This window comes from Pedobacter agri (assembly GCF_032678665.1).
GTDB lineage: Bacteria > Bacteroidota > Bacteroidia > Sphingobacteriales > Sphingobacteriaceae > Pedobacter > Pedobacter agri_A.
In genome coordinates, this window is the sequence record NZ_JAVTSH010000009.1 from 230,687 (window position 1) to 271,476 (window position 40,790).

Consider the following 40,790-nt stretch of genomic DNA (forward strand, 5'->3'; position numbering starts at 1 on the left):
TCGTTAATGTTGCATTTTGTTCTTCGCTCAATTTTAAAGGTGCCATGTCGTATCGTTTTATATAAAGAAAACATGCAATGAGATAATTTGTTTTCGCATACACATTAAAAAAATAAATTTCTTCTATCCTCATTTATTCGATACTCGAAATCCAGTTTTCAGTAGCTGAAACTTTGATCGGATTTGCAGCAGAAACAATTTTTAAAACGCCACCTTTGTTAATGTTATCTTGTGTGATATAATTTTTAAGATAGGCTTTTCCGTTCAGGAAAACCTGTTTGATATACTTGTGCTTCAAACTAAAATTTTCAGTTTCTACCCTAAACGTTTTGCCATTGGGTAGGTGATACGTAACAGATGGAAACAAAGGAACATTTAAGTAATATACCGGCCAACCTACGCAGGCTGGAGAGAAACCACTTGAGGTAAATATATACCATGCGCTCATGGCGCCTGCATCATCATCCATGGTGCGCAAATAAGCATCGGGCTGATTACGGTAGATTTTACCGATGTAACTTCCAATGCCGCGGCTGTTATCATTAAAATAATTTTGGATAACGGTGTCAGCTGCCAACTGGTGCATCCAGTATTGAGATTTATAACCCTGTTTGGTTACATTATACATTAAGGGCACCTGCAAATCAGGTTCGTTGGCATGGTTGTATAAATCACGGGCGAAAAATTCATCTAGTTTAGCCAGATAAGATTCCTCTCCCCCATCAAGCGCTACCAGACCTTTAAAATCATAGGGAACAAACCAGCGATATTGCCAAATGGTACCTTGATATAAACCACGGGCCTGCATTTGATCCACATCACGTTTGCTTAGGTCTTTGAAATCTTTATTCCAGTATTTTTTGTACTCCAGCGCCTTGGCTTTATACGCTTCTGCCATTTGCGGGTTCTTCAAAATTTTAAAAATCTCAGCCATTGCCCAATTGTCATAGCTCGATTCGAGCGCTTTATCTGGCGATTTGTAATCTAAACCCTGAACTTCTTTCTCCAGTGAATCGGCAATTTTAGCAAAATCTACCGGGTATCCTTTTCGGTAGGCATCGAGTAAAACCACAATGGCATGCTCCGAGCGTACAGTATTTGAAGGTTCCTTTTGTCCTGCATAATCTTTTTTTCCTGAGTTGTATAAATCAGCAATAGACGTAACCATTCCTGCATAACGATCGGGAGTGATGATTGAAAGCAAAGGCAATTGTGTACGGTAATTATCCCAAATGGCCCAGCCATTGTACCGAACCTGCTCATCTTTCTGAATTTCGCCTTTGGTGTTGCGGTACTGCCCATCCTGATCGGAAATGACATAAGGCGATTGCATGGTTCGGTAAAGCAGGGAATAAAATAATTTTGCATCTTTTAAATCACCATTTACCGCAATTTTCGACAGATTTTTATTCCAATCCACACTGCTCTGCGACATCATTTCAGTCATCGAGTGGGTGTTAATGGCAAATTTGGCTGCCTCAGCACTTACTGATGAAAGCGCAACGTTCACTTCTACAGATCCCGCCTCCATCCCTAGTCTGGCGATGAATTTATGATTTGTCACCTCTTCCCATTTGATATTGTTTTTTATTTCCAGATAATAGTAAATCCGGTATTTACCTACAGCACAAGTTGTTTTTGATTCTACCCAGCCAGATACTGAATTTTGATTGATCGAATGTTCTTCTGCCACAAAGGCACCGTTAAAGGCATAACTCAAATCCAAATAAATACCCTTTTTTCCGGCAGGAAAATGATAAACATGTTTGCCGGCATTGCCTACAACGGAAAAGCTTGCTTTTATTTTATTCTCGAAGCCAACTTCATAATAACCTGGCACAGCTTTCTCTGTTGATTTTATGAGTTCAGATGCTTTAGGATCATCGCCTAAAAAAGGTTTCACAAATAGGTTCCCGCCTGAACCCTGACAGCCCACACCTTCGAAACGATTGTGCGTAAAACCCTCAAATTTCTTTGCCAGGTATTCGTAACCCGTATGTGTTTTTGGATAGGTTTGGGGCCCAATACTTAACATACTGAACGGATAGGAAGCTGCCGGCGACATTTGTCCGTGATCGCCTGATGAACCTAAAAAAACATTTACAAGATCAACCGGTCTTTTTTCTTTGATAGAAAAAGTGCTGGTCTTTGATTGCGCTAAAACGTTTAATTGAAAAAATGAGAGGAGTGCTATTATTTTAAGTGAAACTTTCATACCTGAGAATAAACTGGCCTAAAATAACATTTTAAAGTGAAGTAAATATTAAGTGTGATGTTATTTACCTGGACGATTTTAAAGGAAACAAAAAAGCCATTTCCTATTCGGAAATGGCTTTACATATGTTCTAAATGATGTTATTTAATTGCTACCGGAACAGAAATTTTATCCCAGTCTAAAGAGAAACCTGTTTTGGTAATTTTATAAACCAAACGCTCTTGAGTAGCTTTTAAAGCTTTTGTTTTTACATCAACACGTAAAGCGTCTTTTGCTTCTTCGTATTTGTACGCACCCCACTGTTTAGGCTCTTTGTTAAAGATGGCCGTCCAGGTTCCGCTTTCTTTAGGGATTAAGAAAAAACTGTATTTACCCGCAGGAAGTGCTTTTCCTTGTACCATGATGTCTTTATCGGTTTCGAAAGTAGAGGCCTCATTTGCACCCGCACGCCAAACTTTATCATAAGCTTCTAATCCACCCCAAATTTTACGGCCTTTTACCGCAGGACTGCTATAGTTAATGGTAATGGTTGCAGCTTTAATTTTGCCGGTTACCGTTGCCGCCGGACTTGGTTTCGGTTGGGCATCTTGTGCCATCGCACTTGCAGAGATCGTGATTGCGGTAAAAAGCAAAGCGATAGATTTAAACATCGTTTTCATAGTAATATTATTTATCTGTTTTTGTTGTTTTTGATTTTACGAATTTAATGCTTTGGGTCGATAAAATAATAATCCCAAAGTCGAAAAAATAATTACTGCTGCAGCACCAATCACATTTAACCATAAGAACGATACGACATCGAATTCATAAACGGCGATTACTACAATTTCTGATAAGATGGCTGAAATAAAAACGATTGGCCCGTTGATCCTTTTGAAATAGAAGGCCACAAGAAAAATTCCCAGAATGGGACCATAAAATAATGAACCCAACACATTAACGGCCTCAATGAGCGAACCCATTTGCGTGGCAAACATGGCTACCGCGATGGAAAATATCCCCCAGCCCAAAGTATGCAGCCTGCTGTATTTTAATTCTGTTCTGTCATCTAGCTCCTTTTTACTGAAAATTAAATGAACGTCTTTTAATGAACAGGCGGCAAGTGAATTCAGCGCTGCAGAAATAGATCCCCAGCTGGCTAAGAAAATTACAGCGAATAATAAGCCAATCATCCCTACTGGTAAGGTGTTTTTTACAAAATATAAAAAGATGTAGTTGGTATCTGTTTTCTCTGCATTAAAGTTCGATTTATTAATGGCTTCCTCTACCCTGCTATGCAGATCTTTAACGTCTTTTTGGGTTTCCTTAAAACTAGCAATAGAACTTTCCAAACCTGCGGCATGAGTTTCTTTTTGGGCAAGAATTGCTTTCGATTGGGCATTAAATTTTTCTTCGAGCAGCTTATGCTCCCCCTCAAAAACTGCCGCTTGCTGGGGCTGTGTTTCTTTCAAATATTGGTAAGAACGTTCGTTAAAATAAATCGGCGCAGGTTTCAACGAGAAGAAAGCAAAAAGTAGCGCACCAATGAGCAGAATGGCAAACTGCATCGGAATTTTAACCAAACCATTTAACAACAAACCCATTTTTGCATTGGTATTGTCTTTGGCCGTAATGTACCGCCCTACCTGACTTTGATCGGTTCCAAAGTAAGAGAGTGCGAGGAAAAAACCTCCAATCAGTCCGCTCCAGATATTGTATTTATCTTTCCAGTCAAATTCAGTAGTAATCACATTTAGTTTTCCTGATTTTCCTGCAAGGTAAAGTGCATCGCTAAAACCAACTCCATTTGGCATATTTTGCACCAGCAAATATCCGGCAAATGCCATCGTTCCTAAGATAATGAGAAACTGAAGTTTTTGGGTATGTGCTATTGCCTTTGCACCGCCAACATAGGTGTAAATCAATAAAATTCCACCGGTTAAAACGTTGGTTAAGTAAATGTTCCAGTTTAATACACTTGATAAAATAATACTAGGTGCATATATGCTGATTCCGGTCGATAATCCACGGGAAAAGAGAAACAACAACGAGGTTAATACCCTGGTTTTTTTATCGAAACGTTGCTCTAAATATTCGTAAGCTGTGTATACATTCAGCCGTTGAAAAATCGGAATGAAAGTGATACAAATTACAATCATCGCCAATGGCAAGCCAAAATAATACTGAACAAAGCGCATACCATCGGTGTACGCCTGGCCGGGTGCCGAAAGAAACGTAATTGCACTTGCCTGCGTAGCCATGATGCCTAGAAGTACAATGTACCAGGGCATTTGATTATCGGCTTTGAGATAGGATTCATTGCTTTTTTGGCCACGCCCTATAAAAACACCATAGGCCACTACAGCAAGAAGGGTGAAGATGAGTACGAACCAATCGATATTACTCATGCCCAGATTTTAGTAAAGAGATAATAAAAAACAATCTGGAAGATTAATGCCAAAGCAAGTAAAATATACCAGGTGTTCCAATTTTTAAGCTGGTTTTTCATCCTATTTTCCTGCGGAGATAAAATTAAAGAATAGCCTTGCTGCACCCACATTTCCTGCAGGCAGCTGCCTGAAAAATGCTAAAGGTGTGTAGATAAAATTACCTTTTCCATATTTTGCATATAATGTTGAACCTTTTGAAGCTTCTTCGCCAGTGTCATTCATTTCAAAAAGGGTTTCGTATTTTTCATCCCACTGATCGGGAAAGTAGGCGCCACGTTCCTGAACCCATCCATTGAAATCGTCGGATGTAATTTTATTAGGATAGTTTAACAATTTATGGTTTGGAGTTAGAATTTTAACAGCTGCGTTTTCTTCGGTCACCCTTTTACCACTGATGCGGAATGGGTAAACGCCAAAATCCTGTAACGCCATATCTTGCGTGGTATTATATTGCATCACCATTGTTCCGCCGTTTTCCACATAAGTTTTTAATGCGGTTTGCCAGTTTTTGATCCGTTTTTCGGTATTGATTACACGAACACCCGTCACCACGGCATCGTAAGTGGCTAACTTAAGCGGATTTAAAATATCAGCTTCGGTTAATACATCAACCTGCAAACCTGCCTGTTTTAATACTTCGGGAATAAGATCTCCGGCACCTTGAATATAACCTACTTTTTTCGCCAGCACTTTTACATCGCCCTTTAATAACCAGGTAGTAGCCGGAATAAAATATTGCAACGATGGCAAGTGCGGATACTGGATTAATACCTGCCCTTTGGTAAACTCGTTATTCTCGGAAGAAAAAACCACTTCCAGCTTATTTTGACTGGTCTTGATCTTGCTTAATTCATTGGCTGGGATCAGGAAGTCTTTAATTGTAATTGTATTTTCCTGTAAGTTGATGCCGGTAAAGTTCGCGATGATGGCATTGCCTATTTTAAAAGTAACCTTACCATAATTGATGTATTTATTGGCTTTGAGTCGCAGGGTGATTTTTAAATCTTCTTTATCTTTTGCGAAATAAACAGGTTCCGCAAAACTCAAATCCATTGCTGGCACAATACGCAATTGCTCCACCACATCGCCCTTAACCGGATCTAATTTTTTAAAGGAAAGCGGCAATTTAATATTGAATTTTTCGGTTCCTATTTTTAGGGAAAGCGCAACATTCAGGGCCGATTCAGTTTCGGCAAAACCAATTAAGGTATCATTGGCAACGCTAAAAGTGGCTGCATTCTTTGCCGGTTTTTCAAGCCAATAGGGTTCGGTTAAGGTAGCATTTGCAGGTATCTGGATTTTACGTTCAATGGTAATCAATGAATCGCCGGCAATCCTTCTATTTAGGTTATCAGTTTGATTGATCCAGTTAATTTGTTCAAGTATTACTGGTGTAGCTGACCGGGAAACTAAGTTCAATCGAAAATTGTAGCTATTTCCTGCTATTGCTTCAGGTTGATTGGTCACTACCTCGCCCATAAAACCTGTACAGCTTAAAATGATATGGTCAATTGCAGCCAGCTTATCTTTTTTCAGGTTTTTATCCTGGATCTCGGCGATCCTTTTTCTCAACATCAGCAGTCCGTGTAAACTTTTATCAGGATGATTATAATCGAAAGACAACAAAATGATATCGATCAGCTCATCAATGTTATCTATTCCCTTTTCAGACCAGTTGAAGGCAATTTTATCAAAAAGAGATTCTTTGGCTGGCACCCCTAAAACAGGAGCGAAATATTCAGTGCGAACACCAGCGACAGATTGTGTTCCGGCACCCTGGCTTTTGTGTAAACTTCTGCTCAAACCAGCCAGTTCACCATAACCCATGCCTAATTGCGCATCGTACTGGCCCACCGTAACCTTCAATTGATTCTCCGCAGTGGTATTGGCAGATCCGTAACGGAAAGTATTCCAAACCAATCTTTTTGGCTGCCAAACATCCACATATTTCAACTGATTAGGAAACATATTTTTATCGGCTGCAGCTGCAAATGCCTTCTCAGCCACCACCGCCGATGCTGCATGCTGCCCATGCCCTGCCGCGGCAGTTGGTGGGAAACGGCAAATGATCACATCGGGCCTGAATTTTCTAATTACCCAAACCACATCAGCCGTAATGCTATCGGCATCCCATTGCTTAAAGGTATCATTCGTGTTTTTCGAGAAACCAAAATCAATAGCCCTGGTGAAAAATTGTTGTGCACCATCTAGTTTCCGGGCTTCTAAAAGTTCATGGGTACGAATTAAACCTAAGGCCGCACCTTGTTCGGTACCTAATAAATTTTGCCCACCATCGCCCCTGGTTAATGATAAATAACCTGTTTCTACATTTCGCTCATTAATCAGCCATGACAATAAGCCCGTATTTTCATCATCAGGATGTGCTGCCAGATAAAGTACTTTAGGGATATGCTTTAAAGTTTTTAGTTCACGATAAATTTCAGCAGATTTTGCAGGGCGAATTTGTTGAGCTGAACTAGAAAACACAAAAAAACCGAGGATGATTACCAGGAATACGCTTTTGAACATAGAATTTGCTTTGTGCAACAAATATGCTCAAAATGGTTTTATTTCACGCAGTTGGAATCGAAAAAGGTACAAACAAAGAATAATTAATCCTTAATATTGCATCATAAATTATACCTATGAATGGGATTGTCCTCATCATTGATGATGAAAAAAAAATATGCAGCTTACTTTCGAGGATTATTGAATTAGAAGGTTTTAAAACCCTGCAGGCAAACACCGGTAAAGAGGGATTAAAACTTTTGAAAAACAACGACATTAGCATTGTGATCAGTGATGTGAAATTGCCGGATGTGAATGGGGTTGCCATGGTAAAAGATATCAAATTGCTTAAACCATTCGTTGAAATTATCAATCTGACTGCATATGGAACCATTCCAGACGGTGTTTTAGCCATTAAAAATGGTGCTTTTGATTATTTGGTTAAAGGCGATGATAATGATAAAATTATTCCGCTGCTTTACAAGGCGATGGATAAAGTAAACCTGCAGCAGCGAATTTTCGAGCTTGAACACAGCACCTCAAAAAAGCATAGCTTTGCAAGCATTATCGGTCAATCTAAACCATTGAAGGACGCAATTGACTTAGCGAAAAGGGTAAGCAAAACCGATACAACTGTGCTTTTACTCGGCGAAACCGGAACCGGCAAAGAGGTTTTTGCACAGTCGATCCACTTTGAAAGCCCGAGATCAACAAAACCGTTCGTTGCGCTAAACTGCAGTGGTTTTTCTCCAGATTTATTGGAAAGTGAACTTTTTGGTTATAAAGCCGGAGCATTTACTGGTGCAAATAAAGATAAAAAAGGATTGCTTGAAGAGGCCAATGGCGGCACTTTGTTTCTGGATGAAATTGGGGAAATGAACCTCGATTTGCAGGCGAAACTTCTTCGGGTGCTGGAAAACCAGAGTTTTATCAAAGTGGGCGATACCAATACACAACAAGTGAATGTTCGCATCCTTGCGGCAACGAACAAAGATTTAAAAGCAGATGCCGCATCAGGAAAATTCCGTTCCGACTTATACTACCGTTTGTCAGTTTTTACTATTGTTCTTCCACCTTTGCGGGAAAGGAAAGCCGACATCCCCGCCTTGGCGCAGCATTATTTAACAACTTTTGCCATTAAAGCCAGTCGCCCGGAACTTAAATTAGAAAACAACATTCTTGATATCTTTGAAAAATACAACTGGAAAGGAAACATCCGGGAGCTTAAAAACATCATCGAGCGACTGGTTATTCTATCGGATGGCGACAGCCTGAATCCATCTGCGCTGCCACAGGATTTTTTTGAATTTGCTCCAATGGAAAACAGATTTAATCTCCAACAGGTTGAGAAACAACATATTCAAAAAGTGCTTGTTCATACCAAAGGCAATAAGGCTGAAACGTCCAGGTTGTTGGGAATCGGTTTGACGACTCTTTATCGCAAGATTGAAGAGTATGGAATTAATGAGGAATGATTACAAAGGATTTTTGTTAAATTTGTTATATGAGCATTCAATATCTTTCAAATGATAGTGGCGAAATCACAGCCGTTCAAGTTCCTATTGAAGAATGGGAAAAGATAAAAAACATTTATCCAGATGTAGATTCGATTGATTTTTCTTTACCTGAATGGCATAAAAAACTAATAGATAGTAGATTAGAAGACATCAGCAAACATCCTGATAAATTAAAACCAATAACGTTTCTTATGAACGACCTCGACGAATAATATGAGCTATACCTTAAATTATTATGATGAGGTTTCGATAGACATTAAAGAGGCTAAAGATTGGTATAAAAATCAAAAACCAGGATTAGAAAAACGATTTGCTCAACAAGTTAAAAAATCACTTTTGAGGTTACAAAATAACCCTAAAGGTTATGAAATAAGGCATAAAGATATTAGAACAGCGTTCACAGATATTTTTCCGTATGCCATTCACTTTTATCTCAATGAACAAACAAGACCATTGTTATTATTGCAATACTTCATCAAAGCCGAAATCCAAAATTAAAAGGCCGATAGAAAATAAGCGAATTGGTATTATCGAACTTATGGCTTATTTTGATAAATCTTAACAAATAATTTATCTTAATAAAAGTTAGTTTTAAGTTTGTAACATCACCAAAACGATAAAAACCCTTCCATTTTGGAAGGGTTTTTTTATGCCTAAAATTTCGATCCAGGCATAAAAATAATTCAATACACTGCAAAACAGTGACTTATAAAAACCACAATTCTCTCGGCACAAGAGTTGGCAACAGGCATTTCATAAATCAATAAGTTATGACAATGATCCTGTTTCTAATTCTAATCCTACTCTGCTGGGCAACTTACCTTTCTATCGATTGGTTTGAAAAAATCTAAAGAAAATGTTAGCACTATTCATCATCGCAATCGCCGTATTTATCTATATGATTTACGTGTTGATTAAACCAGAAAAATTTTAAAACAAAGAAAATGGAAAGTAGAAAAATGGGGAATGGAAAATTGAAAATAGGCAATATAGAATAAAACACTAATCTATTTCCAATTACCTATTTCCAAACATTTATTTCTAAATACCTATTTCCAATTCGCCATATACACCCTACTAAATCCCATTCTCCCAAAACAAAAAAAATGAACACTGAATTAACCGGCATCATTGCCACCTTCCTCCTCACCATAGTCATTGCCATCCCTTTGGGTAAGTATTTGGCGAAAGTTTTTGCGGGAGAAAACGTTTGGACAGACTTTTTAAAACCGCTCGAAAACGGAATTTATAAACTTTCAGGCATCAACATTAAAGAACAGATGAACTGGAAACAGCAACTAAAAGCTTTGCTAACCATCAATATTTTATGGCTGGTTTACGGCTTTTTTGTATTAATATTTCAGGATAAACTGCCCTTTAATCCTGATGGAAATCCTGGAATGACACCAGATTTAGCTTTCAATACGATCATTAGTTTTGTTGCCAATTGTAACCTGCAACATTACTCAGGCGAGAGCGGCGTAAGCTATCTCACACAGCAATTTGTGCTGATGTTTCTGCAATTTGTAAGTGCCGCAACAGGTATAGCCGCAGCTGTAGTATTATTTAAAGCTTTTAGGGATAGAACCACCACACAGCTGGGAAACTTTTGGGAGTTTTTCGTCAGGGCCATTACACGATTATTATTGCCATTATCAATCGTTGTGGCATTAGTTTTAACTTTTAATGGCACACCTGCCAGTTACGAAGCGAAAGACCAGTTCGTTTCTGTTCAGGGCGATACCGTAAATGTATCGCGAGGCCCGGCAGCGCAGATGATTGCCATCAAACACTTGGGAACGAATGGTGGTGGGTATTTTGGTGCAAACTCTGCCCATCCATTCGAAAACCCAAGTTATTTAACCAACATGGTTGAAATCATTGCCCAAACCATTATTCCCATGGCTATGATTATCGCTTTCGGATATTTCATCCGAAGGAGAAAACTGGCCTGGACCATCTTCGGGGTAATGACGATTGGTTTGTTTATGCTGATGATTCCAACGCTGACTTCTGAATTAGGCGGAAATCCTGCGTTGGCAAAAATGGGTATATCGCAAACTACTGGTGCAATGGAAGGTAAAGAAATGCGCCTCGGACCTGCTGCCACCGCATACTGGAGTACGCTAACTACAGTAATTTCTACAGGTTCGGTGAATGGAATGCATGACAGCACCATGCCACTAACAGGTTTATGGCAATTACTAGCGATGATGATTAACGCCATTTATGGTGGATGCGGCGTTGGTTTATTAAACTACTTCATCTATCTGATTATTGCCGTATTTATTTCAGGTTTGATGGTGGGCAGAACGCCAGAGTTTTTAGGTCACAAAGTGGAAGCCAGGGAAATTAAAATCGCAGCCATCATCACCTTGTTAAGTCCGTTTTTAATTTTAGCGGGAACAGCCATTGCAAGTTTCGTATTTATTAATCATGGCGATGCGGCCTGGGCTACACAGCCGAAAAACTGGTTAAACAATCCTGGTTTCCATGGTTTCTCAGAAATGCTCTATGAAGTGACTTCGTCAAACGCAAATAACGGTTCTGGCTTCGAGGGTTTAGGCGACAACAATGTATTCTGGAATGTGCTTACCGGTGTGATCATTTTCTTAGGTCGCTTCTTGCCGATAATTGGCCCGGTTGCCATTGCAGGTTTGTTAGGCGCTAAAAAATTCATCCCGGAATCTGCAGGAACTTTAAAAACTGATACCAAAACATTTGCACTAATGACTTTCGCTGTGATTTTAGTACTCAATGCGCTGTCGTACTTCCCAGCATTGGCTTTGGGGCCATTGGCGGAATACTTTTCTCAATTGAGGTAAAACGTGAGATGGAAGATGGATAAGGGAATAGCCTAAACATCATACAGCTCTAGAGGTAAAAAGGAATATGGAAGATGGATAAGGTAATACCATTCATCATACCGGTTCAAAGTTTAAATAATAATGGAAAGTGAATATTGGTATTTTCCAAACACATCATCCATCTTACATCAAACATCATACATATTTAAAAATGAAACCCAATAATAAATTATTTGAACCCGCTTTAGTGCAAACTGCATTGAAACAATCTTTCATCAAACTCGACCCGCGGGTAATGGTTCGTAACCCGGTAATGTTCACCGTTGAAATCGGCACTTTGGTAATGGCTTACGTTACCGTGTACTCTTTCAGCAACAGCGAACAAGGTTCTCCATTGTATAATTTCTTCATCTTTTTAGTGCTGTTGTTAACGGTTTTGTTTGCCAACTTTGCAGAAGCAATTGCTGAGGCTAGAGGCAAAGCACAGGCAGATAGCTTGCGTAAAACCCGTGAAGAAACACCTGCAAAAGTTCTTTTGGATGATGGAACAGTTGAAATTCGTTCATCTAATCAACTGAAAAAAGGTGATGTTTTTGTTTGTGAATCCGGCGATACCATTCCAACCGATGGGGAAATTATCGAAGGTATTGCAACCATTGATGAATCGGCAATTACAGGTGAATCTGCTCCCGTAATTCTTGAATCTGGTGGCGATAAATCTTCTGTAACCGGCGGAACAAAAGTTTTGTCAGATGAAATAAAAGTTAAGGTGAGTACCGCTGCCGGCGAAAGTTTTTTAGATAAAATGATTGCTTTAGTTGAAGGTGCATCTCGCCAGAAAACACCTAACGAAATTGCGCTGACTATTTTGTTGGCCAGCTTCACATTGGTTTTCATTATCGTTTGCGTAACACTGAAACCATTCGCCGATTATGCCAACACGCCAATTACCATTGCAGCATTAATTTCACTGTTCGTTTGTTTAATCCCGACAACCATTGGTGGTTTATTATCGGCAATCGGTATCGCCGGAATGGACAGGGCTTTAAGGGCAAATGTAATTACCAAATCGGGTAAGGCTGTAGAAACGGCAGGCGATATTGACGTGCTACTCTTGGATAAAACCGGAACAATAACCATTGGTAACCGTAAGGCAACCAACTTCTATCCCACTGCAGGTGTAGTCATTAAAGATTTTACCGATGCCTGCATACTGAGTTCTTTAGCTGATGAAACCCCGGAAGGAAAATCAATTATCGAATTAGCAGCCGAACAAGGCTTTAAAAATACAGGTACACCACAAGGTTCAACATTTATAAAATTCACCGCAGAGACCCGCTCCAGCGGACTAGATACCACAGACGGAAGACGCATCAGAAAAGGCGCATTTGATTCCATCAGGAATATAGTGGAAAAAGCTGGAAATATCTTTCCATCAGATATTGAAGACCATGTTAAATCCATTGCCACAAACGGCGGAACACCTTTAGTGGTTTCGGAAAATGAAAAGGCTTTAGGTGTGATAGAATTACAGGATATCATCAAACCCGGCATCAGTGAACGTTTTGAACGCTTAAGGAAAATGGGCGTGAAAACAGTAATGGTTACCGGCGATAATCCTTTAACTGCTAAATACATTGCCGAAAAAGCTGGCGTAGATGATTTTATCGCAGAAGCAAAACCTGAAGATAAAATGAATTACATTAAAGATGAACAAGCTTTAGGAAAACTGGTTGCCATGATGGGTGATGGTACCAATGATGCACCTGCACTTGCACAAGCTGATGTTGGTGTAGCGATGAACAGCGGAACCCAAGCTGCGAAAGAGGCTGGAAACATGGTTGATTTGGATAACGACCCAACGAAATTGATTGAAATTGTAGAAATTGGAAAGCAACTTTTAATTACCCGAGGAACACTAACCACTTTCTCTATCGCAAATGATGTAGCCAAGTATTTCGCCATCGTTCCGGCTTTGTTTATCGCTTCCATTCCAGCTTTGCAAAGTTTAAACATCATGGGATTGCATACGCCAGAAAGCGCCATTATGTCGGCCGTTATTTTCAATGCGATTATCATCCCGGTTTTGATTCCACTGGCACTTAAAGGTGTGGCCTACAAACCAATTGGCGCAACGGCTTTGCTACGTAGAAATTTATTCATTTATGGCATCGGAGGTGTTGTCGCTCCATTTATCGGCATCAAATTAATTGATTTAGTAATTGGGTTGCTTGTTTAAATAACATGTCATTCTGAGCGCAGCGAAGAATCTCAAAGTGATTAGCACTTGCTAAAAATAGGCAGTGCAACTTTGAATGAGATGCTTCGTTCCTCAGCATGACAACAAAAAATAATATCATGAAAAAATACATCATACAATCGCTACGCTTAACCTTAGTTTTAATCGTATTGTTATGCATCATCTATCCCATCAGCATTGCTTTAGCTGGCAAACTTTCTAACGGAAAAGGTGGCGGAGAAAAAATCACCAGAAATGGTAAAACTGTTGGCTACGCTTTACTAGGTCAATCGTTTACTAAACCCGAATATTTCTGGGGTCGTCCATCAGCAGTTGCTTACAATGCGGCTGGCTCTGCAGGTTCAAATAAAGGTCCGTCCAATCCAGATTATTTGAAAGAAGTTCAATCGAGAATTGATACGCTGTTAAAATATAATCCAGGGTTAAAAAAATCAGATATTCCTGCCGATATGGTTACCGCTTCAGGTAGTGGCTTAGACCCGAATATTTCTGAACAAGGTGCGGCAATACAAATTGCCAGAGTTGCAAAGGCCCGTAAAATTGACGAGCAGAAAGTTAAAGAATTAGTGGCGATGAACACGTTAAAACCATTGATGGGTTTGTTTGGACCGTCATCGGTAAACGTATTGAAACTGAATTTAGCACTGGATAATTTATAGCGGCTTTATTGGAACGTCGTCATGCTGAATTCATTTCAGCATCTTAATGCAAAAGAAACCCTGAAATAAATTCAGGGTGACGACGACCGTAAAAATCAAAATTTTAAATGGTGTCCGTCATTTCGACTGAAGCGCAGCGAAATGGAGAAATCTTTGAACCTTTCATCGTACAATCCAAAGATTTCTCCACTGCGGTCGAAATGACGATTGACTAAACGGGCAACTCAAATCAATAAATCACTTTATTATCATGAAAAAATTAATCACCCTTATCACAACATTAACGGCAAGCTTAACTGCATTCGCTCAGGACGAACCTAAAGTAAAATTCTCAGGCTATTTAGAAACCTACTACGGGTACGATTTCAACAAACACGCTGACCATAACCGCCCAGGCTTTATATATTCTCACAATCGTGCAAACGAGGTAAACTTGAATTTAGGTTTTATTAAAGCGGCTTATGATAGTGGTTCAATCCGGGCAAATCTGGCGGTAATGGCTGGGACTTACGCCAATGCAAACCTAGCAGCTGAACCAGGCGTTTTAAAAAATATTTTCGAAGCCAATGCAGGCGTTAAACTTTCCCAATCAGAAAACCTGTGGATTGATGCCGGAATTTTCGCTTCACATATTGGTTTTGAAAGTGCCATTTCTAAAGATTGCTGGGTATTGACCCGAAATATTGCATCAGAAAACACACCATATTATGAATCTGGAGCAAAACTTACTTATGGCACAAAAGATGGAAAATTAACCGCGACCCTACTCTACCTGAATGGATGGCAAAGAATTACCCGTGTTGATGGCAATAACAAACCCGCTGGTGGTTTACAATTAACATGGAAACCTACTGATAAAATCACGGTAAATTACAGCAATTATTTAGGAACTGAAGGTGCAGATTCTGTTCGTGTAAACCGATTGTACCACAATGTTTATGGGGTTTTTCAGTTCACAAATAAATTTGGTTTAACCCTTGGTTTCGATTACGGAACACAGCAAAAAGTTAAAGGCAGTAGCGAGAAAAATGAAATATTATCGCCTGTGGCAATTGCACAATATAAGTTTGCTCCAAAATGGGCTGTTGCAGGTAGATTCGAATACTATGAAGATAAAAATGGTATTTTTATTTCAACAGGAACACCAAATGGTTTCAAAACAAAAGGTTATTCTCTAAACCTAGATTACTCGCCAATTTCAAATGCAGTGATCCGTTTAGAAGGCAAAACTTATGACAGTAAAGACAAAATTTTTACCAGAGAAAGTAGTTTAGTAACGGCGAATACTACAGTAACGGCGAGTATTGCAGTGGCTTTTTAGAAGACTGCCACTGAAACACGGAAATCACGGAAAGATATAGTGTATGAACAAATTGTACGATAGCTTTTCACGCTTGGCTTAGCATCCAACATGGCCCTAGCAGAAAATCTTCGTTCTACATTAAACCGGCCTAACAAATTTTTGGGGATATACTGCCAAAGCAGAGCTTCTAACTTTAATACAAAAATTTTCAGCCGGCAATTTTGTTTCTTTTGTTGTCAAAAGAAAAAAGCCCGTCTGGCCAAGACAAATAAACACCCCGCCCTGCGGGCGCCCCTCTAAAAGAGGGGAATGCAAATTGCAGAATAAAAACTGCCATGTAGTGAAAAAGATTAAAACACCATGCAAAACAAAGACGATTCTGTTAAACACTTCCTCAACCTCATCAAAAAATCGAGACGAGGAAAACTCAAAATCTACATTGGGATGAGCGCTGGAGTGGGCAAAACCTACCGGATGCTGCAGGAATCTCATGCACTTTTGCGCAGCGGAATCGATATTTGCATTGGTTATGTAGAAACGCACAAAAGAGCAGAAACTGAAGCTTTGGTTGCTGGTTTACCCTTAATTCCACGGAAAAATATTTTCTACCGCGGTAAAGAAATTGATGAAATGGATTTGCAGGGCATTTTAAACCGTCACCCGGAAATTGTTGTTGTCGATGAATTGGCACATACCAATGCCGAAGGCAGTAAAAACGAGAAGCGTTGGCAAGATGTTTTTGATTTATTGGAGGCTGGAATTAGCGTGATATCGGCAGTAAACATTCAGCATTTAGAAAGCATAAACGAAGAAATCGAACACATTACCGGCATCAACGTTACCGAACGGATTCCCGATAAAATTCTCGAACTAGCTGATGAAATCGTAAACATCGATTTAACAGCCGATGAATTGGTAACCCGATTAAAAGAGGGAAAAATATACGATAAAAGCAAAATTGAAAGGGCTTTGCAAAACTTTTTTCAGGCTGATAAAATTTTGCAATTAAGGGAATTGGCTTTGAAAGAAGTGGTGCATCAGGTGGAGCGAAAAATTCAGACAGAGATTCCAAAATCCATCAAGTTACGTCCGGAAAGGTTTTTAGCCTGTATATCCTCAAATATTGAAACCGCTGGGGTGGTGATTAGAAAAACTGCCCGACTGGCATCCTACTACCGTTCGCCATGGATTGTTTTGTATGTGCAGAGCGATGCAGAAAGTTTCGACAAAATAAAACTCGATAAACAACGACATTTGATTAATCATTTTAAGCTCGCAACCGAATTAGGAGCCGAACTGATTAAAGTAAAAAGCAACCAAATTACCCAAACTATTATTAACATGGCCACAGAAAAAGAAATCACAACCGTTTGTATTGGAAAACCACATTTAACAATTTTTCAGGTCATCATGCGAACGGCAATTTTTAATCAGCTGTTGCGTAATTTAGCAGCCAAAGAAATTGATTTAGTTATATTATCGTAAATGGGTTAACCGCAAAGAACGCTAAGTTTTTCGCAAAGTTTTGAAGTTATTTAACCACAAAGAACACAAAGAAAAAAGCACAAAGGACACAAAGTTGATGGCAACTATCTTGGTGTTTCTCTGTGGTAAAACCTTAAAATATTTAACCGCAAAAAATATAAAGGAAAAAACGCAAAGGACATAAAGTAAATGGAAACTATCTCGGTGTTTCTCTGTGAAAAACTCCGTGTCCTCTGTGGTTAAACCCTAAAATTTAACCACAAAGAACACAAAGGAAAAAACGCAAAGGACACAAAGTTGATGGCAACTATCTTGGTGTTTCGCTGTGAATAACTCGGTGTCCGCTGTGATAAAACCCTAAAATTATTCACCACAGAACGCACCAGGAAAAACCACAAAATACACCGAGTTTTAGAAACTAGCTTTGTGTGCTTTGCGAAAAACTCCGCGAACTTTGCGGTTATACAAAAATCATCATCATGAAAATAAAAACCAAGCTTCGCCTCGGATTCGGATTTCTATTCATCATCGTTTTATCCTTTGGATTGATTGCCTTATTCTTTTTAAACGAACTTTCAGATAAATCAAAAGTCATCCTGAAAGACAATTACAAATCGTTGAAATATGTTGCAGCCATGCGAAATGTAATTGATGAAAGCAATTTTCCATTACCTGCAGCAAAGGCAAAAGTATTTGAGCAAAATCTAAGCAACGAAGGACAAAACATTACGGAAACCGGAGAGAAATTAGCCTTTCAGAAATTAGAACTAGCGTATAAAACACTAAAAAATTCTTCAACAGAAAGTATCAATGAAAACAGTTTGAAAAGTTTACGTTCCGCACTTCAAAACATAGAAGAGGTGAATATGAAAGCCATTTATGATAAAAATGAAATGGCAAATGCAACATCCTCCCAGGCAAATTTATACATCTCTATTGCGGCAATGATTGCTTTCCTGATCCTGTTTACATTCATCGTGAACTTCCCGGGTTTTGTCGCGAATCCGCTGGCAGAATTTAGCGATGCGATAAAACAAATCGGCAGAAAAAACTATAAGCAGCGACTACATTTCAATAACCAAGATGAGTTTACGGAACTTGCAGATTCATTTAATGGCATGGTTGTAAAACTAAATGAGTGGGAAAATAGCAATCTTTCGAAAATCAAATCTGAGAAATCGCGTATCGAAGCCATCATTGCACAAATGCAGGATGCCATTATCGGCTTAAACGAGCAAGGCGAAATCCTATTTTTAAATCATTTGGCAGCAAAGCTGATGAACCTCGACGAAGAAAAAATCATCGGACAAAACGCCGCAGAACTGATGAAAAAAAATGAATTATTGAAAAGAATCATCAAGCCTGAAAAAGAAGAAAAAACATTAAAAATTTATGCTGATGAAAGGGAATCATATTTTCAGTTAGAGAATCGCGAAATTATCATCCCAAATTACGAAACGCCTGAAGATAAAACATTATTTGAATCTTCAAAATCGGCAGGAAGTGTTTATGTACTGAAAAATATCACACAGTTTAAAGAACTTGATGAAGCAAAGACAAATTTCATCGCAACCGTTTCACACGAACTAAAAACGCCGCTATCATCCATAAAAATGAGCTTAAAATTGCTAAACGACGAACGTATCGGCAACATGAATGAAGAGCAAATTCAGTTGTTAAGCCACATCAAAGAGGATAGCGATAGATTGCTCAAAATCACCAGCGAATTGTTGGATTTGTCTCAGGTAGAAACCGGAAATTTAAAACTTACTTTCGCCATAACCAAACCGGAAGATATTGTGCATTATGCGGTTGATGCGGTTAGATTTCAGGCAGAACAGAAATCGATAAAACTGGAACTAAATTGTGATCAAAATCTGCCGAAAGTTAATGCTGATATTCAGAAAACGGCATGGGTGTTGGTTAACTTCTTATCAAATGCATTGCGATACAGTTCAGAAAAATCAAGCGTTAAAATTGATGTTTTCCAGAAAGATAAATTTATTCAGTTTTCGGTTCAGGATTTTGGAAAAGGAATTGATGAAAAATACCAGAAACGTCTGTTCGAGCGGTATTTTCAGGTGCCCACTGATGGACAAAACAAATCGGGTTCTGGCTTGGGCTTAGCCATTTCCAAAGATTTTATCGAAGCCGAGGAAGGAAAAATCTGGGTTGAGAGTGCGATTGGAGAAGGAAGCCGTTTTAGTTTTAGGTTACCGATCAATCAAGCTTAAACAATATAAGGTTCCATTTCCTTATCAATACTTTTGCGTAATTCCATGAGCTTGATGGCATAGCCATGCATCGCAATTTCTTTATCTGTTTTTGGCTTGAAAGATGGAATGGGTTTTGGCTGACCATCATCGCCAACAGCTACAAAAACAATGATGCAGTGGGTGTTTTTCACAAATTCTGCCTGACCAACAGGTTTTGAGAAAGCATCCACAGCAATGTGCATACTGGTTTTGCCTGTATAGATAATCCTGGCTTCCATTTTAACTAAATGACCGATGTGAACTGGATGAAAAAAACGGATTCCACCAACATAAACCGTAACGCAATAGGTTTGGCTCCATTGTAAGGCACAGGCAAAAGCGGCTTGATCAATCCACTTCATCATCATGCCACCATGCACTTTTCCGCCATAATTTACATCCGATGGTTCGCTTAAGAATTGTAGTTCTATGTGATTTTTTGTCCTGGCCATTTTAGTTGTGTTTGTTTTTGGTAACCGCAAAGTACGCAAAGTGAAAACGTAAAGAAAGAGAAGTTTTTTTAAAATGAAAAGTGTTCTACCATATTCGTCATTGCGAGGCACAGCTTGTCCCGAACATTGGAAAGCAATCTTAAAAAATTAGCTATTCAATACTTTCGCTTTAGGATTGCTTCGTACCTCGCAATGACGAAACGTCTATGTTAATCGCAGAGAAAATTATAAATCTGCGTAAATCATTTTAATCTGCGGGATCATCTTCTGCCAACAAAAAAAGCCGTAGCTAAATGCCACGACTTCATCTTAATTCCTTCGCGAAAAACTTAGCGTTCTTTGCGGTTAAATCAGTAAACCTATTTTGCCATAATGCTTATCGCATAACCGCCACCTGGTGCACAATTTAAAGTTAACTTGGTTTTATTGGTTACTTCCATCTTGCGGATGGTATAAGCTTTTGGATTCGTTTCATAATGCGCATCCTTCGCATCAGCATAAATGGTTGCTGTATATTTTTTACCAGCATCTAAAAAACTGAAATCAATTTTCGAAGTACGGGCAACTTCATCATTGGTTCTGCCAACAAACCAATCGTTTTTGCCTTTTGCTTTACGGGCAAATGTGATGTAATCTCCAGGCTCGGCTTCTAAAACTTTCGTGTCGTCCCAATCAACTGCCACATCTTTAATAAACTGGAAAGCATCTAAATGTTTGTTATAAGTCTCTGGTAAATCTGCCGCCATTTGCAACGGGCTATACATCGTAACATACAACGCCAACTGACGAGCGATTGTGGTATGTACAAATGAATTGTTCTCCGGATTATAAGCACTTACCTTGGTTTCGAAAATACCAGGCGTATAATCCATCGGACCGCCGATCAAACGGGTAAAAGGTAAAATGGTTGTATGGTCAGCATTGTTACCTCCAAAGGCTTCGTATTCTGTTCCACGGGCAGATTCATTTCCGATTAAGTTCGGGTAAGTACGAGCCAAACCTGTAGGGCGAACCGCTTCATGTGCATTCACCATAATTTTATATTCCGCAGCTTTTTCAATGGCATACAAATAATGGTTATTTAACCATTGTCCGTAATGGTGCTCTCCACGAGGAATCATATTGCCTACGTAACCGCTTTTTACAGCATCGTAACCATTGGCTTTCATAAATTTGTAGGCGGTATCTAAATGTCTCTCATAATTACGAACCGAAGAAGATGTTTCGTGGTGCATAATCATTTTAACGTTTTTGCTTGCCGCATAGCGATGCAATTCCTTCACATCAAAATCAGGATAAGGCGTTACAAAATCGAAAACATAATCTTTTGTCTTTCCAAACCAATCTTCCCAGCCTTCATTCCAGCCTTCAACTAAAACACCATCCAAACCATGTTTAGCAGCGAAATCGATATACTCTTTTACGTGAGCAGTATTTGCCGCATGTTTTCCGTTCGGTTTAGTTTTCGAGTAATCAGTTATACCCAACTGAACACTGGTTAAATCGTTGTAAGCCCAGGTGCTTTTACCGGTAATCATTTCCCACCAAACACCAACATATTTGGTCGGTTTAATCCAGGATACGTCTTTGAATTTTGTAGGCTCGTTAAGGTTGTACGTTAATTTCGAAGTTAAAATATCACCAGCTTTATCGCTCACAATGATGGTTCTCCATGGCGTTACGCATGGCGCCTGTAAATAACCCTTATCTCCTACTGCATCTGGCGTTAACCACGATTCTAAAACCATGTTTTGATCATCCAGATTTAACGACATTAAAGAATAGTTAATTAAAGCTGCCTCGTGAATGTTGATGTACAAACCATCTTTGCTTTTCATCATTAAAGGTGTTTGTAAACCCGTTGGCGAAAAAGTAGTTTGCGATGCATTTGGCGTAACTGCATCTTTCATTTTAGCCCGAACCTCTGATAAGTTCGAAGTCACGGTGCTGTATTCCTGTGTATCATAATCGCCAGGTAGCCAAAACGCTTTATGGTCGCCGGCTAGTGCGAATTGTGTTCTTTCTTCTTTAATTACAAAGTAATCGAGGTTTTTCTGCTCCGGGAATTCATACCTGAAACCCAAACCATCGTTAAATAAACGCAAGCGCACAATAATGAAACGATTGCTTTCCTTTTGTGTTAAAGTAACCGCTAACTCATTATAATGATTTACGATTTCCTTTACCTCGCCCCAAACCGGTTTCCAGGTTTCGTTAAAGGTGCTGGTTTTGCTATCGCTTATCGTAAAACCATTGCTTAAGTTTTTGCCATCTTTTAGCTCCAAGCCAAGCTTGCTCGTTTTGATTACTTCTTTGCCTTTATACTTTAAACTGTAAGTGGGCACACCACCCTCTGCTAATGCAAATTTGGCCACTAAATTCGCATCAGGCGATTTTAACTCCTGTCCGGAAACGTTCCCGGAAAAAAGGAAAAGGCAAATAATTACTAGCAGTTGAGAGCAGTTAATCGATTTTTTGTTTAGGTTTTTATTCACTTTATATAATTTATTTTCTAATTCTTTTATACTCCCCCGTCATTGCGACCTTGGAGAAATCTTTTTTACATTATCTTGTCATTCTGAACGCAGTGAAGAATCCGCAACCGAATAGGGCTGCATCAAATTACCCCACTAATTTTTATTCATTAAATTATTCAGCGTTAGACTTCTATGCCATGAGATTCTTCGCTGCGCTCAGAACGACAAACGCTTAACGCTAATCCAACAACAAAGTTTCATCCTCATCATCAGTCAGGCTTAGCTGAATGCTATCGCTGCCAGCAATGCCCTCAATTGAACCGCGAATATGCGTAGCGTTTAACAATACCTTTTCAAGTTGCTTCTCACGGGCTTTCCATAAGCGTTCCATGGCATCACGTTCACGTTGAATAGACAATTTCATGCTCATAAAACCCTCACGAATGGCTTTCCATTGCTCAGAAAATTCGGCTCCGGTCAAGTAATCATATAACATGTGCATTTTGTCACCTCGGTTTTCCTGCGATTTCATTGCTGTAGATAAACGTAAAATTCCATCACGCAGCACATAAGCTACTGCATTAACTTCCTCAAAAGAGCAAATCCAAACACCATCTTTCTGCCCGAAACAATCCATGCCTTTTGGGTAACATTGACTCACGATTACCGCTACATCAACACCCATACTTCGCATATCTTTTTTCAGTTTCTCAATCCAGTCGCCTCCGAAATCTTTGGTACGCTTACTTTCATAAATAATTTTACCACACTCCTGCCCGAATTGATTACGTACAACCTGTACGCAATCTGCACCACGAACACCTTTGCCCACTTCTTCAATTAAATCGAACGGAAAATTGCTACGCAGCAATTCTTCCAAAATCAACTCCTGTACCTCGCCTTGCAATTGCATACTGCCCTGCTCCGCTTTGCGTTTCATTTCTTCCGCCAGTTTCTTCTGGTCGTCGAGTTGTTTTTCAAGCTCTTTTAAACGAAGCTGATGCTCGGTATCTTTAATGCTATTTTTTTCGGCCTCCTGCTTACGAATTTGCTCTACCAATTCATTGCGTTGCTCTTGCATTTTACGCTGAAAAGCCAGCTCCATTTCTTCCTCTTTCAGCTTTAAACTTTGCTCCCGACGCAAAAATTCTAACTCCTTTTCTCGTGCAAGCTTTAGTTTTTCTTCGTTTTCCTTTGCATTGCCTTCCAGCATTTGCAATTTGGTTTCAAAATCCGATGCAATACTTTTACGCAGATTTTCTTCCAAATCGCCTTTCAGCTTGTTCTTCTCTTCAATCAGTTTAGCTTCGAAAGTTTTTTGCTGCTGCTGTTTTTCGTTCTCAAATTCAGCAAGTCTTTTCTGCAACTTAGCATCATTTTCCTTCGTAAAAGCAATCATCTTATCACGTAGCTCTCTTTTATAATCTTCGGCCATGGCTTCTTCCATCGGAAAAACATGAGCACAGTTTGGGCATTTAATTTCGGTAGCCATAAATAATTTTTAATCACAAAGTTGAAGAGGTGCAAAGATATTAAAGCTTTTTAGGAAAAGGTAAACGAGTTTTGCACCATTTGCTTAAAGCACTTTCGACCGAACTTCGTTACCTGCCGTCAGGATTTTACTTACCGGGCATTTCGCCGCAATATCCTCTAGTCTTTGTTTCTGCTCTTCAGTTAATTGGCCGGTACAGGTAATCTCTTCCAGAAAAATATTTTGCGCATTCTCTATACCCATGTTCACTTCCACTTCAATTTTATCAACTGCCCAACCTTTTCTATCGACATACATCCGCAGCGTGATGGCTACACAAGATGCAAGTGACGCCATCAGCAAGCCCTTTGGCGCAAAGCCCTTATTTGTTCCGCCTAAATCTGCAGGTTCATCAATCACGATATCATGTGTTCCGTTTGTTACCGCACACGCATAATGCGCTTTGTTTATTGTTGCTTTTACCATTATTATTCAATTTAAAAGTTTAAACTTACCTAAAATCAAATTATTTTTTTCTGGAAAATGAAGGGTTCCATGTACATGGCAGCTTGCAGCCCTGCTTACCATTCCAAGTCCGCACTCGTACCTCGCTTGCGGGCTTTCCACTATAATCAGGTTTAGAAACAAGGGTTAAGCACTATGCAAACCTTCCAAATAACAAAAGCATTTGCCGTTTAGCCCCGATTGAAGTGGAAATACTTTTTTAAAAGTACTTCTGAAAAAGATTGCCACGTCGTGCCTCCTCGCAATGACGGGAACTGGTGACGATTGACAGGAGTAAAAAAGATTGAAACGAAAAGCGGGACTGTTTTTTAATAATTGCACCGCAATTGCGCTTCAAAAAAATCATTTTCAGCTATTGAATTTAAAAATAACGAAACATTATAACCTAGCATTTGTTGCTTTTAAAAACACAATATCATGAAGTACAGAAAGTTAATCGGAAAATATTTTGCCCACAAATCAAACAGCAATGCTCAAATTGCTTTGGCGTTAGTTGCTGGATTAGCTGCAGGAGCAGTAATTAGTGTTTTATTTGCACCTGATAGCGGTGCTGGAACCAGAGGCAAAATTGCCAGTGGCGCCAAAAATTTACGCTATGGTTTTCAGGATAAATACAACCTTTTGAAAGAAAAAGTATTTGGAGTGGAAGCAATTGAGGAAGATATTGTTGAACATGAGGTGCCTCATTTTAAGCATAAGGTTACCAAAAAAGCGAAGTCAGACATCAAAGAAATTCTGGAGCATGCCCATGAAAATGGTCAGGTGCAAGAGGGACAAGGATAATTTTCAAAAATGTTGGAAGCCATATTGGCTTTCGACATTTTACATTTTAGATCCTTATACAATTGATTAGTTTTGCGGTATAGCTCCGCATCATGATGTTTATCCTTTCTAAAATCCTGATTTATCTACTCAAACCTTATATCTGGATTTTTATTTTATTGATTTGTGCTTCAATTTTTCGAAAAAGCAGGAGAAAATTTCTGCTTGTTGCATTAGCGTTTTTCTTCATTTTCTCTAACGGATTTATCATTGGTAAGTTATTAAATTGGTATGAACCTGATTACCCGGCACCTAAAATTTATGATGTAGGTATTGTTTTAGGTGGATATTCTGGCTACAATGAGCGTAATAAGAAAATAGAGTTTGGCTCGTCTGGAGATCGATTATTTCAGGCAATTGATTTATACAAACAAGGCAGAATTAAAAAAATATTGTTAAGCAGCGGCAGTGCCAATTTGTTAGATACAACACAAAAAGAAGCTGATTTAACCCTTCCGTTTTTGCGACAGATTGGTATTCCAGATTCATCAATCATTATTGAAAATTTAAGTAGAAATACCATTGAGAATGCCAAAAATAGCTTATCCATTATAGAAAAGCAAAAGCCCGGCTCAACGGTGTTGGTAATTACCAGTGCCTGGCACATTCCTCGTTCAAAAATAATTTTCGACCGTTTTTCTAAAAGCGAATTAGATTATTACCCTACAGATTTCTGGGGTAAAACAGAATATGATTTTGCAGATTTTGTTGTTCCTAGCGCCTCAGCAATGCAAGCCTCAGAACAACTTATAAAAGAATGGGTTGGTTATGTGGTAGATCGGATAAGGGGATAGTGTTGGGTTGATTGTTTGAATTAATGGGATTGTTTAATTGCTAAATTGTTGGAATTGTTTAATTGTTGGAATTGCTAAATTGTTTAATTGTTAACTGCCTAAACAGTATGGAAAATTCATAAACAAATGGCTAACTTGTTCGCCCTTTTCCTTCAACCTTCAACCTTCAACCTTCAACCTTCAACCTTCAACCTTCAACCTTCAACCTTCAACCTTCAACCTTCAACCTTCAACCTTCAACCTTCAACCTTCAACCTTTCAACCTTCAACCTTCAACCTTCAACCTTCAACCTTCAACCTTTCAACCTTCAACCTTCAACCTTCAACTTAAGACTCAATCGCTTTCACCAGCATATCTTTCAGTTCCAGTAAGTTTTTCTGCGCTACGGAAGAAATAAAGATTGATGGAATCTGAGGTAACTCCTGTTTCATTTCTGCCATTAGTTCATCATCCAACATATCAGATTTTGTAATCGCCAGTACATGCGGCTTTTGCATCAATTCAGGATTGTAAGATTCTAACTCGCTTTTCAAAATTTCATATTCTTCTTTAATGGTTCTGCTTGTATCTGCAGGAACCATAAATAACAGTACAGAGTTACGCTCAATATGACGTAAGAAACGGTAACCTAAACCCTTACCTTTTGATGCGCCTTCGATAATACCTGGAATATCAGCCATTACAAAAGATTTCCCTCCACGGTAACTAACAATACCTAAATTAGGAACAATGGTCGTAAACGGATAGTCTGCAATTTCTGGTTTGGCTGCAGAAACCACAGATAATAAGGTTGATTTACCAGCATTAGGAAAACCTACTAAACCTACATCGGCCAATACTTTTAGTTCAAGAATATTCCAAACTTCCTGACCAGGCTCACCAGGTTGTGCAAACCGTGGTGTTTGCTGAACAGAGTTTTTGAAATGAGCGTTGCCTAACCCGCCGCGGCCACCCGCTGTTAAAATTTTGGTTTCGCCGTGTTTGGTAATTTCAAAAAGTACCTCGCCGGTTTCGGCATCCTTAGCAATGGTTCCAAGTGGCACTTCTAAAATTTCATCTTTACCCTGGCGCCCAAATTTGTGCGAACTTCCACCCGCCAATCCATCTTCTGCAATAATATGTTTGCGGTATTTAAGGTGCAATAATGTCCAGATGTTGCTGTTACCAACCACCGTAATATGGCCACCACGCCCGCCATCACCGCCATCAGGGCCACCCATAGAGGTGAGGATGTCTCGATGTAAATGTGCAGAACCTGCCCCACCCTTACCAGAGCGACAACAAATTTTTACATAATCCACGAAATTTGATCCCTGCGACATATTATTATGATTTTAGATTGGCGATTTTAAATATAAAAACCGCTGGTACATTCTTACTCTATTTTACTTTACGATTTAAGATTACAAAAATCGCTAAAAAACAAACATCCGCAAAAAACAACTAATGCTTTTTCTGCGGATGTTAATATTTAAAAAATTCTTATTTAAAACTGATCAATTACGTTGCAAAGATCAGTATAAACTCTTTCTATTTCACCTATTCCATTTACTTTTTTCAACTTTCCCTGCTCCTCATAATAAGGTAATACATGAATGGTTTTTTCAAAGTATTCTGAAATGCGTTTTTTTAGTTTCTCCGCATCATCATCCGGGCGGCCACTTACTTTATGGCGCTCAGCAATGCGTTTTGTTAACTCTTCCTGATCAACATCTAAAGCGATAACGCCGGCAATTTTGCTTCCTTTACGCTCTAAAAATAAATCAAGTTCTTTTGCCTGAGGAACGGTGCGTGGAAAGCCATCGAATACAAACCCCTTTGCTTCAGGATTTTTATCTACCTCTTCTTCAAGCATCGCAATTGTAATTGCATCCGGAACCAATTCTCCATCAGCTAACAACTGGCTAACTTTTTTTCCTAATTCTGTTTCGCCTTTAACGTGTGCTCTAAAAAGATCGCCTGTTGAAACATGTACCAACTGATATTTTGAAATCAGCTTTTCAGATTGGGTGCCTTTACCCGCCCCCGGAGGGCCAAAGAGAACTAAATTAAGCATTAACGTGGTTTAGGTTGTCTTTAAAATTAAGAGCCTTATTCCTAGGACTCCATTAAAACTGAAAATCAATACAAAGTATTGCCTTTCAAGGCTGCAAATATATAATTATTAATTTAGATGAGTTTTATAAATGGCAATTTATTTGAAAAACCAACTAGTTTAAAAAGTATCTAAATTATTTTTAGAAGAATGTTAGGTTTTAGACAATACCAACCTAACATTCTCAACAAAAAACCTAATTATTCCGAACAAAAAATTATAATAGCACTATTTACATTAAAATTTCTACCCCAAACCTTAAATATATGTTGATGAAAATTTAAAAAACTAGAGATTTATTGTGGTTTTTAATTTGACGTTTTTTGCCTAGGGAATTAAATTATTGCTACGGAGTGCATCGAATAATTTATAAAATGCATCTTCAGTATCCTGAAATACTAAAAATCCCATTTTTCTACTTTTCGACATGTCAGTCATCACTTCAATCGGCCTGCCGAGATCAAGATCAGTATGCCAAGCAGAGGCAAGTCGACTTAAATCGGCTTCTTTAAGCTTGTGTGCTACCGCAATTTTTCTCCAAACTTCAGCATCATTTGCCATCTCTTCCTCAAGCGGGTAAATGGTACCCTCAAAACCTAATGATTCAATTTCAAAGTATTCTGCCAATCGTTTCCATAGCCGGCTCCAGCGGAACACATCGCCATTTACTACATTGAAAGCTTCGTTTTTAGCTGCCTCTGTTGTTGATGCCCAAATGAGATGTTCGGCTAAAACACGAGCGTCAGTTACATCCGATAAGCCATTCCATTGCGCCGCTGAACCGGGCCACCTGAACTTGCGCCCTGTTGCCTTACAGATGGAAGCGTAAACAGCTAAAGTAGTACCCAGGTTCATGGCATTCCCCACTGCCTGACCAATTACCGTGTGCGGCCGGTGAATACTCCAGGCAAAACCATCGCGAGCTGCCGCAGCATAAACCTCATCTTCCTGAGCATAATAAAAATTTTCTATATCTAGCCTGGGATGCGTTTCCCTTAAAGGTGTTTCAGGTAAAAACCCATCTTTAGCATAAGCCTCAAACGGACCTAAATAATGTTTTAAACCTGTTACCAGGGCCACATGCACTACAGACTGATGAACAGATAACGCATCGAGTAAATTGCGAACCATCAAACTGTTTACCCGGATATTTTCAGCCTCGGTGTCATTTCGCATCCAGGTAGTAATGTAAACATGGGTAGGTTTTATTTCCGCTAAGCTTACCTTCAAGCCATCAAGATCTAGCAGATCTGCTGCTACAGGTTTTAAGCCATTTATTTCACGATTTGGATTCCGGGCCAAACCGTAGGTATCCCAGCCATCGGCAATCAGCTTAATTGCTAAATTACTTCCGGTAATGCCACTTGCACCAACTACTAATGCTATTTTATCCATTTTATTAATTTTTAAGTGATGCTCAAAATTACCAGAACAAACACCGTGAGCGCTTGACTTGCATCAATAAATACTCTTGATCTAAATCAACCGCCAGTCTGTATACCGAAAACTTTATCTTTGCCTCAAAAAGCTTAAACATGATCAACATTCTTTTCAGTCACATCGAAGAAAAAGTTTCGCTTAGCAGTGCAGATAAAGTACTGATTGAAAGTTTTTTTTCAACTAAAAAACTGAGGAAAAAGCAATACCTATTACAGGAAGGAGAAGTTTGCAAAAATCTTGTTTTTGTTGCCAAAGGATTGCTACGCACTTATAACATTGACGAAAAAGGTAACGAACACATGAGCATTTTCGGCTGGGAAGGTTGGTGGCTATCAGATTTTAATAGTTTTCTCTCTGGCGAACCTGCTGTTTTTAATATTGATGCGATTGAAGATTCGGAATTGTTGCTGCTTTCCAAAAATGATTATGAAGCCTTAACACTGGCAGTGCCCATCATGGATCGCTACTTCCGAATTCTTTATCAAAATAGCCTGGTGACCAAAGAACGAAGATTGATGAGTAACATTACGCATAGTGCTGAAGAACGTTACCTGGAATTATCGGCATCGAACCCTAAAATTATTGAGCGCATTCCACAAAATCTTATTGCTTCTTATTTAGGGATCGCCCCGGAAACCTTGAGTAGAATCAAGAAAAACCTGCTTTCAAAAAGATAGTTTATAAAGTTGCCGAATTTAGCAGGAAGTTTTGCGCTGAAAATAATCACAAAAAAAATGGAGCTAAATCTTTAAGATTTAACTCCATTTGGTGCACTCGAGGGGACTACAATCGAACAATTGATACCTCTGCTTACATTGTTTAATTCTGCTATTGAAAAAGAAAAATAGCGATTCATGAGATTTAAAAGCACTTTTATTTAACTTCAGAACTTTTAAGGTTGGTGGTAAGCAGATCATTTCTTTATATTTTACGACTGCTATTAACTTTGGCTTTAAAGGTAAATACTTTTCTGTGGAAAGTAAAAAGGAGCTTAATTGAACAATCACTAAAGCCACTATTTGATCCAATAATATTTTGGCTAAGCAAACTGCGAGAATTAGCTACGCTGCAGAAATCTGCGAACTGTTCCTATAGCAATAAAAAAAAAGTTGAATCGGGATAAGGTTGCAGGATATGTGGGCTTATTATGGAACATTACCACTAGTGTGGAAAAACCAATTTTACTGACCTCTCTCCGCCATAACACTAACGCTTCGGCAGTCAATGATTTACAGAAATTTTATTTCTGGCGTGACGGGATCAATGAGTCCTGGTTTATCTATATAATGGCTAGACTTTGGTGGAAAGGGCTTTGGCGGGTCTTTGCGCGATGGGGGTGGTTTTTGCGTCTACACGGATGGCATGCAAGGCATGTGACTTAACTGTACATACGGGTGTGGGTGGTTATTTGGGAAGTTTGGCTGAAGCGTGGTGGCATTTGTTTTTTTTGGTGGTTTTCTTTTTATCGCTTACGGTGATTTCGATGTTTTATTTTACCAGGGGAAATCTGGAAGGGATTGATTGGAGGATGATGGGTAGAGGGAGCCAAAAGAATAAACATAATTTGGTGTATGTGGTTTGTGAGGTGGTGATGGTGCTTTGTCCTTTGATCTTGGCGGTGTATTTTGTTTACCGGGCTAAAACGGGATATGATTTGAAGCCTTATGCATTGGTATATATTTTGAGACGTTGGCTGTGGGTGCTTTTGGTTTTTCGTGGTTGGTGAAAGGTGAAGCGCTATAGCCGGATGTGGGGAATGGGCTGTTTAAAAGAAGATAGTCAAAACACTTATTTTAAGATTCTAGATATGAAGTAACGTGAAAGTTATTTAAGATAATCCTATATTTACCCTCATCTAAATTTAACCAAATGGCCGCAATCGATTTACACTCAAAACCTTTTGACGAGGAAACTATAACAAAACTGGAAATTTTCGAAAACTATGCGCAGGCCTGGCTCCCTACATTTATTATGTGGCCTAAATCTGGTCCCACACTTTGCATTTTTGATTTTTTTGCGGGTACTGGTTACGATATGAATGGTGTTCCTGGAAGTCCTATTCGCTTTTTAAAAAAGATTCAAGAGTATAGAGGTGACATGTTTAAAAACAAAATAAAGGTTGAGCTTTATTTAAACGAATTTGAACCCACGAAGAAAAAACAGGAGAAATTTGAACTTCTTAAAAAATCCTGTGATCAATTTCTTTTAGATTATCCCGGATTATCGCATTTAGTCCATATCAACTATTCAAACGAAGATTGTGAGACCTTGTTTCCAAAATTGTTACCGACAATTGCCAAGTATCCGAGTTTGGTTTACCTAGATCAAAACGGAGTTAAATTCGCTGATGCTAAATATTTTCTCGAACTGGAAAAAACCAGTACAACTGATTTCCTTTATTTTTTATCCTCATCTTATTTTTGGAGATTTGGCACAACCGATGAGTTTAAAAAACATTTAAATATTGATATGGTTGAAGCGAAAAAAGATCCATATCAGCATATTCACAGAAACATCCTTGGTCAGCTCAAAAAGAAAATGCCTGTGGGAAGTCCTCTAAAACTTTACCCTTTCTCCATCAAACGTGACCCTAACATCCATGGGATCATTTTTGGTGCAAAGCATCCTCGGGCTGTGGATAAATTCCTTACTGTTGCTTGGGAGAAAAACAGTTTAAATGGTCAAGCTAATTTTGATATTGATGACGATATGGGCAAACAACAAATGGTTCTATTTGGTGCTCAAAAGCCGACTAAAATTGAGGGATTTCAAGCGGAAGTGCGCAAAAAAATACTAACTGGAGAACTACAAAATAATAAGCAATTGTTTGACTTTACCCTAGAGCAGGGACATATCGCAACCCACGCCGCAGTTGTACTGAAAGAAATGAAAAAAAATAAAGAGGTTCATTACAATTCAATTTCTCCCTTAGTTAACTATGATAATGCTTACAAGAAATCAAAAATATTGGAATATACTGTGTTAACCAGGAACGGATAAATTCTTTTATACTAAATATTTTAGTAACATTGCAAATTCAAATTAGAAAATGGCACAATCGAACATAGAGTGGACTGAACTTACTTGGAATCCGGTTACTGGTTGTAATAAAATTAGTCCAGGTTGCAAAAACTGCTATGCGGAGGTAATGACCCGCAGACTTCAATTCATGGGCGTGGAGAAGTATGCTGGAGGATTTGCTTTGAGAACCCATTTAGATACACTGAATGCTCCATTCAGCTGGAAAAAACCAAAGGTAGTATTTGTGAATTCAATGAGTGACCTTTTTCACGTTGATGTGCCATTAGATTTTATTAAGGCTGTTTTCTCGGTCATGAACCAAACGCCACAACACATCTATCAGGTGCTTACGAAACGTTCAGAACGTCTTCTGGAAATCGCATCTGAGCTGACATGGACCGATAATATTTGGATGGGTGTATCGGTAGAAAATCAAGCTTACGCTTATCGAATTCCAGAGTTGGCAAAAACGCAAGCTAAAATTAAATTTCTATCTATTGAACCCTTGATTGATGAATTAACACAGATGGATTTAACAGGAATTAATTGGGTTATTGTGGGTGGAGAATCAGGTCACAAAGCGCGACCGATTAAACGGGCTTGGATCAATACTATCAAAGATACCTGCGAAAATGAGCGAATTCCATTTTTCTTTAAGCAGTGGGGTAAAGCTAAATTCAATGAAAACCCTAACGATCCCACAATTGACGCAAAACATCCGCAGCATGCCAAAGGGGGGTGCGAACTTGATGGAAAAATTTACCGCGAAATGCCTAGAGTTCGTTCAGGAGCATTTTTATAATTTTTCGGTCTCAAAGTATTTGCTAAACATTAATTGTTTGCACTAATCTGATGACCTATCCATTGACGTTTGCAAATTATTGTTTCTCACCATGGAGACCATTTCGGTTCGAAATCGATACGCCACTATTGCCAGAACATGGAGCTAATTTAAGCAATACCAAATTGGAAGGCTTTGCTTTTTTTGAAAATGTCTTTATTGCGGAGCTTCGTAAATAAAATTTTCATTTTTTTACTATTTAGGCTACATTAGGGATTCATTTATTTTAACCTCTTATGGACGCTCTAAATATCCTGCATCTTTCCGATTTGCATATTGGAAATTTTAACTATACTGACGCAAGAATCCCTGCTATAAATATTGCCGATACTTTGATGGACCAAGCTAGAATGGTCGAAATAATTTTAGTAAGTGGCGACATTTTCGATGGAAGAAGTAAAAACTATAAGGCTGATCGCGATTTCGCTATTCTTTTCTTTAACACGCTCCTGGATCAACTTAATAATAAGGAGCTTTCAAATGGAGCTCTTACAAAAAATGATATCTTATTTGTACCCGGAAATCACGATCTTGTTCGGTCCGAAGATCATCCTTATCGAAAATATGACGATTTTATATCTGAGTTTTTGAAAGACGACCATGCTTCGAACGTAACATATTTGGATAAATACAATTTCATTTGTGATTTTCACAAAAAAAAGATTGCTATCCTTGGATTTAACTCTTGCCGAATTGAGCTGGATAAAGCGTTTGATCTTACCTGGATTGATAAAATCAATTTTTCCAAGTATGGAGATGAGGCAGAGGGAATCAAGGATTTAATACGTGATAATAGAAGAAGCGTCGTGAAATGGGATGACTTTGGTTACATAGATCCTTTGGAATTGGATAACGTATTCACCTCGCTTAAAAGAATTATCCCAGGATTTTCTGAATATAATATCATTTCTACCTTCCACCATCACTTCTATCCCTTTCCAGAACTAGCAGTTTCCGACCCGGATAGCAGTTTTATTAGAAATTATACATATGTGCTTGACCGATTTCAAAAACATAATGTAAAACTGGTCCTCCATGGCCATAAGCATATGCCTGTGCAACGGGTTATCACCGACAATAAATATTTTGATAATCCTGAATCAATTATTTACGTTTTTGCTGCTGGAAGTATAGGAAGTAAGGATGTAGACAATCGTTCCTTTCAGTGGATAAAAGTTTATGATAAGAGTTATGTTCGGCTTGCAGAATGTGAGCGCTATACTTTTAAAGGCGAGGAGTTAGAATCTGCTAAGACATTTATAATACCTCCAGAGATGAAGGATGAAAAAAGTTTTTCCGAAAATCTTTTGGAGATGCTTCACCTTCAAGAATCAAAGTATTATCAAAAGTACATTGCCTTAACCAATGAGTTCGAGCAGCTGATTTCTGATAGCAAAATTCAAGAAGTTATAGGACTTGTTGGTAATCTTTTTACAATCTTCGGGCATATCAAACTTGAATTGAGGAGAATTCCCAAAATTAATTATGTATTACTGCTCATCCTGAATTACAGAGTTATTTACCTTAGAAATTTGCATTTGCAAAGTGAGATTACTTCCGCACTTTTAGGCAGACTTAGAACTGAAATTGAATCTGTTTTAGGCAATGATGTTTTCGCTGATGCCATGATGGCATTTCTAAATGCTATTTCAAATGATGAAATTGAACGTGCTTATTTCTCTATTATTAAAAATGTTAGCAGTGAAAACAAACGGATCGGCGCATACTGCTCAATAGGTCTTTTTATTTCTGATCTTTTCTTATGTATTAGTAACTATGGTGAATTTTATTTTGAAAAAGAGAAGCTTAACCATAAAATAAACATCAGTCTTCAGGCTAATTCGTTTTACAATAGCATTCCAAGTAATTCCATCTCTCTCAAAGGGGATACAGATCGCAGGGCAGTGGTCATGTCTTTTAAGTCTAAAGATCCAACGGTGCATAAAGTGGCTGTTTTGATTATTAAGGATTTTGAAATGCGACTTGATAAGTTTGAGGAAAGCCTGAAAGAAATAAAACTTAAACTTTATTATATAATCCCAAAGATCGAAGCTGAAAATTATGATTTGGAGAACTTTCACTTCGATGCCTATATTCCAACACTGCTTCCGCTTCTCACAGGAGATAATCTTTACAGGTCTAAGGAAGTGTTTATCAGGGAACTGGTACAAAATTCAATCGATGCATCGCTTTTGCGTAAACAGATTCAACCAGATGAGTCATTTGACAGGGACATCCATATTGTACTTGGGGAAGAAAAGCGTATCGACGGAAAGATGAATAAATTTTTCAAGATAATAGATTCTGGAGTGGGTATGTCGAGATTTACAATTGAACGATATTTTACCTCTATTGGTAGAAGCTATTATGTGTCGGAAGAATTTGATGAACTTAAGAGAGATAATAATATTAAGTATAATGCAATTAGCAACTTTGGCATTGGGTTTCTTTCCTCGTTTATGGTATGTAAGGAAGTGCTCGTAGAGACAAAAAATGTATTTCTTGATGAAGAGTTCAATGGTCTTGAAATCGAAATACCCAACTATGATGGTTGTTTTTTTATTAGGAAGAAGGAAAAAGCAGATGTAGGGACACATATTAAGCTTTATGAAGATGAACGGAAACTTTTCAACTTTGAGAGATTTGTTAACTACATGAAAAGAACCTTAGTTGGTTTGCCAGTTAATATCAAAATTGACGGAAATGCAATTACTAAACATTTAAAAATTAAGGCATATGGGTTCCAAAATAAAATGCTTTCAGACCTTCAAAAAACTAATCGTCCTTTGTTTTATGTGCCATTCTCTGAAGAGAGCAAAACAGGTAAATATTTAAGTTGGGATAAACTTTACAATGCCTCTCTGAGTTCACTCGATAAATTCGGCATCTGGTTTGATTTTGGAGATATCTTCCAAGGGAGAAATGTTACAAAGCGGGAACATATAGTTACCTTAAATCAAGGGCTTTTAGTCTCTTACCCACATATCCCTTTTAATTTTACCAACCAAAATCTTTCTTTAGGCTTAAAGATCAATTATCCTAGCTCCTTCATCCAATTGGATGTTGCTAGGGAGAAAATACTCAACCTTAAGGCCAATGTAGACGTTAATAATGTTATTCCGCTGCTTAGCAACCAAATTGAGGAATTCATGCGTGATGATAGCGGAAAGATACTTGGAACGTCATTAGCTGATCTTTTTTTCATGGAATATATTTTAAAAGTAGACTTCAAGCAAGACATAGGCAAATCAATTTCTAAGGAAGTTTATACCCTTAAAATTGAGTTTTTTGATAATACCTTGAAGTTTTCCTTATGCAAAATATCGGAAGTGCCAGAGCTTTATAACGATTCCAACATTTGTTACTTGCATGAGCAACATGGAACCAGGCTGAATGTTATTGAAAAGTTTTTCATAAATTTTGCGAAGGAATTTATGGACGCCAAACTAAAAAAATCAAAAAATGACAAGGTATACACTAACTTAAATAAATCCAAACACAAACTCATTTTTAGAAATAATGAGCTTATTACGGATTGGTATGAAAGCAGTGCAGTTTCAATACATGATACATTACTGACACATATTTCGAGATCGGGAAATCAAAAAAATTTTGAATATGAGGGTATGCTTCTATTTAAACGAGAGTCAAAGGTCACGGAACTGAGTTATATGGAAATTATATCAGGGCTTATACCTTTAAGCAAAAACATGGGTGATAAAAATGGTAAAGAAATTTTGTTTCTCCTTATAAACACCTTAACCTTGCTAAAGTGTTCAATTTTTAACAACATAGTCGTAAGAGATTCTAGTAGCTTTAATCTCGAGATCAAATTAGAAGATATAGGACTCATTAAACAGCATAATCTTTTTGACTCCCAGGAAAAATAGTGCTGGGCGATACCTAGTCTTTTTATGATATAAGCTTCTTGGTCAATATCGCGAAATTTATACAAGGTTGGACAAACCAAATTATTTGATTCCATCTCACCAATCTTTAATTCTTTTAAGCTTATTGATAAACACGTTGTTACCCAGAAGAATATTTTCGGTCAAAAAAAGGGTTATTGGCTTCGGTTTATCCCGGTATATAATTACATATTAACATTAGGCGGTATTTTAAGATGGAGCGAATTATACGCGGTAAGAGAGTAACGTAAAACTGGTTGCCTGATTTCAGTTAGTCAATCTTGCCTTAGTAAGGTTAATACCTTTTCTAATATTTCATCGTTGCTAAATGGCTTGTCGATATAATCATCTGCAAAAACGGGACTACTCGAAGTTTGGCGATGAAAATTATAAATTGCCGACATGAGTATAATGGGTATATGGCTGTATCTCGAATCCGCTTTCAACTCCTCACAAATCCTATTTCCGTTATCTACCTTCAATACAACATCCAGCAATAGCAGGTCAGGCCCAAATTCATCTAGCCGTTCATACAGATTACAAGCATCAGTTGCTGATGAAACTCGAAAATTTTCAGACTTAAACAGTTCTGTCAATGAATTTAAGATATCATGGTCATCATCCAAAATGAAAATCTTGGGTGTAGATGAAATATGCTTTGGCATTTTGTTGATTTGAATTAAAGTTAAGGATCAGTAAAAATACAAGAATATTTTCTCCGTTAATAATACTTCGCATTTGAGGCATATGAAGTCAAAGCATCATAATCCCATCCATAGGATGCAATTAAGAAACTAACGCATTCTGCATGAATAATCTTAATTTAGAGTTTTGATCATCATAAAAAGTTATCGCAAGCATTTACATGGTGAAGGCAAATATTTTGCCTCTGAATTCAGAGAGTCGTTCATTAAAAAATTTAAATTATTCGATTGTTACCAAACGACAACTCGTAAATTGCAATACTAAAATTGTTCCTGTAAATTTTGATTTAAATTTAAGAGGGTGCCTGAACTTTTTCCGACACCCTATAAAGCTATTTATTGTTTTTTAAATCTTTAAAAGGCGTGGTTAATGGCAATATCTTATTTACCTTTTCAACCTCTAACTGTTTTTCAAGCAGAAATTTCTCCGATTGTTTTGGATTTAAAGATGACGAACCAATTTTTACATTATAAATTCCTGCCTCAGCAATCCAAGCAGCTCTACGCTCAATGAATGAAGCTAAATCTTTAGGCTCCAAAGTAAGAACTATAGTTTCTGATTCACCTGGATTTAATAATTTAGTCTTAGCAAATGCTTTTAATTCTGATACTGGCTTATCAATATTTTGGTGGGGTGCCGAAAGGTAAAGCTGTACAATTTCCTTACCCGCTACTTTTCCGGTATTTTTAATGGTAATTGATGCGGTTATTTTTTCCTTAAACGTTTTGGCACTTAATTTTAAATCAGCATATTCGAAATTAGTATAAGATAAACCATAACCAAACTCGTAAGACGGCTTAACGTTGAAGGTATTGAAGTAGCGGTAACCCACATAGACACCCTCTTCGTATGTAACATCCTTTGGGTTTTCTGCAGGCACACCAGGAAAGTTCTTTGCGGATGGCGTATCAGAATATTTCAACGGAAATGTCATGGTTAACTTCCCTGAAGGATTCACTTTTCCGGCAATGACGTCCGCAACGGAGTGCCCACCCTCCTGCCCTGGTTGCCATGCTAATAAGATTGCATCAACCTCATCTTTCCAGGAAGCAGTTTCTATTACCCCTCCAATATTCAGAATTGCCACTACCTTTTTTCCTCTAGCGTGAAAGGCTTTCGAGATTTCATGCAGCATCTCGATTTCTTCTTTTGCCAAATTAAAATCATTATCAACCACCCTGTCACCACCTTCACCGGAGTTTCTACCCAAAGTTACAAAAGCAATTTCTGATGTTTCTGCTTTTTTTGCAAAGAAAGCATCATCCATTTTCATTTCAGATAACTTCCCAGGAAGTGCTAAAATACCTTTTGATTTTCTACTTTCCATTTCCGCAGCCACTTGCTTTTCTGCAAAAGGTTGGTATAGATTGACTAACTCTTGATCTAATTTGTAGCCTGCAGAATTTAGTCCCTCTAATAAAGAAACGGTATGCTTGTTGTTGACACTTCCACTTCCTGTCCCTCCGGTAATCCATGCATAGGAAGTAACACCGAATAAAGAAATCTCCTTTTGCTTATTGGCAAAAGGCAAGGTATTATTTTCGTTTTTGAGCAAGACCATTCCTTCCGCAGCCGCATTCCTTGTTATTTCAGCATTTTTCGTTAAGGTAGGTTGATTGGAATATTGATATTTATGATAAGTGGGAGTACGAAAAACATACGCTAAAATTCTTTTTAAGTTGATGTTCACAACTTCCTGAGCCAATTTACCTGAATTAAGTGCCTCAAGCAAAGCTTTTTTCTGAGCTGGAATTCCAGGCATTATAAGGTCATTTCCCGCCGTCATTTGTTTTACAACATCTGAAATTTTTCCTTTTTGTATAGATTCAAAGCCTGGGAAACCACCAAACCAGTCTGTCATTACAATTCCTTTGAAACCCCATTCGTTTCTCAAAATTTGTGTAAGCAAATCTTTGCTGGCGGAGGTATACTGTCCATTCACCAAGTTGTAAGAGGACATTACTGTCCAGGGCTGCGCTTCTTTGACTGCGATTTCAAAACCCTTTAAATATAATTCCCTCAGTGCACGTTCAGAAACATGGACATCTATCGTTAAGCGATTAGTTTCTTCGTTGTTCGCTGCAAAATGTTTAATAGAAGTTCCTACACCCTGAGATTGGATGCCATTAACAATCGATGCAGCTATTTTCCCGGAAATGAGTGGATCTTCAGAATAGTATTCGAAATTCCTGCCATTTAAAGGATTCCTTTGAATGTTCAAACCAGGTGCCAACAGTACATCAACACCATATTCTTTTACTTCATTACCCAACGCTTTTCCCACCTGATATAATAAATCCTTATTCCATGTCGAAGCTAAGGCTGTCCCGACTGGGAAAGCGGTTGCATAATAAGTATTTTTGTCGTTTTCCTTTCTTGGAGCAATTCTTAATCCTGCTGGACCATCAGCTACAACTGTCGCAGGAATTCCAAATCTATGCAATTCAGCAGTTCCACCTGCAGCTCCAGGTACCAGACCTTGCTTAGAATCTCCGACAGGACCAGTCAGAACTTCAATTCCTGGCATTCCTGTTCCAATTAAAAGATCGACCTTCTCTTCATTGGTCATTGCCTTAATCACAATTTCTATTTTCTGATCAACAGACAAACGAGAATCTTCCCAGGGGTCAAACTTTCCGTTTTTGTTGGCATCGTTAAATGTTTTTCCACTAACGCTTACTAGTTTATTTTGAGCGTTTGCCCCAGGCACCGCTGCGATTAAAGCCAACAATACGCTGGCATATTTTGCTTTTTGTGGTAGCTTAATTAAGCTAAAAACGTTTGTATTCATAGTTATTGT

General features: G+C 38.3%; 31 protein-coding genes (1 of these 31 cut by a window edge). 17 read left to right on the forward strand and 14 right to left on the reverse strand.

From position 1 onward, the window contains the following. The 5 genes from R2Q70_RS18660 to R2Q70_RS18680 form a co-directional block, all read right to left on the reverse strand. Positions 1-46, reverse strand: the start of a protein-coding gene (locus R2Q70_RS18660) for a hypothetical protein (protein WP_316809060.1). 146 nt of this gene lie to the left of the window's left edge; the window shows 46 of its 192 coding nt (coding positions 1-46); it begins with the start codon at positions 44-46; its stop codon lies beyond the left edge, outside the window. Between the two features lie 87 nt (positions 47-133). Continuing rightward, positions 134-2,215, reverse strand: coding sequence for a glycoside hydrolase domain-containing protein (locus tag R2Q70_RS18665; protein WP_316809061.1), 2,082 nt, complete (start codon positions 2,213-2,215; stop codon positions 134-136). Positions 2,216-2,355: 140 nt separating this feature from the next. Further along, positions 2,356-2,874 carry a DUF2911 domain-containing protein gene (locus R2Q70_RS18670; protein WP_316809062.1) on the reverse strand — a complete coding sequence of 173 codons (519 nt, stop codon included), beginning with the start codon at positions 2,872-2,874 and terminating at the stop codon, positions 2,356-2,358. Between the two features lie 36 nt (positions 2,875-2,910). Next, a complete protein-coding gene (locus tag R2Q70_RS18675; RefSeq protein ID WP_316809063.1) occupies positions 2,911-4,602 on the reverse strand; it encodes a sodium:solute symporter in 1,692 nt (563 codons plus the stop codon). A gap of 102 nt (positions 4,603-4,704) precedes the next feature. Beyond that, a complete protein-coding gene (locus tag R2Q70_RS18680; protein ID WP_316809064.1) occupies positions 4,705-7,173 on the reverse strand; it encodes a PIG-L family deacetylase in 2,469 nt (822 codons plus the stop codon). 116 nt (positions 7,174-7,289) lie between these two features. Between R2Q70_RS18680 and R2Q70_RS18685 the strand changes: the two genes are divergently transcribed. The 10 genes from R2Q70_RS18685 (at position 7,290) to R2Q70_RS18730 (ending at position 19,417) form a co-directional block, all read left to right on the forward strand. Beyond that, positions 7,290-8,627 carry a sigma-54 dependent transcriptional regulator gene (locus R2Q70_RS18685; protein ID WP_316809065.1) on the forward strand — a complete coding sequence of 446 codons (1,338 nt, stop codon included), beginning with the start codon at positions 7,290-7,292 and terminating at the stop codon, positions 8,625-8,627. A 29-nt stretch (positions 8,628-8,656) separates the two neighbouring features. Further along, positions 8,657-8,881, forward strand: a complete 225-nt coding sequence (locus tag R2Q70_RS18690; RefSeq protein ID WP_316809066.1) for a hypothetical protein — start codon at positions 8,657-8,659, stop codon at positions 8,879-8,881. Position 8,882: 1 nt separating this feature from the next. Next, positions 8,883-9,167 carry a hypothetical protein gene (locus R2Q70_RS18695; RefSeq protein ID WP_316809067.1) on the forward strand — a complete coding sequence of 95 codons (285 nt, stop codon included), beginning with the start codon at positions 8,883-8,885 and terminating at the stop codon, positions 9,165-9,167. Positions 9,168-9,525: 358 nt separating this feature from the next. After that, a complete protein-coding gene (locus R2Q70_RS18700) occupies positions 9,526-9,603 on the forward strand; it encodes a potassium-transporting ATPase subunit F (RefSeq protein WP_082468366.1) in 78 nt (25 codons plus the stop codon). Between the two features lie 172 nt (positions 9,604-9,775). Further along, positions 9,776-11,494, forward strand: a complete 1,719-nt coding sequence (gene kdpA / locus R2Q70_RS18705; RefSeq protein ID WP_316809068.1) for a potassium-transporting ATPase subunit KdpA — start codon at positions 9,776-9,778, stop codon at positions 11,492-11,494. Positions 11,495-11,687: 193 nt separating this feature from the next. Then, positions 11,688-13,715, forward strand: coding sequence for a potassium-transporting ATPase subunit KdpB (gene kdpB / locus R2Q70_RS18710; RefSeq protein ID WP_316809069.1), 2,028 nt, complete (start codon positions 11,688-11,690; stop codon positions 13,713-13,715). A gap of 119 nt (positions 13,716-13,834) precedes the next feature. Continuing rightward, entirely contained in the window at positions 13,835-14,395 is a 561-nt protein-coding gene (locus tag R2Q70_RS18715) for a K(+)-transporting ATPase subunit C (RefSeq protein WP_316809070.1), read from the forward strand. 250 nt (positions 14,396-14,645) lie between these two features. Beyond that, positions 14,646-15,716 carry a porin gene (locus R2Q70_RS18720; RefSeq protein WP_316809071.1) on the forward strand — a complete coding sequence of 357 codons (1,071 nt, stop codon included), beginning with the start codon at positions 14,646-14,648 and terminating at the stop codon, positions 15,714-15,716. Positions 15,717-16,058: 342 nt separating this feature from the next. Beyond that, the gene (locus tag R2Q70_RS18725; protein WP_316809072.1) at positions 16,059-17,183 is read left to right on the forward strand and encodes a sensor protein KdpD; all 1,125 of its coding nucleotides are present in this window, start codon (positions 16,059-16,061) and stop codon (positions 17,181-17,183) included. A 479-nt stretch (positions 17,184-17,662) separates the two neighbouring features. After that, entirely contained in the window at positions 17,663-19,417 is a 1,755-nt protein-coding gene (locus R2Q70_RS18730; RefSeq protein ID WP_316809073.1) for an ATP-binding protein, read from the forward strand. On the opposite strand, the gene R2Q70_RS18735 is transcribed toward R2Q70_RS18730, so the two are convergent. The 4 genes from R2Q70_RS18735 to R2Q70_RS18750 form a co-directional block, all read right to left on the reverse strand. Continuing rightward, entirely contained in the window at positions 19,414-19,890 is a 477-nt protein-coding gene (locus R2Q70_RS18735) for an acyl-CoA thioesterase (RefSeq protein WP_316809074.1), read from the reverse strand. The genes R2Q70_RS18730 and R2Q70_RS18735 overlap by 4 nt on opposite strands. Before the next feature lie 359 nt (positions 19,891-20,249). Then, positions 20,250-22,385: a glycoside hydrolase family 97 protein gene (locus tag R2Q70_RS18740; protein ID WP_316809075.1), complete on the reverse strand. Its 2,136-nt coding sequence runs from the start codon at positions 22,383-22,385 to the stop codon at positions 20,250-20,252. Positions 22,386-22,605: 220 nt separating this feature from the next. Then, positions 22,606-23,859, reverse strand: a complete 1,254-nt coding sequence (locus tag R2Q70_RS18745) for a DUF2130 domain-containing protein (protein ID WP_316809076.1) — start codon at positions 23,857-23,859, stop codon at positions 22,606-22,608. A gap of 84 nt (positions 23,860-23,943) precedes the next feature. Continuing rightward, positions 23,944-24,324: an OsmC family protein gene (locus tag R2Q70_RS18750; protein WP_316809077.1), complete on the reverse strand. Its 381-nt coding sequence runs from the start codon at positions 24,322-24,324 to the stop codon at positions 23,944-23,946. A gap of 456 nt (positions 24,325-24,780) precedes the next feature. Between R2Q70_RS18750 and R2Q70_RS18755 the strand changes: the two genes are divergently transcribed. Further along, entirely contained in the window at positions 24,781-25,146 is a 366-nt protein-coding gene (locus R2Q70_RS18755; RefSeq protein WP_316809078.1) for a YtxH domain-containing protein, read from the forward strand. Between the two features lie 92 nt (positions 25,147-25,238). After that, on the forward strand, positions 25,239-25,979 hold the full coding sequence (locus tag R2Q70_RS18760; RefSeq protein WP_316809079.1) for a YdcF family protein: 741 nt from the start codon (positions 25,239-25,241) through the stop codon (positions 25,977-25,979). A gap of 327 nt (positions 25,980-26,306) precedes the next feature. On the opposite strand, the gene obgE is transcribed toward R2Q70_RS18760, so the two are convergent. From obgE to R2Q70_RS18775, 3 genes are all read right to left on the reverse strand, one after another. Next, complete coding sequence (gene obgE, locus R2Q70_RS18765) at positions 26,307-27,302, reverse strand: GTPase ObgE (protein ID WP_316809080.1); 996 nt, start codon at positions 27,300-27,302, stop codon at positions 26,307-26,309. Between the two features lie 164 nt (positions 27,303-27,466). Next, the gene (locus R2Q70_RS18770; protein WP_316809081.1) at positions 27,467-28,036 is read right to left on the reverse strand and encodes an adenylate kinase; all 570 of its coding nucleotides are present in this window, start codon (positions 28,034-28,036) and stop codon (positions 27,467-27,469) included. A gap of 366 nt (positions 28,037-28,402) precedes the next feature. Beyond that, positions 28,403-29,470 (reverse strand): SDR family oxidoreductase, encoded by a 1,068-nt coding sequence (locus R2Q70_RS18775; protein ID WP_316809082.1) that lies wholly within the window; start codon positions 29,468-29,470, stop codon positions 28,403-28,405. Positions 29,471-29,610: 140 nt separating this feature from the next. Here R2Q70_RS18775 and R2Q70_RS18780 point away from each other — a divergent pair, with 140 nt between their 5' ends. The 5 genes from R2Q70_RS18780 (at position 29,611) to R2Q70_RS18800 (ending at position 37,267) form a co-directional block, all read left to right on the forward strand. Further along, on the forward strand, positions 29,611-30,192 hold the full coding sequence (locus R2Q70_RS18780; protein WP_316809083.1) for a Crp/Fnr family transcriptional regulator: 582 nt from the start codon (positions 29,611-29,613) through the stop codon (positions 30,190-30,192). Between the two features lie 680 nt (positions 30,193-30,872). Then, on the forward strand, positions 30,873-31,241 hold the full coding sequence (locus tag R2Q70_RS18785) for a hypothetical protein (RefSeq protein WP_316809084.1): 369 nt from the start codon (positions 30,873-30,875) through the stop codon (positions 31,239-31,241). A gap of 143 nt (positions 31,242-31,384) precedes the next feature. Further along, a complete protein-coding gene (tcmP, locus tag R2Q70_RS18790) occupies positions 31,385-32,515 on the forward strand; it encodes a three-Cys-motif partner protein TcmP (protein WP_316809085.1) in 1,131 nt (376 codons plus the stop codon). 49 nt (positions 32,516-32,564) lie between these two features. After that, positions 32,565-33,338 carry a phage Gp37/Gp68 family protein gene (locus R2Q70_RS18795; protein WP_316809086.1) on the forward strand — a complete coding sequence of 258 codons (774 nt, stop codon included), beginning with the start codon at positions 32,565-32,567 and terminating at the stop codon, positions 33,336-33,338. 275 nt (positions 33,339-33,613) lie between these two features. Next, positions 33,614-37,267: a metallophosphoesterase gene (locus R2Q70_RS18800; RefSeq protein WP_316809087.1), complete on the forward strand. Its 3,654-nt coding sequence runs from the start codon at positions 33,614-33,616 to the stop codon at positions 37,265-37,267. A gap of 293 nt (positions 37,268-37,560) precedes the next feature. Here R2Q70_RS18800 and R2Q70_RS18805 read toward each other — a convergent pair whose 3' ends face one another. Both R2Q70_RS18805 and R2Q70_RS18810 read right to left on the reverse strand, forming a co-directional pair. Then, positions 37,561-37,950, reverse strand: coding sequence for a two-component system response regulator (locus R2Q70_RS18805; protein WP_316809088.1), 390 nt, complete (start codon positions 37,948-37,950; stop codon positions 37,561-37,563). A 371-nt stretch (positions 37,951-38,321) separates the two neighbouring features. Continuing rightward, on the reverse strand, positions 38,322-40,790 hold a 2,469-nt coding region (locus R2Q70_RS18810), incomplete at its 5' end, for a glycoside hydrolase family 3 N-terminal domain-containing protein (RefSeq protein ID WP_316809089.1).

Coding starts and splice junctions, on each gene's coding strand:
- R2Q70_RS18755 (WP_316809078.1), top strand. CDS start 24,781: ATGAAGTACAGAAAGTTAATCGGAAAATATTTTGCCCACAAATCAAAC.
- R2Q70_RS18685 (WP_316809065.1), top strand. CDS start 7,290: ATGAATGGGATTGTCCTCATCATTGATGATGAAAAAAAAATATGCAGC.
- R2Q70_RS18735 (WP_316809074.1), bottom strand. CDS start 19,890: ATGGCCAGGACAAAAAATCACATAGAACTACAATTCTTAAGCGAACCA.
- R2Q70_RS18680 (WP_316809064.1), bottom strand. CDS start 7,173: ATGTTCAAAAGCGTATTCCTGGTAATCATCCTCGGTTTTTTTGTGTTT.
- R2Q70_RS18780 (WP_316809083.1), top strand. CDS start 29,611: ATGATCAACATTCTTTTCAGTCACATCGAAGAAAAAGTTTCGCTTAGC.
- R2Q70_RS18695 (WP_316809067.1), top strand. CDS start 8,883: ATGAGCTATACCTTAAATTATTATGATGAGGTTTCGATAGACATTAAA.
- R2Q70_RS18745 (WP_316809076.1), bottom strand. CDS start 23,859: ATGGCTACCGAAATTAAATGCCCAAACTGTGCTCATGTTTTTCCGATG.
- R2Q70_RS18775 (WP_316809082.1), bottom strand. CDS start 29,470: ATGGATAAAATAGCATTAGTAGTTGGTGCAAGTGGCATTACCGGAAGT.
- tcmP (WP_316809085.1), top strand. CDS start 31,385: ATGGCCGCAATCGATTTACACTCAAAACCTTTTGACGAGGAAACTATA.
- R2Q70_RS18785 (WP_316809084.1), top strand. CDS start 30,873: ATGGCATGCAAGGCATGTGACTTAACTGTACATACGGGTGTGGGTGGT.
- R2Q70_RS18730 (WP_316809073.1), top strand. CDS start 17,663: ATGAAAATAAAAACCAAGCTTCGCCTCGGATTCGGATTTCTATTCATC.
- R2Q70_RS18795 (WP_316809086.1), top strand. CDS start 32,565: ATGGCACAATCGAACATAGAGTGGACTGAACTTACTTGGAATCCGGTT.
- R2Q70_RS18800 (WP_316809087.1), top strand. CDS start 33,614: ATGGACGCTCTAAATATCCTGCATCTTTCCGATTTGCATATTGGAAAT.
- R2Q70_RS18670 (WP_316809062.1), bottom strand. CDS start 2,874: ATGAAAACGATGTTTAAATCTATCGCTTTGCTTTTTACCGCAATCACG.
- R2Q70_RS18720 (WP_316809071.1), top strand. CDS start 14,646: ATGAAAAAATTAATCACCCTTATCACAACATTAACGGCAAGCTTAACT.
- kdpA (WP_316809068.1), top strand. CDS start 9,776: ATGAACACTGAATTAACCGGCATCATTGCCACCTTCCTCCTCACCATA.
- R2Q70_RS18690 (WP_316809066.1), top strand. CDS start 8,657: ATGAGCATTCAATATCTTTCAAATGATAGTGGCGAAATCACAGCCGTT.
- kdpB (WP_316809069.1), top strand. CDS start 11,688: ATGAAACCCAATAATAAATTATTTGAACCCGCTTTAGTGCAAACTGCA.
- R2Q70_RS18760 (WP_316809079.1), top strand. CDS start 25,239: ATGATGTTTATCCTTTCTAAAATCCTGATTTATCTACTCAAACCTTAT.
- R2Q70_RS18750 (WP_316809077.1), bottom strand. CDS start 24,324: ATGGTAAAAGCAACAATAAACAAAGCGCATTATGCGTGTGCGGTAACA.
- R2Q70_RS18770 (WP_316809081.1), bottom strand. CDS start 28,036: ATGCTTAATTTAGTTCTCTTTGGCCCTCCGGGGGCGGGTAAAGGCACC.
- R2Q70_RS18805 (WP_316809088.1), bottom strand. CDS start 37,950: ATGCCAAAGCATATTTCATCTACACCCAAGATTTTCATTTTGGATGAT.
- R2Q70_RS18675 (WP_316809063.1), bottom strand. CDS start 4,602: ATGAGTAATATCGATTGGTTCGTACTCATCTTCACCCTTCTTGCTGTA.
- R2Q70_RS18700 (WP_082468366.1), top strand. CDS start 9,526: ATGTTAGCACTATTCATCATCGCAATCGCCGTATTTATCTATATGATT.
- obgE (WP_316809080.1), bottom strand. CDS start 27,302: ATGTCGCAGGGATCAAATTTCGTGGATTATGTAAAAATTTGTTGTCGC.
- R2Q70_RS18715 (WP_316809070.1), top strand. CDS start 13,835: ATGAAAAAATACATCATACAATCGCTACGCTTAACCTTAGTTTTAATC.
- R2Q70_RS18725 (WP_316809072.1), top strand. CDS start 16,059: ATGCAAAACAAAGACGATTCTGTTAAACACTTCCTCAACCTCATCAAA.
- R2Q70_RS18665 (WP_316809061.1), bottom strand. CDS start 2,215: ATGAAAGTTTCACTTAAAATAATAGCACTCCTCTCATTTTTTCAATTA.